The organism is Streptomyces sp. NPDC001502 (assembly GCF_042894785.1).
Classification (GTDB): Bacteria; Actinomycetota; Actinomycetes; order Streptomycetales; family Streptomycetaceae; genus Streptomyces; species Streptomyces kutzneri.
In genome coordinates, this window is the sequence record NZ_JBIAVW010000006.1 from 1 (window position 1) to 56058 (window position 56058).

A 56058-nucleotide genomic window follows, 5' to 3' on the forward strand; every position below is an offset into this window, starting at 1 on the left:
ATGTAACCACCAGGCCGACTCGCGCGATCACCCGACCGTACTGCTGTCGTCAGGTGCCGGAAGGCGACTCACCTCATTGTGTTAGCCGTTGTAAGCGCGTTGAGCATCTTTCGTTGCTCGTCGTAGTTGGTCATAGCCGCTTCCAGGCCACGCATTTGACGCTCTCTACGTTGAGTGGGCTCCAATGCCCAGACCGCCTGCGCGGCCCCCAGGAGACCAGCCCGCAGAACCGTGAAGTAGGCCGCCGGGTAGGCGGTCTGCGTCTTGGCCATGGAGTCGAGGGCGAACTCCAGGTGCTCAACGGCAGTAAGCAGCCCGTGCCACGCAACGCTGGAGACCGGGTGGCTAGGGAAGAGTCAACACACAATGACCCTCCACGGTGTACGGGGCGACGCGAGGCGGGTGCGACGGTTGGTGCCCCGCCTCCAACAGCATTTGGGAGGCGCCGGCCCAGCTGATGCAGAAGCCGTCGTTGAGTACAACGAACGCGGCGACCTCCTCGCCCGTCTCGCACGGCAGAAGGATGGTCCTGCCTATGGAGCCGTCCGGCGGGATTCCTTCCAGGGTTCGACCGCCTCTATCCCTCGGATACGCGAGCCAGAGTGTGCCATCCGCCGACAGGCGAGACCTCGGGCGGCCTGTCCCCGCGTACGCCTTCTCCCAGTGCACGGCTCCCGAGACGTCGACCATCGTCACGACTGTTTCACGAGGGCTGGACCCGTAACTGGTCACGTACAGAGGCCCGGATGGGTCTCGGGCGGCCGCGGACCAGATCTGCCCCGGCATGACGATGCGCGACGAAAGGCTCATGCGTTCGGATCCTGCCCCATCGCCCCTGACCCTGTCTGGGAGGTGATCACTGACATCGCCCAGTCTCCCGCCTGATCACAACCGCCGAGATGGGTCAGATCGCTGATCACTCTCAGCGGGAAGCGTGTATTTCTACTGGGAACGGACACGAAGGGTGCCGCCCGGGGTGGAGTTGGTTCATGAAACAACACGAACGATCGTGCTAATATCTGCTCATTGGCTCGCCATCGGCATCTGGCTGCCCTGAGGAGAATTCCGGAGAACCCGCACATGCACCCCATGGCTTCACTCCTGAGCACCACCCTCAACATCACCAGCCGGCTCGCCCCGGGACTGGCCGGGCCCCGGGTCTTCGCGCTCTTCGTCCGCCCCCTCGGGCGCGCGCGACTACGGCCAGAGGAGGCAGAGGTGATGGCGCGGGCGGAGACCGGGCGGATGGTCGTACACGGCACGGCCGTGACCACCTACCGCTGGGGGGACGGGGGCCGGCCCGTGCTGCTCGTGCACGGCTGGTCCTCGCGCGCCTCGCGGTTCGCCGGCTTCGTCGACGCCCTGTGCGCCCAGGGCCGTACCGTGATCGCCTTCGACGCACCGGGGCACGGGGAGTCGGAGGGCCGGGCCTCCACGATCCGCGACTACCGCGCCATCATCGGCCGACTGCGCGCGGAGCACGGGGACTTCTCGGCCGTCGTGGCCCACTCCTTCGGCGTGCTCGCCACCTTCTCCATGCTGCACGACGGCATGCAGGCCGACCGTGTCGTCGGCATCGGGGGCGTGGCCCACTTCGACTACCTGGTGGAGCGGTTCCGGGCGGGGCTGAACCTCGGCGAGGGAGTCGCGCGCGCCCTGCGCACCCATGTCGAGCGCCGTCTCTTCCCCGGTGACCCCGATATCTGGCAGCGCCTCGACGCCCGCCGTCGCCTCCCCGGAACGCGGGCGCCGATCCTCCTCTTCCACGACACGGAGGACGATGTGATCGATCCCGCCCAGTCCCGCGCGATCGCCGCCGCCTACGGCCCGCAGGCCCGCCTGATCGAGACCACGGGCCTTGGCCACCGCCGCATCCTGGCCGACCCCGACATCATCGCGACGGCGGTCGATTTCGCACTGTCCGAGCCCGCGACCACGCCTGCGCCCGCGACCGTGCGACGGGCATGAGCAGAGGGGTCAGGAAGGCGAGGTGAACGAAGGCGGCCGTTCCGGGAGTTCGTCCGGAGCGGCCGCCACCTCGCGCAGCCGGCGTAGGATCGCCCGGCCGGCCCGCTCGTATGCCAGCGGGTCGCCGTGCAGGACGGAATGCGCGTTGGCCAGTTCCATCAGGGCCGTCAACTCGAAGGCGACCTGCGGTACCTCGTCCGCGTCGGACGCGTCCCGGAACCCGCCCGTCAGCCGCGCCTCCTCCAGCAGCCGCTCGATGTAACGCGTCCAGTCGGACCGCGCCTTGGCGATCTCGTCCCGTACGGGGCCGGGGCGCGCATCGAATTCCGCGGAGACGGAGTAGAAGAAGCATCCGCCGGGGAAGACCCGGCGCCCGGAGTAGTCGAGCCAGCGCTCGCACAGCCGCCACACCTTGGCGAGACCGTCGGGGTCCCGGTGCACGGGCCGCACCACCTCGTCCTTGAACACGTCCACGGCGGCACGGACGGTGGCGAGCTGCAGATCCTCCTTGGAGCCGAAGAGCGCGAACACCCCGCTCTTGCTCAGGCCGAGATCCGCGGCGATCTTCCCCAGGGACAGGCCTTCCAGGCCGTCCACGGAAGCGATGTTCATCGTCCGGTCGAGAACGGCCCGCCGCGTCTGGTTGCCGCGTTCCACGCGTCCGTCAGCCATGGCGCCATCTTACCGAACGCACGGTCGTTCACTCGGTGGAGGAAGAGGGCCGCTGTCAGTGGCGGGTGCGATGCTCGAAGAGGAAGGACAGCGCTCGAAGAACCGAAGAACCGGGGCCGGAAGGAGTGTGGACCATGCTCACCACCGACTACAAGGACGGCTCCCCGAACTGGGTGGATCTCGGCACGCCGGACATCGGAGGCGCAGCCGACTTCTACGGGGCACTGTTCGGATGGGACTTCCAGGCGGGCAGCGAGGAGGTCGGCGGGTACGGGATGTTCCACCTCGGCGGCAAGACGGTCGCGGGCGGTATGACCGTTCCGGCGGAGCAGGGACCCTGCGCCTGGCAGGTGTACTTCCAGAGCGCGGACGCGGACGCGACGGCCTCCGCCGTGACGAAGGCCGGAGGCACGGTGACGTTCGAGCCGATGAGCGTGCTGGACTACGGCCGGATGGCGATATGCGCCGACCCGGCGGGCGTGGGTTTCGGGGTGTGGCAGCCGAGGGCGAACACCGGCCTGGGTGCGGTGACGGACGTGGGCACCTTGTGCTGGACGGAGCTGTACACGGGCGACGTGGCCGGGGCCGCCGAGTTCTATCGCGCGGTCTTCGGCTGGGAGACCGGCGAAATGCCCTACGAGGGCGGTACGTACACGATGGCCAAACCGGCCGGCACGTCGGACGAGGCGGCCTTCGGCGGCCTGGTGCCGATCTCGACCGACCCGGTGGAGGATGCCGAACGGCCCTACTGGACGCCGTACTTCGAGGTGGCCGACTGTGACGCGGCGGCGGCGAAGGCGGAAGAGGCGGGCGGCAAGGTGCGCCTCACCCCGGAGTCCATGGAGGGAGTCGGCCGGTTCGCCAAGCTGGCGGACCCCTTCGGGGCACGGTTCGCGGTCATAGCCAGCGCACCCGCATCCGGGTCATGACGAGCTGTTGATCAGTCGTTGATCGGACGTCCATCGGCAGCGGTCAGGATCTCCGGCATGTCGATTAACACCACTGCCGCAACCACTGACACCGCTTGGTACGACCTCGCCCTGTGCGCCCAGACGGGCCCCGGCTTCTTCTTCCCGGAGCCCGGCTCCTCGCTGCGCGACGCGAAGCGGCTCTGCGGGGCCTGCGAGGGGCGGACGGCGTGCTTGGAGTACGCCCTGGCCAATGACGAGCGCTTCGGAGTCTGGGGCGGCCTCTCGGAGGCCGAGCGCCAGGCCCTGCGCCCCCGCCGCAGCTGATCAGGTGCGCGTCCCCTTCCCGCTCCCACGGACCAGCCCCACACGCCGCGCGAGGTCGAACCCCTCACCACCACACTCCTCCCGGCGCGGCGTGTGGGGCACGACGCGCACGGGATAGTGCCCCCCGACGGGAGATACGACGCCACCGAAGCGGGGGTCTCCGGCGAACCAGATCCGGTCTGGGTGGTCTCCCTCCAGTGTTGCCGGCTCGACGGGGAACGGGATGATCCGAAACATGGCCGTGAACTCTTCCCTGAACGGGATGGCGATGGTCGCGGGACTTCCGGGCGGCCTGCGCGGGTGTCGGCACGGCAACTCGCGCCAGGGATAGGCCTGGAGCACAGCTACGACCCGGTGCCGGCGGAAGTAGGCGACGATCACCCAGGGCAAATAGGGCGTGACAAGAATGATCATGAGGGCGAGAGCCATTCCCGCGTAGGGAACGGAGCCGATGCAGGCGAGGGCGGCCAGTGGAGGACCGCCGAGGCTGAGCACCCAACTGAGGCGGCGGACGGCCAGCCGTTTATAGCCGGCCACCGTCGGAGGGTGGTCCCAGGCAGCCTTGGTGAGCGTGACGCTCATAGGAGCACCTCCAGGATGCGTGACGTCCCGGAGGCCTTCGGCGCGATCGGGTCGGGATCGGTGAACTGGAGGGTGTGCGCGACTGCTTCGAGGATGTCCGTATAGGCGGCGGCATGCTCGGTGCAGGCGCTGGTCAGGTCGAGGACGAGCACGTGGCGTCCATCCGGATGCACCGTCGCGATCCTGGCCTGAAACAGGTGATGCTCAATATCTGGAACGGTAATGATCCCGGCGACCAGACAGCACGGAAGAGTCGACGGCAGATCGATGAACCTGCGGACTGCGCTGGTCCACAGCGTTGAGCGGGCGATGGCCAAAGCCGTACGTGCCACGGCGAGTCGGGGGTTGGGCTGCCCGACCTGCCGGATCGTCAGGGAGAACAGTGAGGTCGTGAGCCCGACCGGCTCCTCGGGATGGAGGCCGAGGGCGGTGTGCACGACGTCGTGCCCCGCCAGTTCCTCAAGGCTGTCCGTGAGTTCGGAGAGTTCCCCTTGGGCGGCTGGGCTGTCCAAGGCTTGCGCGAACGCGTTTAAGGATGCTGCATCGCCAGGGCCGATGTCATGGAAGCCCGGGGGCAGACGGAACCAGACCGGCGGCAAGCTGCTCTTCTGTGTCATGGCCGCAGCGCCGACCAGACGTGGCTCGTTTTCCTGATGGCTGAAGGAGTATCGTCCAGGACCCCTCGGGTGCCGTCCACAGCCGTCGAGCTGTGTTCGACTGCTTCGCTGTCCGGGCCGTAGTCCCCTGCGGCGGTCAGTGCACCGGTACCCGCCACTGCCACGCCCACCCGGTCTCTGGCGTTCTGACTCGATGAACGCATGGCCCAGCCGGTGAGCGGACTGTCCAGCTGCCGCAGGTCGTCCGAGGTGCTCCATGCCGCATGCCTGAACGCGGTGGCCCCGGGAGCCAGCCCCACCACCGCGCTGCCTTCCGGAGCGGCGGCCATCGCCGCTCGGGCGGCTGCCGTGCCCGCCTTGGCGCCGGAGGCGACCGCTGCGACACCCGGTACCGCGCCGACCGTGTCTCCGAGGAGCGTCACGCTGCTCTTCCAGAAGTCCGCGTCGAACTGGCCCTTCGTGAAGCCGTCGGACAGGGACTTGCGGAACTTCGGGTCCGAGGTGTGCATCGCCAGAGCGGCCAAGGACAGGCCGCTCCCGACGAGCATGATCGCGAGTCCTGCCGGCGGGCAGACAAGGGCCACGCCCGCCCCGATCGCACCCAGGATCGCCGACGCGTTCGACATCGCGTCCGCCGGGTCGTCGACGATCTTGTTCCAGATGGAGGCCAGCAGGCCCGGTTCCTTCGGGGCCAGTCGGTCCGTCGCCGCGTTCAGGGTCTGGGCCACCCGGCGGGCGGCCGCGCCGTGCTCGGCGGCGAGTTCGCGGGCCAGGCGGCGGGCATCGGTGAGGGCTTCCTCCGTCTTCGCCGCCGCGGCCTGGGCCTCGTACCGGGTGGCCAGCGCGCGGTGGGAGACCAGGGTGTCGTGCCATCCCGTGAGCCGGCGGGCCGCCTCCGCGAGGGAGGTGTGGGCCGCGCCGAGGTAGCGGGGGAGGTCCTGCGAGAGGGAGGCGCGGAAGGCGGTGGCGGCCTCGCCCTGCCAGGCCGAGCTGTGGGAGACCAGATCCTTCACCACCCGGGAGGCCTCCCCGAGGGAGGTGGCCGAGGCGCTGAGCTTCTTGGCCAGGGCCAGGACCGTCGCGGGATTTCCGGGGGCCGGGTCGAAGCCCAGCGCCGCGTGCTCAGTCACGCGCGGCCGCCGCCCGGAGGAAGGCCGCACGGACGGCCTGATCGAGCTCCGCGTACTCCGCTGCGCTGCGGTCCACGCCTTCCCGGACGTCCTTGACGCGTTTGGTCAGCTCCTGCGTGCCGTAGGCCCAGCGTTCCTGGAAGCCGTCACACGCCGCGTCGAGGTCCGCGGTGCCCAGCTGGTCGGGTCGTACGTGGTCCAGCGCGCGCCGGGCCTCCCGCAGGGAGACCAGGGAGGAGTCCAGGGCGCGTGTCAGACGGGTCAGCTGGTCGATGTCCACCTGGAGCGAGGTCATGACGCGAAACCCTGGCAGAGCGCGGCTCTGCCAGGGCAATCGGCATCACTCGCCCGAGCGAGCGGAAATCGGTCAGCCCTTGCGGGCGGCGATGCGGGCCGCGCGGGCGGCCAGCTTCTCGTCGAACTTGCGGGCCTCGGAGTCCAGGCCGTTCATGAACAGCCCGAGCTCCTCCTGGGCCTTCTGGCCCTCGGGGCCGAGGCCGTCGATGTCCATGATCTTGAGGAAGCGGATCACGGGGCTCAGTACGTCGTCGTGGTGGATCCGCAGGTTGTAGACCCCGCCGATGGCCATCTGCGCGGCCATCCGCTCGAAGCCGGGCATGCCGTGTCCGGGCATCCGGAAGTTGACGACGACGTCCCGCACGGCCTGCATGGTCAGGTCCGGGGCGATCTCGAAGGCCGCACCCAGCAGGTTGCGGTAGAAGACCATGTGCAGGTTCTCGTCCTGCGCGATGCGGGCCAGCATCCGGTCGCAGACCGGGTCACCGGACTGGTGGCCGGTGTTGCGGTGCGAGATGCGGGTCGCGAGCTCCTGGAAGGCCACGTACGCCACCGAGTGCAGCATGGAGTGGCGGTTGTCGGACTCGAACCCCTCCGACATGTGCTGCATGCGGAAGGCTTCCAGCTTGTCCGGGTCCACGGCGCGCGAGGCCAGCAGGTAGTCACGCATCACGATGCCGTGGCGGCCCTCCTCGGCGGTCCAGCGGTGCACCCACGTGCCCCAGGCGCCGTTGCGGCCGAAAAGCGTCGCGATCTCGTGGTGGTAGCTGGGGAGGTTGTCCTCGGTCAGCAGGTTCACGACCAGCGCGATCTTGCCGATGTCGGTGACCTTGGACTGCTGGGGGTCCCAGGCTTCGCCGTCCTCGAAGAAGCCCGGGAAGTTCCGGCCCTCGCTCCACGGGACGTACTCGTGGGGCATCCAGTCCTTGGTGACCTTCAGATGGCGGTTGAGCTCCTTTTCGACCACCTCTTCCAGCGCGAACAGCAGCTTGGCGTCCGTCCACGCCTCCGAGCTGCCGAGGTGGGGAGAGGTGATCGTCACGGGTACTCCTGGGTGCAAAGCGAATTACCTACGGTTCCGTAGCCTACGGAGTCGTAGGTTAAGCGTGACATCAAGGCCAGCCAACCCCCCGGCAGGTGTATGTCCGGTTACGTCCAGTTATCTATGCAGTTTACGAGGGGTCTGAGAGGGGTTTGGGGGGCCAAAATCACGCCGACAGGTGGTTTGCCGCCCCCGTTTTTGACGGAAGAAATCGGTTCCGCTTCGCCGGGGCCGCGGCGATCCGGCCCTGGCCGCTCACACGCAGGCAGGCCGATGGGGGTCGAGAGCGGGTGCGGGACCCGGGACCGGCACCACTGCCTCCGCTTCCGCTTCCGCCTCCGTCTCCGCCGCCGGTACCGATACCAGCGGCGGAGGCGCAGTCTCACTCACTCGACCACAGCCTCTCCCGGACCTCCTCGGCCGTCGTCGGCCGCAGCTCGCCGTCCAGCAGCAGCCATCGGGTGATGCCGATCGACTCCAGGAACGGCACGTCGTGGCTCGCCACCACGAGTGCGCCCTCGTACGACTCCAGCGCATCGGTCAGCTGCCGCACGCTCGACAGGTCCAGGTTGTTCGTCGGCTCGTCCAGCATGAGCAGCTGCGGAGCCGGCTCCGCCAGCAGCAGGGCCGCCAGTGCCGCCCGGAAGCGTTCGCCGCCCGACAGCGTGCCGGCCGGGCGGTCCGCCCGGGCGCCGCGGAAGAGGAAGTGCGCGAGCCGGGCCCGGATCAGGTTGTTGGTGGCCTGCGGGGCGAACCGCGCCACGTTCTCCACCACCGAACGGCTCTCGTCCAGCACGTCGAGGCGCTGCGGCAGGAACCGCGTCGGCACGTGCGCCACCACCGCCCCGGACACCGGCGGGAGCTGCCCCGCGATCGTGCGCAGCAGCGTGGTCTTGCCCGAGCCGTTGCGGCCCACCAGGGCGATCCGCTCCGGCCCCCGCAGTTCCCACTCACCCGGTACGGCGGCTCCGTGGGCCAGGTGCAGATCGCTCAGGGTCAGGACCTGCCGCCCCGGCGGGACCTGGGTGGCGGGCAGCTGGATCCGGATCTCGTCGTCGTCGCGCACCGCCTCCACCGCCTGGTCCAGGCGTTCCTTCGCCTGCGCCAGCTTCTCGGTGTGCATGATCCGGTGCTTGCCCGCCGATTCCTGGGCCGCGCGCTTGCGCGCACCCATCACGATCTTCGGCTCGCGCTTGTTGTCGTACATCTTCTGCCCGTACCGCTTGCGCCGCGCCAATTTGACCTGGGCGTCAGCCAGTTCGCGCTTCTGCCGCTGTACATCGGCCTCCGCGACCCGGACCATCCGCTCGGCGGACTCCTGCTCGGCGGCGAGCATGTCCTCGTACGCCGTGAAGTTGCCCCCGTACCAGCGGACTTCGCCGTCGCGCAGGTCGGCGATCTGGTCGACCCGCTCCAGCAGTTCCCGGTCGTGGCTGACCAGGAGCATCACCCCGGACCAGGACTCGACCGCCGCGTACAGGCGGCTGCGGGCCCGCAGGTCCAGGTTGTTGGTGGGTTCGTCCAGCAGCAGGACGTCGGGGCGGGCGAGCAGCAGGGCGGCCAGCCTCAGCAGCACGGACTCGCCGCCCGAGAGCTCGCCGACGGTACGGTCCAGGCCGATCCGGGCGAGTCCGAGCTGGTCGAGCGTGGCCAGGGCCCGCTCCTCCACGTCCCAGTCGTCGCCGACGGCGGTGAAGTTCGCCTCGGTGGCCTCGCCCGCCTCGATGGCGTGCAGCGCGGCCCGGGTGGTGTGGATGCCGAGCGCCTCGTCCACGCGCAGCGTGGTGTCGAGGGTGACGTTCTGCGGGAGGTAGCCGACCGAGCCGGCGACGGAGGACTGGCCCTCGGCCGGGGTCAGTTCGCCGGCGATCAGCTTCAGCAGGGTGGATTTCCCGCAGCCGTTGAGCCCGATCAGGCCGGTTCGGCCCGGGCCGACGGCGAGTTGGAACCCGTCGAAGACGGGAGTGCCGTCGGGCCAGTCGAAGGACAGTGCGGAGCAGGTGATGAAAGAAGGGGCGTTACTCATGGAGGCCTCCAGGTTGCGTGAGTGGTGCGTGCAACGCGGGGAGACAGCCGACGGCTCAGCCGTGGGGCGTGGTGGTCGGTGTCTCGAACCTCAGACGAGCAATGTCCTGCTCCGTTTCGACGGTGATGGGCCGTCTTCGAAGCTACGGGCGGCCGCAGCCGCCCGCAAACCAATTAACTCAGCAGGTGTCGCGCATCAGCTCGGCCAGGCTGTGGTCCATGTCCAGGTAGAGGTGTTCGAGCCCGGGCGGCACCACGGCCGCCGCCCGCTCCAGGAAGCGGTGGAGCTCGGCCGTCAGCATCAGCACGATCGCGACGCCCTCCGTCGCGTGGAACTCGATGGTGGTCCGGTCGCCGTCGTACGGGCGTACGCGTACGTCGCCACAGCCCGACGGGCGGTCCAGCCCGGACTCCAGCAGCTCGCGCGAGAAGGTCCACGAGACCTCGACGCCCTCCAGCGTGGCCGGGGCGGGGAACGCCATGCGCACGGCGAACGGATCCGCGCGGTCGTAGCAGAGGGTGACGGGCACGGTCTCGACCTTCGGCGCGGTGGCGACCAGACGGGCCTGTGCGGCCTGCTCGATGACAGTGATCAAGGCTCACTCCCTTGCGGCGGATCTGCTGCCGGACTGTGGGGTGGGCCCGGCAACCCGATAGACGCCGGAATCGGCAAATCCGTGCATGGGCCGTTGAGTGAGCTGTGTCACCGATTGGCTTGAACCAATCCGTGTGATCGCACAGAGTGACCGGACGGTGGATGTGCCCGAAGGCGGACCCGATCCGCGGCGGGTCCGGGGCGCCCCGGAGAAGGGCTGGTTACCGATCACTCCACAGGCGTAAGGGTCCGCATCAAGGCCGCGTAGAGGGTGGCGGAGACGACCATGCCGACGGGCAGGGAGAGGTCGAGGCCGCCCAGGGCCGAGGCGATCGGCCCGGTGTGGAGCGTGTCGACGCAGAGGGCGGCCGCGCCCACCCCGGCCGCGAGCGCGAGGGCGCCCGCCGGGCTGACGCCACCCGTGTACCAGAAGGGGCTGCCGGGGGTTTCGTCCGCGAGCGCCCGGCCGTCGTAGCGGAACCGGCGCAGCAGGATGTCGGTCGCGTAGATCGCCATGACGGGGCCGATCAGGACGACGATCAGCTGGAGGGAGTTGCTGACGGTGTCCAGGAGGTTGGAGACGAGCAGGCCGTAAAGGGTCAGGGCGACGGCGACGGCCCCGTCGAACAGGACGCTGACGGAGCGCCGGATGCGGATGCCGACGGCCTGCAGGGCGAGTCCGGCGCTGTAGGCGGTCAGGGCGTTGACGGAGATCGTGCCGAGGATCAGGGCGAGCAGGAAGACCGGGTAGAACCACCCGGGCAGGATCTTCTGCAGTGCGGCCTGGGGGTCGCTCATGTCGACCGCGGTCGCGGCGAACGCGCCCAGGGAGCAGACGGCGACGCTGGGCAGGAAGGCTCCGAGGGCGGTCCAGCCGATGATCGCCTTCCGTGAGGACGTGCGGGGCAGGTAGCGGGAGAAGTCGGCGCTGGTGGTGTACGAGAGCGGGCCCGAGGCGATGAGGGTGGTGCCGGCGAGGAGCACGGCCCACAGGCCGGTGCCGGTCAGGGGTGGGGCGGGCCGGTAGGAGAAGTCCGCGTGGCCGAGCACGGCGAATCCGACGACGGTGAAGGCGGTGGCCAGGGCCAGGGTCATCGGGAGGTAGAGCTTCATGATCATCGCGTGGCCGTACACGCTGATGGCCAGGGTGAGCGCGGCGATGGTCACGATCACGACGGCCTTGATCCCGGTGTTCGCCGTGATGCCGGCCCGTTCCACGAGGGCGAAGGCGGCGGCCGCGGCGGCGGCCAGGTTGAGGGCGAAGTAGCAGACGGAGACCAGCCAGCCGCCGACCGCGTTCATCACGCGGTTGCCGATGACTCCGTACATGGCCCGGGTGATCACCTCGCTGGGCGCCCCGGCGGCCGGGCCCGAGGTGGCGAGCAGGCCGGTGAGCAGCCAGAACAGGTTGCCGACCACGATCACGGCGACGGACTGCCACAGGCTCAGCCCCATGAGGACGAGCGCGCCGCCGATCACCAGGCTGAGGTAGTTGACGTTCGCCGCCGCCCAGACGGAGAAGAGGTCCCGGGGGCGGCCGTGGCGCTCGGCATCGGGGATGTGGTCGATGCCGTGGGCCTCGATGCGGGTGGCCCGTTCCGGGGCCGGTGCGGCCTGTCCGAGCGCTCCGGGGGCCGGGTGCGAACCGGGAGACGGGTCGGGAATCGGGGACGCCATGCGGGACCTCCGGGTGCTGGGCGTGTCCGCCTCGCTTGCTTATTGGTCGCACACTCAATAGCATCCCCGGTATGTCGTCAAGCGTCCAGCGCAAGCGGATCCGCAAGTCCCCGGAGGCCCGCCGGGCCGAGATCGTCGGCACGGCCGCAGCCGTCGCCCTGGCCGAAGGGCTGGAGTGCCTCACGCTGCGCCGGATCGCCGAGGAGCTCGATGTCCGGCCGGGTCTGATCAGCCACTACTTCCCCTCGGTGGAGGACCTGGTCGCCGAGGCGTTCGGGACGGCCGCCGGAGCCGAGCTGGAAGTCCTGCTGCCGGCCGGAGCGGCCGGGCAGGCCGGCGCGGACGGGCCGCCCGGCGCCGACGGGGGCGCGCCGACCCCGACCGGGCGGCTGGCGCGGTTCTTCGCCCGCACGTCCGGAGAGGCCTACGACGCCATCAGCGGGCTCTGGATCAACGCCCGCCACCTCAGCCGCTACCGGCCCCTCCTGCGCGACCGGGTCGCCGAACAGGAGGCCGCCTGGCGCGGCCGGCTGGAAGCGGTGATCAGCGAGGGCGTCGAGTGCGGCGAGTTCCGCACGGAGGACCCGTACGTGACGGTGATTCAGATCCTCGTCGTCCTGGACGGCCTCGGCGCCCACGCCAACACCGAGGACCGCGGTCGCCCCGAGGCGGTGACCCGGATGGCGGTCACCACCGCGGAACGTGAACTCGGCCTGCCCCACGGCGCCCTCACCGGAGACGCCTGACCCTTCCCCCTCGCCCGACGCCCCCTTCGCCCGACGTCCCCCGTCCGACGTCCCCCCGCCCCGTCGTTCTCGCCCCCGCTGGAGGCTCCGTGCGTACCTCTCTCGTCCTGCTCAACGCCCGACTGCTCGACCCGGCCACGGGCGCGTTCCTGCCGGACTCCGCCCTGGCCGCCTCCGGCGGACAGATCACCGCACTGGGCGACGACCGCCACATCCGTGCGCTCGCCGACGCCTCGGCCACGGTGGTCGACCTCAAGGGGGCGGTCGTGACCCCCGGCCTGGTCGACGGCCACATCCACCCCGTCTCGGGCGCCGAACTGACCCACGGACTGGACCTGTCGGGCTGCACCGACCTGCAGCAGGTACGCGCGACACTCGCCGCCGGCGTACGCGACCTCGCGCCCGGCGCCTGGCTCAGCGGCTGGGGCCTGGACCCGAACGCCTTCGGCGACGGGCCGGTCGAGACCGCCCCCTTCGACTCCGTACTCGACGGCGTGCTCGCCACCCTCCTGCTCTTCGACGCCCACTCCGTGCTGGCCAGCCGGCGCGCCCTCGAACTCGCGGGCGTCGACGGGCCGCGGACCTTCGACCAGGCCTCCGCCGAGGTGGTCTGCGACGCGGCCGGCCGGCCCACCGGCCTGCTCCTGGAGGACGCCGCCTGCGAACTCGTCGAACGCGTCGCCCCGCAGCCCACCCGCGAGGAGCGCCGCGACCGGCTGGCGGCCGCCCTGCACGGGATGGCCGCCGCCGGGCTGACCGGCGGCCACGCCATGGACGCGAACGGGGACAGCCTCGACTTCTACGCCGAACTCGACGCGGCGGGCCGGCTGCCGCTGCGCCTGCGCGTCGCACCCTGGTGCCAGCCCGGCACCGACGCCGACGCCGTACGCGCCCTCATCGCCCAGCAGGGCGCCGGCGGCAGGCTCTGGCGCACCGAGGGCGTGAAGATCTTCATGGACGGCACGATCGACAACGGCACCGCCTGGCTGGAACACCCGGACCGCAACGGCGAGTCCACGCACGCCTTCTGGCCCGACCCCGAGGTCTACACGAGGATCGTGGGCGAGTTCCACCGAGCCGGAGTGCCCACCGCCACCCACGCGATCGGCGACGCCGCCGTACGGCACGTGCTCGACGCCGTCGAGAAGGCCCAGGCCTCCGGCGGGCCCGGGCCCCGGGTGCGCCACAGGGTCGAGCACATCGAGACCGTCCCCGACGACACCCTGCGCCGCTTCGCCGAGCTCGGCGTCATCGCCTCCGTACAGCCCACCCACTGCTGCGACTTCACCCGCGCCGACCACACCGACAACTGGTCCCGCCGACTCGGCGAGGAGCGTGCCTCGCGCGCCTGGCGCTGCCGCGACCTGTGGGACTCCGGAGCCACCGTCGTCCTCGGATCGGACTGGCCGATCGCCCCGTACCCGCCGCTCGGTGTCATGGGCGGCGCCCGCCACCGCCGCCCCAGCCGCGACCTCACCCAGGCCCCGCACGGCCCCGAGCAGGCCCTCACCGCCCTGCAGGCCCTCCAGGGCATGACCGTCAACGCCGCCCGTGCGGCGGGCGAGGAGCACATCGCGGGCCGGATCGCCCTCGGCCACCGCGCCGACCTGACGGTCCTCGCCGGCGACCCGCTCACCGTCGCCGCCACCGAACTGCCGGACCTGCCCGTGCTCCTCACCGCCGTCGACGGCGGCGTGACCCACCGCGACGCGAGCCTGTGACCTGAGAACGAGGGCGGTGGCAGGTGCGGGTGACAGGTGCGGTGGCAGGGGCCGGAAGGCGCTCTGGACGGCGCATCCGGGGTGCGTTAGCTTCCGGCGCCATGAGACTTCTGGAACTCGGAATCGGCATGTGCGCGGCAGCCCTGGTCGTGGGCGCACTGGCCGCCCCCGCCCAGGCCGATGCGGCCCCGGCCCCCGGCCCGGCCCCGGTGGCGCAGGACTTACGCGGCGCCGGATGGGCGCTGAAGGACACCGGGAAGGACGTACGCTTCCGCGGGCTCGCGGCGGTCGGCCGGACCACGGCCTGGGTGGCCGGTTCCAAGGGGACCGTGCTGCGCACGGTGGACGGCGGCCGCAGCTGGCGTGACGTTTCGCCGCCCGGCGCGGTCGCGGAGGCCCTGGAGTTCCGCGACATCGAGGCCTTCGACGCGCGGCGCGCGGTGGCCCTGGCCATCGGGGAGGGCGAGGCCTCCAGGGTGCTGCGCACCGAGGACGGCGGAGCCACCTGGACCGAGGCCTTCCGCAACCCCGACCCGCGCGCCTTCTACGACTGCCTCACCTTCTTCGACGCCCGGCACGGCCTGGCGATGAGCGATCCGGTGGACGGGAAGTTCCGCATCCTGGCCACCGACGACGGCGGGCGGAACTGGCGGGTCCTGCCGAACGCGGGCATGCCCGAGGCGCTGCCGGGCGAGGCGGGCTTCGCCGCGAGCGGCCAGTGCCTGGTCAGCTCCGGCCCGCGCGACGTCTGGCTGGCCACCGGCGGCGGGGCGCAGGCCCGCATCCTGCACTCCGCGGACCGCGGTCTGACCTGGCGGGTCGCCGAATCCACCGTCCCGGCGGGCGATCCGGCGCGCGGGGTCTTCGCCCTCGCCTTCCGGGACCGTACGAGGGGACTCGCGGTCGGCGGTGACTACCGCACCGGGCAGGCCTCCCCGCAGGCCGCGGCCGTGTCCGCCGACGGGGGACGCACCTGGCGCCAGGCGGCGACGCCGCCGCCGGCCTACCGGTCGGGCGCGGCCTGGTTCCCGTACAGCGGGGGGACGGCGCTCGCGGTGGGGCCCACGGGCACCGATGTGACCACGGACGGCGGCCGCAGCTGGCGGTCCCTGGACGCGGGATCCTTCGACACGGTCGACTGCGCGGCCGACACGGGATGCTGGGCCGCGGGGGAGAAGGGACGGGTGGCGCGGCTGGAACGGCGGCGCTGATCAGCCCGCGGGAGTGGGAGTGGGAGTGGGAGCGGGAGCGGGCGCGGGCGGAGCGGCCGGGGGCGCCGGGGCGGTGACCAGGTCCATGCCCGGGTAGCGGCCGGCCGTGAAGCCCGCGGCCCGGTAGACGGACTCGCCGTCGGCGCTGGCGTGCAGCTGGACGTAGTGGATGCCGATGCCGTCGAGCCAGGCGACCAGCGCGTCGACGATCCGGCGGCCGTGGCCGCGCCCGCGGGCGGGCGCGTCGGTGACGATCCCGTCGAGGTAGCCGCGCCGGCCGTCGGTCCACCGGGGGCCGGGCAGGTGGTAGGTGACCCAGGCCATGCCGGTGGCGAGCAGCGGTTCGCCGGGAGCCCCGCCGATGACCAGGCAGTGCATGTTGGGACGGTCGCCCACGCGTTCGAGGAACCAGGCACGGGCGACTTGCCGCCAGGCGGCGTCGGCGGGCCCGGGGTCGACCCCGAGGGCGTCGAGGGCGACGGCGCGCAGGCGTATGAGCTCGGGAACATCGGCGGGAACGGCGAGGCGGGGCTGCATGAACACTCCGGCGGGCAGGGGTGGTCGAGAGGGTGCGGGCGGGTCGAGAGGGTGCGGGCGGGTCGAGAGGGGTGCGGGCGGGTCGAGCCCGCCGAACGGGCCGGACACCGGTCGCAGCACTACGCGACCGGGTTCTCCCGCACCGTCGACAGGTCCGCCGAGGTCTTCGTGGCGATGAACTCGGTGATGGTGTAGGCGCACACGCCCGCCACCGTGAAGGGGTCCTCGGCCGCGATCCGCTCGATCTCGCCCCGGGACACCCCGCCGGCCAGGATCACGCCCCCGTCGCGCGGGACCTTGCGCCCCGACGCGAGGAAGACACCGGCGGCGTAGTAGCCGTCCAGCCAGGCGATGTGAGCGTCCATCTGCTCTTCGACGGACTCGACGGGGGCGGTGTAGGTGAGCTCCATGACGAACATGATCGCCAGGCTACTCTCGCTCCATCATGACGAGTGTGAAGACCCCCGCCGACGAGGCCGAGGCCCGGGCGATACAAGATGAACTGCGCCATCAGGTCGTGCTCACCGAGCCCGGCCCGCCACCCGGCCGCGGCCTTGTCGCGGGCGTGGACGTCGCCTACGACGACGCGCGCGACCTGGTCGCCGCCGCGGCCGTGGTGCTCGACGCCGCGACCCTGGAGGTCGTCGAGGAGGCCACCGCCGTCGGGCACGTCAGCTTCCCGTACGTGCCCGGGCTGCTCGCCTTCCGCGAGCTGCCGACCGTACTGGCCGCCCTCGACTCCCTGAAGACCGAGCCCGGCCTCGTCGTCTGCGACGGCTACGGCCTCGCGCACCCCCGCGGCTTCGGCCTCGCCTGCCACCTCGGCGTGGTCACCGGGCTCCCGGCCATCGGCGTCGCGAAGAATCCGTTCACCTTCACCTACGAGGAACCGGGCGCCCGGCGGGGCGACGCCGCCGCGCTGCTCGCGGCCGACGGGACCGAGGTCGGGCGGGCGCTGCGCACGCAGGACGGGATCAAGCCGGTCTACGTCTCCGTCGGGCACCGGGTCTCGCTGGACAACGCCTGCGCGCACGCCCTGGCGCTGAGCCCCCGCTTCCGGATCCCCGAGACCACCCGCCACGCCGACTCCCTGTGCCGCAGGGCGCTGCGGGAGGCCTCCTGAGGCACCCGGCCGGCGGCGCCGCCGCGGTGCGGCGGGCCCGCCTTCAGCGGGCGTCCGCCACCCGGAAGGTGATCCCCGCCTTCTGGAGGCGGGCGATCAGGGCGTCGCCCATCGCCACGGCCGTCGTCAGCTGACCGGCCGCCTCCGGCAGGGCGTCGTGGGCCAGGCAGAGCGCCGACTCGGCCAGCATCTTCGCCGTCTCGCCGTAGCCGGGGTCCCCGCCCGCCACCTCGGTGAGCACGCGCCGGCCGCCGCCCTCGCCCACGAACCGCACGGTGAACCAGCTGCGCGCGCGGCGTTCCGCGTCCGGCCCCTGGCCCGGCTCCCAGCGGTTCATCAGCCACCGCCGGGCCGGCGGCACCTGGGCCAGGGCCACCGTCGCGCCCAGCGCCGCCGTACCGCCCACCGCGACGGGCAGGTGCTTGACGGAGGCGTAGTGCCGGTAGCGGAAGTCCGGGCCGTACCGCTCCAGCGCGGCCGCCGACCGGGCCACGATCCGCGGGTCCAGGGAGGGCAGCGGCAGCGCCCAGGTTCCGGTCTCCCGGCTGAACCGCGGTGCACCCACCGGCCCGCGGGCCCGCCGCCCCAGCAGGCGGGGCTCGTGCAGCCGGCGGGCGTGCGCGGCCGCCAGGGTCTGGGGGCCGCGGCTCAGCGCGGTCAGCGCGGAGGCCAGGGTGCCGCCGGAGAAGAAGGCGTTGGACCGCATGAACCCGTCGACCGCCAGCGGGACCCCCTGCGGCAGCTGCCGGACCGTGAAGTACGCCCCGAGGTCGGCCGGGATCGAGTCGAAGCCGCAGGCGTGCACGATCCGGGCCCCCGTCTCCCGGGCCCGAGCGTCGTGCTCGACGTACATGCGGTCCACGAACTCCGGCTCGCCGGTGAGGTCCACGTAGTCCGTGCCCGCCTCGGCGCACGCGGCCACGAGCTCCGCCCCGTACCAGATGTACGGGCCCACCGTCGTGGCCAGCACCCGGGTGGACGCGGCCAGCTCGCGCACGGCCGCGGGGTCCTGGGCGTCGGCCCGCAGCAGCGGCAGCCGCGCGCACGCCGGATCGATCGAGGCGAGCCGTTCGCGCAGCCGCTCCAGCTTCGCGGTGTCCCGGCCGGCGAGGGCCCACTTGCAGCCCGCGGGCGCGTGCGCGGCGAGGTACTCGGCGGTGAGCGCGCCCACGAACCCGGTGGCGCCGAACAGCACCACGTCGTAGGCGCGTTCCGGCCGGTCGTGCGGGACAGTTGCGTTCATGAGCGGCTCCTCCCAGGGGGGTTCGGTGGCCGAGGCTAGCGTGATGCCCGGCCGTCAGTGCGAGCGGGTGCGGCGCGCCGGGCCGGGGAGCGCGGTGCCCCGGCGACAGCCCGTAGGTTCCTCCCGGGGCGCCGCGCGGGCCGCCCGCACCACCTGCGGACGGCCGGGGCGGCACCGCGCCCGATCGCGCGGAGCCGGACACCGCCGGGCCGGGCGATCCGCCGGGAGCCCCGCACGGGGGCTTGTGTTCGATGGAACACGTTCCTAGCATCACTGGTGTTACATCAGTTGTGTCACATAGCCGCACACCACGCACACCATGCACACCAGAGCCGCTGGGGGCCCGATGGCAGTGACAGGGAACGGGAACCGGGACGCGAGCGGGCCCGGCCCGCTCGCCGGGGTGCGCGTCGTCGAACTGGCGGGCATCGGCCCCGGACCGTTCGCCGCCATGCTCCTCGCCGACCTGGGCGCCGACGTCGTACGGGTGGACCGGCCCGGCGGCGGCGGACTCGCGGTCGATCCGGCCTACGACCTCACCAATCGCGGCAAGCGCTCCGTCCTTCTCGACCTCAAGTCCGCCGACGGGCCCGCGCGCGTCCTGGACCTGGTCGAGCGGGCCGACGTACTTGTCGAGGGGTTCCGGCCCGGGGTGGCCGAGCGCCTCGGCGTCGGACCGGCCGAGTGCCACGCCCGCAATCCGGGGCTCGTCTACGGCCGGATGACCGGCTGGGGTCAGGACGGCCCGCTCGCCGAGACCGCCGGGCACGACATCGCGTACATCGCCGTCACCGGCGCCCTCGGCATGATCGGGAAGCCGGGAGAGCCGCCGGCCGTCCCTGCCAACCTGGTCGGGGACTACGCGGGCGGCTCGCTCTACCTGGTCATCGGGGTCCTCGCCGCCCTGCACCACGCCCGCGCCACCGGCACCGGCCAGGTCGTCGACGCGGCCATCGTCGACGGCACCGCCCACCTCACCGCCATGATCCACGGAATGATGGCGGCGGGCGGCTGGCAGGACCGCCGCGGGGCCAACCTCCTCGACGGCGGCTGCCCCTTCTACGGCACCTACGAGACGTCCGACGGCCAGTACATGGCGGTCGGCGCGCTGGAACAGCAGTTCTACGACACCTTCGTGGAGCTCCTCGGCATCCGGGACCAGGCCCCGGCCCGCAAGGACCTCGCCCGCTGGGGCGAGCTGCGGGAGGTGGTCGCCGCGCGCTTCAGGACCCGTACCCGCGCGCAGTGGACGGCCGTCTTCGAGGGGAGCGACGCCTGCGTGGCGCCCGTGCTCTCGCTGCGCGAGGCCCCGGACCACCCGCACCTCGCCGCCCGCGGGACCTTCACCGACTTCGGCGGGATCGTCCAGCCCGCGCCCGCGCCGCGCTTCTCCGCGACCCCGGGCGCCGTCACCACGGGCCCGGCGCAGCCCGGAGCGCACGCCGAGTCGGTCGCGGCCGACTGGGACGTGCCGGCCCTGCTCGGGCAGGAGAGGGAGAACTGATGGAACTGTCCATGATGCTCGACTACGCCGGGGACCCGCGCCGGGCCGCCGACCAGGCCGCCGCGCTGGAGTCGGCCGGGCTCGACGCCGTGTGGGTGGCCGAGGCCTGGGGGTTCGACTCCCCGACGATCATGGGCTATCTCGCCGCCCGCACCGAGCGGCTGAAGATCGGCTCGGCCATCCTCAACGTCTACTCGCGCACCCCCGGCCTCATCGCCCAGACGGCCGCCGGCCTGGACGCGCTCTCGGGCGGCCGGGCGCTGCTCGGCCTCGGGGCCTCCGGCCCGCAGGTCGTCGAGGGCTGGCACGGGATGCCGTACGACAAGCCGCTCGGCCGCACGCGCGAGACGGTCGAACTGTGCCGGCGCATCTGGCGCCGCGAGACGATCGACCACCACGGCATCACCGACATGCCGCTGCCGCCCGAGAAGGGCGGCCGGCACGGCAAGCCGCTGAAGATCCTCACCCGGCCGGTCCGCCCCGAGATCCCCGTCTACATCGCCTCGCTCGGCCCGGCCAACGTCCGGATGACCGCCGAGATCGCGGACGGCTGGCTGCCCACGCTCTTCATCCCGGAGAAGGCCGCCGCGGTGTGGGGCGGCCCGCTCGCCGAGGGGACGGCCAAGCGCGCGCCGGAGCTCGGCCCGCTGCAGACCGTCGCGGGCGGCCTGCTCGCCATCGGCGACGACGCGGCCGCGGCACGGGACCTCGCGCGCCCGCAGATCGCCCTGTACGTGGGCGGGATGGGCGCGGTCGGCAAGAACTTCTACAACGACCTGGCCGTCGCCTACGGCTACGGGGAAGAGGCCCGCCGGATCCAGGAGCTGTACCTCGCCGGGCGGAGGCGCGACGCCGCTGCCGCCGTCCCGGACGAGTTCTGCGAGCTGATGACGCTCTGCGGGCCCGAGGGCTACGTACGCGAGCGCGTCGAGGCCTTCCGCGAGGCGGGCGTCACCATGCTCAACGTCACCCCGGTCGGCCCCGACCCGGCCAAGCTGATCGAAACCGTCAAGAGCTGGCTCTGAGCGGGCCGGGGCGTGCCGGGACTGCGTCCCCGGCCCGCTCCCTCACCCACCCGGATCCACCCCGACCCGCTGAAGGGGCCCCGATGCAACGCCGCATCTTCGACGCCGACCACGAGGCGTTCCGCGAGACCGTACGCACCTTCCTCAGCAAGGAGGTGCTGCCGCACTACGAGCAGTGGGAGAAGGACGGCATCGTCAGCCGCGAGGCCTGGCGGGCCGCGGGCCGGCAGGGGCTGCTGGGCCTCGCCGTGCCGGAGGAGTACGGCGGCGGCGGGAACACCGACTTCCGCTACGCCGCCGTGATCGCGGAGGAGTTCACCCGCGCGGGCGCCCCCGGGCTGGCCATCGGCCTGCACAACGACATCATCGGGCCCTACCTGACCTCGCTCGCCACCGACGAGCAGAAGCGCCGCTGGCTGCCCGGCTTCTGCTCCGGGGAGACCATCACCGCCATCGCGATGACCGAGCCGGGCGCGGGCTCCGACCTCCAGGGGATCCGGACCACCGCCGAGGACCACGGCGACCACTGGGTGCTGAACGGCTCCAAGACCTTCATCTCCAACGGCATCCTCGCCGACCTGGTGATCGTGGTCGCCAAGACCACCCCCGAGGGCGGGGCGCACGGCCTGTCGCTGCTGGTCGTCGAGCGCGGCGCGGAGGGCTTCGAGCGCGGCCGCAACCTCGACAAGATCGGCCAGAAGTCCCAGGACACCGCCGAGCTGTTCTTCAACGACGTACGCGTCCCGAAGGAGAACCTGCTCGGCGAGCTGAACGGCGCCTTCGTCCACCTGATGACCAATCTCGCGCAGGAGCGGATGGGCATCGCGATGGCCGGCATCGCCGCCGCCGAGCACCTGCTGGAGATCACCACGCAGTACGTCAAGGAGCGCGAGGCCTTCGGCCGGCCGCTGGCCAAGCTGCAGCACATCCGGTTCGAGATAGCGGAGATGGCCACCGAGGTCGCCGTCACCCGGACCTTCCTCGACCGCTGCATCACGGACCACGCGAACGGCGAGCTGGACCACGTGCACGCCTCCATGGCCAAGTGGTGGGCCACCGAGCTGCAGAAACGCGTAGCCGACCGCTGCCTGCAACTCCACGGCGGCTACGGCTACATGACCGAGTACCGGGTCGCCCGGGCCTTCACCGACGGCCGCATCCAGACCATCTACGGCGGCACGACCGAGATCATGAAGGAGATCATCGGCCGTTCGCTGCTCGGCTGACCCCCCTTGGACACTTCCCCCCTCGACATCTTCCCCCTGGACACCTCCGAAAGGCTTGACCAGTGAGCACCGAAGCTTACGTATACGACGCGATCCGCACCCCGCGCGGCCGCGGCAAGGCCAATGGCGCCCTGCACGGCACCAAGCCGATCGACCTGGTCGTCGGACTCATCGACGCCCTGCGCGAGCGCAACCCCGGCCTGGACCCCGCCACCATCGACGACATCGTGCTCGGCGTCGTCGGCCCGGTCGGCGACCAGGGCTCCGACATCGCCCGTATCGCGGCCATCGCCGCCGGGCTCCCGGACACCGTGGCCGGCGTCCAGGAGAACCGCTTCTGCGCCTCGGGCCTGGAGGCCGTCAACCTGGCCGCCGCGAAGGTCCGCTCCGGCTGGGAGGACCTGGTCCTGGCGGGCGGCGTGGAGTCCATGTCCCGCGTCCCCATGGCCTCCGACGGCGGCGCCTGGTTCGCCGACCCGATGACCAACTGGGACACCGGCTTCGTCCCGCAGGGCATCGGCGCCGACCTGATCGCCACCATCGAGGGCTTCTCCCGGCGCGACGTCGACGAGTACGCGGCCCTGTCGCAGGAGCGCGCCGCCGCGGCCATCAAGGACGGCCGCTTCGCGAAGTCCGTGGTCCCGGTCACCGACCGCAACGGCCTGATCGTCCTGGACCACGACGAGTTCGTCCGCCCCGGCACCACCGCCGACACCCTCGCCAAGCTGAAGCCCTCCTTCGCGGACATCGGCGAGCTCGGCGGCTTCGACGCGGTCGCGCTGCAGAAGTACCACTGGGTCGAGAAGATCGACCACGTCCACCACGCGGGCAACTCCTCCGGCATCGTCGACGGCGCCTCGCTCGTCGCCATCGGCTCCCGCGAGGCGGGGGAGCGCAACGGGCTGACCCCGCGCGCCCGGATCGTCTCGGCGGCCGTCTCCGGCTCCGAGCCCACCATCATGCTCACCGGCCCCGCCCCCGCCACCCGCAAGGCCCTCGCCAAGGCCGGGCTGACCATCGACGACATCGACCTCGTCGAGATCAACGAGGCCTTCGCGGGCGTCGTCCTGCGCTTCGTCAAGGACATGGGCCTGTCCCTCGACAAGGTCAACGTCAACGGCGGCGCCATCGCGCTCGGCCACCCGCTCGGCGCCACCGGCGCGATGATCCTCGGCACGATCGTCGACGAGCTGGAACGCCAGGACAAGCGCTACGGGCTCGTCACCCTCTGCGTCGGCGGCGGCATGGGCGTCGCCACCATCGTCGAACGCCTCTGATCCGCCCTGTTCCCCCTGCCCACCGGACCTTCCGAAACGAAAGCAGTGACCATGAGCGAGTCCACCACGATCCGCTGGGAACAGGACGAGACCGGCGTCGTCACCCTGATCCTCGACGACCCCGACCAGTCCGCCAACACGATGAACCAGGCCTTCAAGGACTCCATCGCAGGCGTAGCCGACCGCGCCGAAGCCGAGAAGGACTCCATCCGCGGCATCATCTACACCTCCGCCAAGAAGACCTTCTTCGCGGGCGGCGACCTCAAGGACATGATCCGGCTCCGCCCGGCGGACGCGCAGATCGCCTTCGACACCGGCACCGAGATCAAGCGCTCCCTGCGCCGGATCGAGACCCTCGGCAAGCCCGTCGTCGCCGCCATCAACGGCGCGGCCCTCGGCGGCGGTTACGAGATCTGTCTGGCCTCCCACCACCGCGTCGCCCTCGATGCGCCCGGCTCCAAGATCGGCCTGCCCGAGGTCACCCTCGGCCTGCTCCCCGCCGGTGGCGGCGTCACCCGTACCGTGCGCCTGATGGGCATCGCCGACGCGCTGCTCAAGGTGCTGCTCCAGGGGACCCAGTACACCCCGCAGCGCGCCCTGGACAACGGCCTGGTGCACGAACTGGCCGCCACCCCCGAGGAGATGCTGGCCAAGGCCCGCGCCTTCATCGACGCGAACCCCGAGTCGAAGCAGCCCTGGGACGTACCCGGCTACAAGATCCCGGGCGGCACGCCGTCCAACCCGAGGTTCGCCGCCAACCTCCCGGCCTTCCCGGCCAACTTGAAGAAGCAGCTGAACGGGGCTCCGTACCCGGCCCCCCGCAACATCCTGGCCTGCGCGGTCGAGGGTTCCCAGGTGGACTTCGAGACCGCCCTGACCATCGAGGCCCGCTACTTCACCGAGCTGGTCACCGGCCAGACCGCCAAGAACATGATCCAGGCGTTCTTCTTCGACCTCCAGGCCGTCAACGCGGGCCGCAGCCGCCCGCAGGGCGTGGAGCCCGGCAAGGTCCGCAAGGTCGCCGTCCTCGGCGCCGGGATGATGGGCGCGGGCATCGCCTACTCCTGCGCCCGCGCGGGCATCGAGGTGGTGCTGAAGGACGTCACCGCCGAGGCCGCCGCCAAGGGCAAGGCGTACTCCGAGAAGCTGCTCGACAAGGCGCTCTCCCGGGGCCGGACCACCGAGGCCAAGCGCGCCGAGCTGCTCGCCCGGATCACCCCGACGGCCGACGCGGCCGACCTCGCGGGCTGCGACGCCGTCATCGAGGCCGTCTTCGAGGACACCTCCCTCAAGCACAAGGTGTTCCAGGAGATCCAGGACGTCATCGAGCCGGACGCGCTGCTGTGCTCCAACACCTCCACGCTGCCCATCACGGGCCTCGCGGAAGGGGTGTCGCGGCCGGCCGACTTCGTCGGGCTGCACTTCTTCTCGCCCGTGGACAAGATGCCGCTGGTGGAGATCATCAAGGGGGAGCGGACCGGCGACGAGGCCATCGCCCGCGCCTTCGACCTGGTCCGCCAGATCAACAAGACCCCGATCGTGGTCAACGACTCGCGCGGTTTCTTCACCTCCCGCGTCATCGGCCAGTTCATCAACGAGGGCGTGGCGATGATCGGCGAGGGCGCCGAGCCCGCCTCGATCGAGCAGGCCGCCGCCCAGGCGGGCTACCCGGCCAAGGTGCTCTCGCTGATGGACGAGCTCACCCTCACCCTGCCGCGCAAGATCCGCAACGAGAGCCGCAAGGCCTTCGAGGCCGAGGGCAAGGCGTGGACCGAGCACCCCGCGGACGCGGTCATCGACCGCATGGTGGACGAGTTCGGCCGCCCCGGGCGCAGCGGTGGGGCCGGCTTCTACGAGTACGACGAGTCCGGCAAGCGCGCCCGCATCTGGCCGGGCCTGCGCGAGCACTTCGCCAAGCCGGGGTACGAGATCCCGTTCGAGGACATGAAGGAGCGGATGCTCTTCTCCGAGGCCCTGGACACCGTCCGCTGCCTCGACGAGGGCGTGCTCACCTCGATCGCCGACGCCAACATCGGCTCCATCATGGGCATCGGCTTCCCGGCCTGGACGGGCGGCGTGATCCAGTACATCAACGGCTACGAGGGCGGTCTGCCCGGCTTCGTGGCCCGTGCCCGCGAGCTCGCCGGCACCTACGGCGCGCGCTTCACCCCGCCGGCCTCGCTGATCGCCAAGGCGGAGCGCGGCGAGACCTACGCGGACTGATCCCGCGACGGCCCCGGGCCCGCCCGCGAGCGGGCCCGGGGCCGTCTGTCCTTTCGGTCCTGTCCTTTCATTCCCCGAACGTGGCCAGGTGGGCGAACAGCCCGTGCCGTCGCGCGCCGTCCGGGGCGGACCAGCCGGCCAGGATCCGTCCGGGTACGCCGTCCCCGGCGGGGGCGGGGCCGTCCTGCAGCACGCGGGACACGGTCAGGGTCGACACCGGGCCTTCCCGCAGGAACGGGCCCACGGTGACCAGGCTCGCGTCGGCGGTGTCCGTCACGGTCCCGGGGCCGGTCAGGCCCTGCGGCACCCCGGCCCCCTCGGTACGGACCTCGACCGTCGGGTCGGGGGTGCCGCTCTCGTTCTGGTCCTGGGCCGTGGTGCCGCCCGCCAGCAGGGCCAGCAACTGTTCGACCAGGACGACGTCGTGGGTCCCGTCGTAGATCCAGCGACGGCCCAGCACACCGTGCTCGGAGGTGCCGATCAGGCCGTCCTCGGCCCCCTTCAACGGGGCCCCGCGGTAGGTGAGCGGGACCAGGTGGGTCACCGGCCCGTCCCCGCCGGTGTCGGTGACCACCATGAACTCGATGCCCACCTCACCCTCGGGGTCGTCGAGCCGGAAACCACCGGCCTTGGAGAGCTGCGGGCCACCCGTGCCACCCCGGTACCAGGGGCGCAGGGGCAGCCAGCCGGCAAGGAGTTCGAGCTTGCCGGGCGACATGGTGGTGCGGTGAATGACTGCCATGATCCACAAACTACCCGGGCGCCAGGGGCGTCTTGGGCCGCCGACCGGCCGCGCGGCCGCCGTCCACCCCCGGTTCCCCCTCAGGGCCGGCCCCCGGTTCGGCCCAGGTTCAGCCCCGGTTCAGCCCCCGGGTTCCGGCTCCGGCTCCGAGGCGAACGCCGCCCGCAGTTCCTCCCGTAGCGACCGCTGGAAGGCCGTCACCAGCGCCTGGACCACCATCGGCTGCATGTGCGCCGACAGCGCCTTCATCGACTCCACCCGCTCCGGATCGCTCTCGCCCTCCGTGAACGGCCCCCACACCTCGTCCCGGAACAGCGCCGTCAGCTCGTGCGCCGCCGACCTGGCATGCTCCATCAGCACCCGGCGCGCCGCGAGGATCGTCTCGTGGGCGATCGGTACGTCGAGCAGCGCGACCCCCAGCCGCAGCAGCCCCACGTCCACCCGGAACCCGTCCCCCGAGGCGGCGAGCACGTTCATCGCCGTCAGCCGCCGGACATCGGTGTCCGACAGGCTCCGCCCCGCCCGCTTCTCCAGCTCCTCCCGCGACGCCTCCTGGGCCGCGTCCGGAGCCCAACTCGCCACCATCGCACGGTGGATGGCCAGGTCGTGTGCGCTCAGATCGTCGGGCAGCGCGTCCAGATAGCGCTCGATGGCGGACAGGGTCATGCCCTGGTGCTGCAGCTCCTCGATCAGCGCCAGCCGGGACAGGTGTTCCGGCCCGTAGTGCCCCACCCGACGAGGACCGATCACGGGAGGGGGCAAAAGCCCGCGGGTGCTGTAGAAACGAACGGTGCGCACGGTGACGCCCGCCCTGGCCGCCAGCTCGTCGACGGTGAGCATCGGCTCGGGTGCCTGGTCGGCCATCGTCTGCGCCTCGCTCTCTGCTCCACAGCTTGGGTTCAACAGTATTGCTGTCGCACCAACGATGTGAAACGGCCAGGAGCTGCCCATGACCACGAACCTGCGACTGCCCGGACGACCCGAAGAGATCACCCTGCCGGCCCTGCTGGCCCGCAACGCCGCCGAGTACGGGGAGCTCCCCGCCCTCTCCTGGCGGTCCGGCCCCAACGCCGCCGAGTGGACGACCCTCACCTGGAACGAGGTGCGCCGCCAGGTCGCCGTCCTCGCCTCCGGATACGCCGCCCTCGGCGTCGAGCGCGGCGAACACGTGTTGATGATGATGGGCAACCGCCCCGAGCACTGGCTCAGCGACCTCGCCCTCGTCCACCTCGGCGCCGTGCCCGTCACCGTGTACGGGACCTCCGCGCCCGAGCAGATCGCCCACATCGCCCGCCACAGCCGGGCCCGGATCGCCGTCGTCGAGGGCGCCCGCGAACTCCTGCGCTGGGAGCCGCTGCTGGCCGACCCGGACGTGCCCCTGGAGCGTCTCGTCGTGGCCGCGGCCGCCGAGGCCGGCGGGCACTCCACCTACGGCTCCCTGTACGCCGGCGGGGCCCGGCTCCACCGCGCCGACGCCTTCGAGAAGGCCTGGCAGGAGATCCGCCCCGAGGACCCGCTGACCGTCGTCTACACCTCGGGCACCACCGGTGACCCGAAGGGCGTACGGCTGACCCACCGCAACCTCATGCTCCAGGCGGTCCGCCTCGACCGGCACGTGGACCTGCCCGAGCACGCCGAGCACATCTGCTACCTGCCCTTCGCGCACATAGCCGAGCGGGTCCTCGGGATCTACCTGCCCCTGCTGCGGGCCTCGCACGTCCGGCTCTGCGCCGACCCCGCCGCCGTGTCGGGGGCGGTCCGCGAGCTGCACCCGGTGCAGTTCTTCGGCGTGCCCCGGGTGTGGGAGAAGCTCGCCGCCTCGGTACGCGCGGTCCTCGCGCAGCTCCCCGAGGCGCAGCGCGGAGCCATCGAGGCCGCGGGCGACCTGGCCCGCGCCCGGGCCGGGCACCGCGAGCGCGGCGAGGAGGTGCCGGCCGCACTCGAAGCCTCGTACGCCGCGGCCAAGGAGCAGGTGCTGGACCCGTTGCTGCGGCTCGCGGGCATGGACCGGCTGATGTGGACGGCCAGCGCCACCGCGCCGATGCCGATCGACGTGGTCCGCTTCTGGGCCGGCTGGGGCATCACCATCATGGACGCCTGGGGGCTCACCGAGACCTCGGGCGTGTGCACGGTCAACAGCCCGGACGGCTTCCGGCTCGGCTCGGTGGGCCGCCCGATCGAGGGGCTGGAGCTGAGGCTGGCCGAGGACGGGGAGATCCTCACCCGCGGGGCGACCGTGTTCGGCGGCTACCTGCGGCCGGACGGCTCGGTGGAGAGCGCCGCGGACACCGAGGGCTGGTTCCCGACGGGGGACGTCGGCCGGGTCGACGAGGACGGCTTCCTCTGGCTGACCGACCGCAAGAAGGAACTGATCATCACCTCGAACGGCAAGAACGTCTCGCCCGCCCTGGTGGAGAACACGGTCAAGGAGCACCCGCTGATCGGCCAGGCCCTGGTGCACGGCGACGGCCGCTCCTACCTCGTCGCCCTGCTGGTCCTGGACCCGGAACTGGCCCCGGTCTGGGCCGCCGCCCGGGGCATCGAGGCCGCCTCCCCGTCCGAACTCGCCGCGCACCCGGCCGTCCGGGAGGAGATCGCCCGCGCGGTGGCGGCGGCCAACGCCCGGCTCAACCGGACCGAGCAGATCAAGCGCTACCGGCTGCTGACCGAGGAGTGGGGCCCCGAGACCGGGGAACTCACCCCCTCGCTCAAGCTCCGCCGCCGCGTGGTCCGCGACAAGTACGGCGCACTGATCGACGGCCTGTACGAGGAGCCGTACGGGGAGCCGTACGAGGAGCCGTCCGCGTCCGCGTAGCCCGGACGGACCGGTGCGGTGGGCGGGATCGAGCCCACCGCACCGGTGCCGTGTAGCGGGTGAACCGCCGCGCGGCCGCCCTGCGGCCCTCATCGGTTGATATGAGCTTAAATGTGAAATGCATGACGCTCTGTCACGATGTGTGGTTCCAGTCCTTCGGGGAAGGGGGCTTCGTTGCCGGCCGATCAGCCTTCCCGCACGGACAAGGTGGTCTTCGGGGTCACCGCGGGCCTGACCCTCGCGTTCGTCCTCTGGGGCGCCGTGGCGACGGACTCGCTGGAGAGCGTGTCGAGCAGCCTGCTCGAAGGGCTCATCCACAACGGCGGTTGGGCCTTCATGCTCGCCGCCAGCGGCTTCGTCGTCTTCGCCCTCTGGCTGGCGATCAGCCGCTACGGCCGGATCCGCCTCGGCCACGAGGACGAGGTCCCGGAGTTCCGCACCGTCTCCTGGGTCGCCATGATGTTCAGCGCCGGCATGGGCATCGGGCTCATGTTCTACGGCGTCAGCGAACCCCTGACGCACTACGGGACGCCCCCGCCCGGCACGCACCCGGTCGACTCCGCCGAGCGGATGCAGACGGCGATGGCCACCACCCTGTTCCACTGGACGCTCCATCCGTGGGCCATCTACGCGGTCGTCGGGCTCGCCATCGCCTACAGCACCTTCCGGCGCGACCGCCGCCAGACGATCAGTGCCGTGTTCGAGCCGCTGATCGGCGCCCGGCACGCCCACGGGGGCGCCGGCCGGGTCATCGACATCGTGGCGATCTTCGCGACCCTCTTCGGCTCCGCCGCCTCGCTGGGCCTCGGAGCTCTCCAGATCGGCAGCGGATTCCGTGAGCTGGGGTGGATGGACTCGGTCAGCACCGCGCTGCTCGTGGGCATCATCGCCGTCCTGACCGTCGCCTTCGTCGCCTCCGCGGTCTCCGGCGTGGAGCGGGGCATCCAGTGGCTGTCGAACATCAACATGGTGCTCGCCCTGGTGCTGGTCGTCTTTGTGTTCATCGCCGGGCCGACCATCATCGTGCTCGACCTGCTGCCCACGTCCCTGGGCGCCTACCTCGGCGACCTCCCCCAGCTCGTGGGCCGTACCGAGGCCACCGGCGCCGGCCAGGTCGCCGAGTGGCTGGGCAGCTGGACGGTCTTCTACTGGGCCTGGTGGATCTCCTGGACCCCGTTCGTCGGCATGTTCATCGCCCGCATCAGCCGCGGCCGCACCATCCGGCAGTTCATCGGCGGGGTCATCCTCGTACCGAGCACGGTCAGCCTGCTGTGGTTCTGCGTCTTCGGCGGCACGGCCATGAAGCTCCAGGAGAGCGGTGACCTCCCCAAGGAGAGCACCCCGGAGGGACAACTCTTCGGGCTGCTCCAGCAGTTCCCCGCCGCCACCGTCATGAGCCTGCTGGTCATGATCCTCGTCGCGATCTTCTTCGTCTCCGGCGCGGACGCCGCCTCCATCGTGATGGGCACGCTCTCGCAGAAGGGCGTCCTCGAACCGTCCCGGCTGGTGGTCGTCTTCTGGGGCGTGGTGACCGGCGCCGTCGCGGCCGTGATGCTGCTCATCGGCAACGGCGAGGGCGACGCGCTCGCCGGACTGCAGAACCTGACGATCCTCGTGGCGGCGCCGTTCACCCTGGTCATGATCGGTATGTGTGTGGCACTCATGCGCGACCTGCGCCGGGACCCGCTCATCATCCAGGGCGAACAGGGCGAGGAAGCGGTGGCCGTGGCCGTGGCCGCGGGCCACGAGGAGTACGGCGGCGAGTTCGAGATCCGCATCGGCCCGTCCGGCGACCAGGAGGCGGACGCGGAGGCGGCCCGGCCGCCCTCGGCGTCCCCGCCACCCGACGGCCGTCCCTGACGGCCGTCCCTGACGGGCGGGGCTGTCGGGCGGGGCTGTCGGGCGGGGCTGTCGGGCGGGGCTGTCGGATCGGGCCGTACCGGCCCGATCCGACAGCGAGCGCTCAGCGTCCGATCAGCGGGTAGTGGTCGGAGAGAGACCGAGTGGCTGCTCGCCGCCGCAGACCTGCGCCCTGGGGACCGGCCCTGGCGGCGAGCCGAAGACCAGGACTAGTCATGCCGAGCGCCACGAGGAATGGCGTCGCCGGCGGCAGGGCCTTCGCGACGGCCCGTCAGAGTCCGGATTCACGGCCGATCAGGCGCAGGTCACCGTCCACTCCGTCGCCCCGACCAGCGGCCGCCGAGTTGTCGCGCCCGTGCACGGAGCGGATGAGCGGGCCGACTGGATCGATCAGACGGAGTGGCCGCCGATCGAGTGGGGCGGCCCCGGCGTGTGGGTGGCACCTGAGCCCGGATGGGCGCTGCGCCGCGCGTGACCGCAGAGGGGTGCACCCGTTGGACGGACATGGTCTCCTTCAAGAGCTACACGGGCCCCATCACGCTATGCCGCAGTTGCGGTCAGCCCTCGTTCAGTGATGACGAGGTCGGTCACCAGCACTTCAACGAGCAGTGGGATGGGGTCTTCTGCCCGTACTTCCCTCTCGCGGGCGACCGCATCGTCATGGACTGGGACGCGATGTCGCTGGAGCAGGTCCGGGACGAGTACCCCGACACCTACCCGCTCCTCACGGACGCCGCCAAGCCGCAATCATGACCGCCGCCGACTTCGACGACCTCATGGATCAGCCCGGCGAGCGGCTCTCCTCACGCCGAGCGAGGCCGGTGCGCTCATCGCCGTCTTCGACCAGCTTGTCGGCGCCCCCGGCGCAACCACCGTAGACCTGCGCCGGAAGCCAAGAGAGAGGCGTGAATCCGGCTGTGGGAGACTCCCCGCCATCGGCACTGGAGGGGTCACGGTTTCGCTGTGCTCAAGCTGCGCCGCAGCCCTGCTTTCCGGGATGAACGAAGGGAAGCCGGCGGCCGCACGCCGGTCCACCAATTTCAAGGGTGAGGCCGGGAGCACCTGCTCGTCATCGCGCTCAGCGTCGGTGTGGGGTGGTGGCTGGGCGGGGGAGGGGTTGCAGGGGCGGTCGGGATCCTTGTTGGATCCGTCCTCCATGAGTCCCAGTCACGTAGTTGAATCTTCGATTGTCACGGTTCGGCTACTCGTGCCCCCGGCCACACGCATCCCCATACGGTGGCCGGATTCGCACCCATCCTCTGGGGGTTTCCATGTCTCAGCAGTTCCCGCCGCCCGGCCAGCCGCAGCCGGGGTACGGATACCCGCCCCCGCCCCCGCCGCAGCCGAAGAAGTCCAACGCTGGGAAGATCGTCGGCTTCGGATGCCTCGGCATCGTAGGCCTCTTCGTGCTCCTCGCCATCCTCGGCGCACTCCTCGGCGACAGCAGCAACGACACGACGTCGAAGGGGACCGCCGAGCCGTCGGCCGCCGTGTCGTCTGCGCCAGCGAAGGCCCCCGAGTCCAAGCCGTCGTCGGCTGAGCCGGAAAAGAAGGCCGAGGTCGTGGTGGCAGCGAAGAAGACGGAGTTCGAGAAGAGCATCATTGCGCAGGGCAGCGACTACACGAGCGTATCGGTGACGGTCACAAACAACTCGTCGAAGCCGATCAATGTCAATCCGCTGTACTTCGCGATCACCGACTCGAACGGCACCAAGCATGTTGCCGAGCTAGGGGTCGACAAGGAGCAGATCGCCACGGTGGAGCTCGCGCCGGGTGAGAACGTGACGGGTGCGGTCACCGGGAAGGGATCGTTCACGCCGAAGTCGGTAACGTACACCGACGGGTTGATCGGGAAGTCGGTCCGGTCCGACGTGTCCTGACGTCCGCAAGCCACCGCGCCCCACTTCCCGGCCGTTCCGGGGGGTGGGGCGTAGCCGTGTTCAGGCCGCGATCATTCCGGCCTCGGTGCACAGGCTGGGCGTGGTGCCGGTGTGGGCTCCGGCGGACGCTGTGTCTGCTGAGGAGCCCACGACCAGCTGAGTAGAGCTCGGTCGGCTACGGGGCCACATGCCCCACAACGGGATAGTGGTCGGAGAGGTTGGTGTAGGTGTAGGAGGTGCCCCAGCTGGAGACCGTCCAGGGCGCAGACTGCTCCTTGACCACGTTGTTCTCCCAGCCCGCCGGGCGGGCGTTGCCCTTGCGGTAGAGGACGTAGTCCAGGTCCTCGCGCGGGTCGGTCGGGTAGCGGTAGTTCGCTATCGAGTTGAGCGCGGTGTCGAAGGAGTACGGGTGCCCCGTGCGGCTGTCGGAGCCGGCGAGGTCGGCGTTCGCGAGCAGGCTCGCGTACTCGGGGGTGCGCGAGTCGACGTTGAGGTCGCCCGCCACGATGACCTGCTCGTTCGCCGGGATGTTCTTCCCGTCCAGGAAGGCGTCCACGGCCCGGAACTGACGGGCGCGCATCTCCGCCGCCTCGCCCGCGCCGCAGCCCGGGTCGGTGGACTGCGCGTGCGTGCCCACCACGTGCACCTTGGTGCCGTTCACGTTCAGGACGACGTAGGCGAAGCCCTTGTTGGACCACCAGTCGGCGCCGCAGGCGTCCTTGTAGACGACCTGCTCCTTGCGGACGATCGGCCACTTGCTGAGGATCGTGACCCCGCCGTCCTCCGGGGTGGTGGCGGAGTACGCGCCGCCCGTGGCGTCCCAGCCGCTCTTGCTGCGGCCGACGACCGGGGTCTGGTACGGGTACTGCGCGGCGGAGTTCGCCTTCAGCGCGTCCGAGGAGCCGTTGTCGAAGGCCTCCTGGAGCACGACCACGTCGTGGCCCTGGTAGAAGGAGGCCCTGGGGATCTCGGCGGCCCGGTGGTCCTGGCCCCAGTTCGGGTACAGGTTCTTGCTCATCAGGAACACGTTGTACGACAGGACGCTGAGCCGCGGGGTGGCGGCGGTCTCCGCGGCCGAGGCGGCAGGCGCGGTGGCGGCGGCCAGCGCGCCCGCGGCGACCGCGGCGACGGCCGTGGCGGCGGCGCGGCGCGAGCGGGGCGAGGAAAGCAGCATGAAGGTCTCCATCATTCCTGCGGGGGAAGATCGACGCCGTCATACAAGCAGCAGCAGTTACCTCTGGGTAACACCCGTGCAGAGACTTTCTGTCCGTGAGACGGCCGTCCGGTGCTCGCATACTTGTCATATGACGAAGACGGACGCAGCACACCCCGCCGGACCTGCGGCCACGCGCCGCACCGACCCCGAGCCGCCCCCGCCCGGCGGGGTGCTGTGGACCATCGCCGGTGACGTCAGGGCCCTGCTGATGCTGCCCGCCGCCTTCACCATGCAGGTGGCGCACCCCGCGATCGCGGCCGGTGTCGACGAGTACTCCGTCTTCCGCACCGACCCCTGGGGCCGCGGCGAGCGCTCCCTGCGCTCGGTCCAGCTGTGGGTGTACGGCGGGGAGGAGGCGGCCGAGGAGGGCCGCCGGGTGCGCCGCCTGCACAAGGACATCCAGGGCACCGACACCCGGGGCCGCCGCTACCACTCCCTCGACCCCGCCTGCTACGCCTGGGTGCACGCCACCGGCTTCCCGGTCTACCTGTACGCCGGTCGCTACCTGCTGCGCCGCTTCACCCCCGCCCAGGAGCGGCAGCTCTACCAGGAGTGGCTCCAGGTGGGGCGGATCCTCGGCCTGCACGACCGGGACATGCCGCAGAGCATCGAGGAGTACTGGACCTACTGGGGCCGGATGCTGGCCGAGGAGATCGAGCCCACCGCCGTCGCCCGCGAGCTGATCTCCACCGAGGTGCGGCTGCCCCGGCCGGAGGCCGGCTCGCCCGCCGTGCGCCTGCTGCTGCGGCTCACCTGGCCGGTGCTGCGGGCCGCGTTCCTGCGCCTACGGGCCTTCGTCACCGTCGGCTACATGCCGCCCGAGGCCCGCGCCGCGATCGGGCTGGAGTGGAGCCCGGCCCAGGAGCGCACGCTCCGGCGGTTCAGCACGGCCGTACGGATCCTCGTACCGCTGCTGCCGGAGCGGCTGCGGTACCTGCCCATCGCCTACCGGGCGCGGGCCGCGTGGCATGCGGGAGGCCGCTGACGGCCCCGGGACGCACGGGCCCCCGCCGGAAGCGGGAGCCCGTGCGCGGTGGGCGGGGCCGACGCGGACTCAGTGCCGGTGGCCGGGCCCGGAGCCGTGCTCGGTGTCGTGGATCGTGTTGGTCTCCGCGATCTTCTTCCAGGACCGGGGCTCCGCGGCGGGCTTCGCCGGGGCGGACTGCTGTGAGCGGGCCGAGGGCTTGGCCGCCGACGGGTTGAGGGCCGAGGCCTCCGGCTTGCCCGGGGTGTAGAGCCAGGTCTCGAAGAGCTGCGCGAGGGGCTTCTTCGAGACCTTCTCGGCGTACCGGACGAAGTCCCCGACCCTGGCGTTGCCGTAGGCCCGCTCGGTCGGCCAGCCGCCCAGGATCTCGAAGAACTTCTCGTCGCCGATCTCGTTGCGCAGCGCCTGCAGGGCGATGCCCCCGCGGTCGTAGACAGCGCCGTGGAACTGGTTCTCCGGACCCGGGTCACCCGGCTTGACCTGCCAGAACGCGTCCTCGGCCGGGCGCAGGGCATAGGCCCAGTCGGCCAGCTCCTGCGCCGTGCCCTCGCCCTCCTTCTCCGACCACAGCCACTGGCTGTAGCGGGCGAAGCCCTCGTTGATCCAGATGTCCTTCCAGCCCTCGACGGACACGCTGTCGCCGTACCACTGGTGCGCCAGCTCGTGCACGACCACCGAGACGTTGGCCCCGTTGCGGAACTGCCCCGGCCCGTAGAACGGCCGGGTCTGGGTTTCCAGGGCGAAGCCGGCGGTCACGTTCGGCACGTAGCCGCCCAGCGCGTTGAAGGGGTATGGCCCGAAGACCCCCTCCAGCCACTCGGCGACCTCGCCGGTCCGCTCCACGCTCGCGCGGGCCGCGCCCGCGTTGTCGCCGAGGTCCTTGCTGTACGCGTTGAGGATCGGCAGCCCGCTCGCCGTCTTGTCGGTGGTGATGTCGAACTTGCCGACGGCGAGGGTGGCGAGGTAGGTCGCCTGCGGCTTGTTGGAACGCCAGTTGTACCGGGTCCAGCCGAGCCGCGAGGTCTGGGACTGCAGCACACCGTTGCTGATCGCCTGGGTGCCGTCGGGCACGTTGATCGAGACGTCGAAGGTGGCCTTGTCCAGCGGGTGGTCGTTGCTCGGGAACCACCAGACGGCCGAGTCGGGCTCCTGCGCCGCGACCCCGCCGTCGGGCGTGCGCTGCCAGGCCGTCCAGCCGTCCACCTTCAGCTCGGAGGGCTTCCCGGCGTACTTGACGACGACGGACAGCGGGGTGTTGCGCGCCAGCGGCTTCGCCGGGGTGACCTCCAGCTCGTGGGAGCCGGACGTGGCGAACTTCGCCTTGACCCCGTTGACCCGGATCTCGCTGACCTGGAGGCCGAAGTCCAGGTTGAAGCGGGACAGGTCCTGCTTGGCGGTGGCCAGCAGGGTGGCCGTGCCTTCCAGCAGGTCGGTCTTCGGCTGGTACTGCAGGCGCAGGTCGTAGTGCGACACGTCGTATCCGCCGTTGCCGCTGGCCGGGTAGTAGGGATCGCCGATACCCGGGGCGCCCGAACCCGAACCCGCCGCCGACGCCGGGATCACCAGCAGGAGGGAAGCGGCGAGCACGCTCGGGGCGATGACTTTGCGGTGCACGAATGGCTCCAAGTGGTAGGGGAGACAGATCGGTTCACACAGTGGTCCAAGGCCTTGTCGTTCGACCGTATTCACCCGTGGCGGCTCAGGTCATGTCCATGGCCCCTGCTGTCACACGATCGCCATGTGTCCGAAATTCGTATCCACCGGGTGGGAGCCGCGTCGGGAGCAGGGATCCCCGCCGCTTGACCGGATCCGCCCCGGACGGCCTGGGCGCGTCCGTGAGGAAGGCGCCGAACGACCCGTGGCCGGCCTTCGCTTGGCCGCGGATTGGCGTGAGGCAGTCGGTCCGTACCCCCTGCGCGATCCTTCCCGGCACCGCCGGGACCCAGGGTGCCAAGACATGGGGGCGCGGGTCGCAGGCACGGAAAGACCCCTCCGCCCGGGTGGACGGAGGGGCCGTGAAGCCAGGTGCGCGAGGGTTACCGGCGCCAGCGGTTGCGATCCGGGCCCTTGCACGTGTACGTCTTCCCGTTCGCGGTGCCGACCGCGCCGGCCGGAGAGCAGAACGCGCCCGGGCTGACCGTCTTCGAGCCGCTGCCGCCCGTCGCGCCGCCCGTCGTGTCGTCCGAGCCGGACGAGTCGTCGTCGACTGCCGGGCTGCCGGGACGCTTGTAGTTCGGATCATTCGCAGGAATCAGGTACGTGGTGCCCTTCGCGGCCGGGCACTGCTTCACCAGTGAGGCATCGCTCCACTTCCCGAGTTCCAGGCGGATCGCAGTGGTCGACGTGACCTTGGTGTCCTTGTCCGGGGCCTGGAAGCAGACGTGCCACTCCTCACCGTCCTGCGCGGCCTGCTCCGCCGTGGGGGTGTCCGTGTCCAGGTACACGTCCTCCAGCTTTACCTGCGCCGGCGCGATACCCGCCTGCTTGAGATCCGCGACGGCCTTGTTGTAGGTGGCGCCCACGACGTTCGGCATCACCGGCCACGGGAGCGCACCGCCGCTCTCCTTCGGGCACGGCTCTCCCGGTTGCACCGCCGAGAAGTCCACGCTCCTCTTCCCACCGGCGCCGCCGGCCTGATCGCCGACCTTCTGGAAGCAGACGGTCCAGTTCCCCGTCATCAGCACGTTGCGGGACTGGTCCGACGCGTCCCGCACGCCCACCGCGTACCCGGCCGCCTCCGCACCCTGCCGCGCGTCCGCCAGGCCCTTGCCCGTGAAGTCCCCCAGCTGTGGCAGCGCCTTCTCCGCCGCTTCCTCCGGAGCCTTCGAGGAGGACGGCGTGGCAGCCGGCTTCGCCTCGGGCTCGCCCTTCGCCGGGTGGGCGATGGCCGCGACCATTGCGCACAGCACGAACGCGCCGACGGTGGCGACGATCCGCAGCCACACCTGCCACGGATGCCGAAATCCCTTCGTGGTGATCCAGACCATGGCTATCGAGGCGAACATGGCCAGGACGCCCAGCGACTCCACCACTGCCATGATCACGGCTGCCGCGCCGATGAACCCGAAACGTGCCCCGCCGGTCTGCCACCACGGTCGCACCGTTACCGGCGGCGGAGCGTACGGATAAGGGGGCTGGGGCTGGCCGTAGGCCACGCGCACTCCTCGCTCGAAAACAGTCAACGCCTCGTCGACTGCCGGATGTTGCCGGCATGGATGGGTACGGGCCGGACCCGCCCGAAATGCGGACCCGGAAACGAGCGTGACCCCACGTCCGCCCGGCACCGTCGGACCCCGCCGGCGCCTACCCCGCACGCTACATACGCCCCGGCGCGGACGTGGGCGAATCCCCATCACCGGGCTCACCGCCGCCGAAACCGCCGCCAAGGTGCAGGCCCCGCCGGACCCGCAACGCCTGGGCGGGCCGATGGTGAGACCCGCACCACTGATCCCGGCTCTACCCGGCATACCAAGCAGTCGGTAGCCTGCCGTGCATGACGCTTCCCCTGCTCGCCGCCCGTCGCTGTTGGCATGCTGCGATCAACCCGCTGCACGCGACGATCTACTTCTCGCCGGATCTCGGCACGGAGCTCGCCACCCTCGGGATCAAGGACCCGGTCGCCGTCAACCTCGCGAGCCGTTCCGCCGCCATGGGCGCCGTCGGCCCCGGCACGGTGACCGCCACGTTCTACAACTACCGCCACGACCTGATCGCCCGGCACCTGCCGGCCGTGTGGGACACCGCCACGCCCGAGCAGGTCCTCGCCGCCCGGCTGCGGGCCGCCGACAGCACCCTGCGCCGGCTCCTCGGGCCCGAGACCATCGGCTCGCCCGAGATCGCCGAGGCCGCCGACCTGGCCATGCTCGCCACCGAGGCCTGTACCCGGCACGCGCGCACGCTCTACGCCGCCCACGCCGACCTCCCCGTACCGGACGCGCCGCACCTGCGCCTGTGGCACGCCACCACCCTGCTGCGCGAGCACCGCGGCGACGGCCACCTCGCCGCCCTGCTCCTCGCGGGCCTGGACCCGGTGGAGGCCCTGATCAGCCACACCGCCACCGGCCGCGGCATGTCCGCGAAGTGGATCAAGGCCATCCGCGGCTGGGAGCAGTCCGACCTGGACGCCGCGACCGAGCGGCTGCGCGAGCGCGGCATCCTCGACGCCGACGGCGAGCTCACCGACGAGGGCAAGGCCGTGCGCGAACGCCTGGAGGCGGACACCGACCGCCTCGACGCGGCCCCGTACGAGCACCTGGGCGAGGAGGGACTGGCCCGGCTCGCCGAACTCGGCAGCGCCTTCGTCACCAAGGCGATAGGCGCCGGGGCCTTCCCGCGCGACCTCTTCGGCCGGGCCTGACCGCCGGGCGGGCAGGGTTCCCGCCGTCCGCCACCGCCACCTGCCACAATTGGCAGCCTTCCAGTGCAAACGAAGGCAGGCGGGACCCGATCGTGACGACGTCCATCGAAGGCAGGATCGCCGAGGAGCTCGGCGTACGGGAGCGGCAGGTCCAGGCCGCCGTCGAGCTGCTCGACGGCGGCTCCACCGTGCCGTTCATCGCGCGCTACCGCAAGGAAGCGACCGAGATGCTCGACGACGCCCAGCTGCGCACCCTTGAGGAGCGGCTGCGGTATCTGCGGGAGCTGGAGGACCGCCGCGCGGCGGTCCTGGACTCCGTACGGGAGCAGGGCAAGCTCACCGACGAACTGGCGGCGCGGATCGCCGCGGCCGACACCAAGGCCCGGCTGGAGGACATCTACCTGCCCTTCAAGCCCAAGCGGCGCACCAAGGCGCAGATCGCCCGCGAGGCCGGTCTGGAGCCGCTCGCCGAGGGCCTGCTGGCCGACCCGTCGGTGGAACCGGCCGCGGCCGCGGCCGCGTTCGTCGACGCCGACAAGGGTGTCGCCGACCCGGCGGCCGCCCTGGAGGGTGCCCGGGCCATCCTCACCGAGCGGTTCGGCGAGGACGCCGACCTGATCGGTGAGCTGCGCGAGCGCATGTGGGGCCGCGGCCGGCTCGCGGCGAAGGTCCGTGAGGGCAAGGAGGAGGCGGGGGCCAAGTTCGCCGACTACTTCGACTTCGCCGAGCCGTTCACCGCACTGCCCTCGCACCGCGTCCTCGCCATGCTGCGCGGCGAGAAGGAGGACGTCCTCGACCTCACCCTGGAGCCGGAGGAGCCTCGCGAGGAGCCGGGCCCGTCCACGTACGAGGGCATGATCGCCCGCCGCTTCGGCGTCGGCGACCGCGGCCGTCCCGGCGACAAGTGGCTGGCCGACACCGTCCGCTGGGCCTGGCGTACGAAGATCCAGGTGCACCTCGGCATCGACCTGCGGATGCGGCTGCGCCAGGCCGCCGAGGACGAGGCGGTACGGGTCTTCGCGTCGAACCTGCGCGACCTGCTGCTCGCGGCGCCCGCCGGCACCCGGGCGACGCTCGGCCTGGACCCCGGTTTCCGTACCGGTGTGAAGGTCGCCGTCGTGGACGCGACCGGCAAGGTCGTGGCCACGGAGGTGATCTACCCGCACGTGCCCGCCAACAAGTGGGACGAGTCCCTCGCCAAGCTGGCCCGCCTGGCCAAGGAGCACTCCGTCGAGCTGGTCGCCATCGGCAACGGCACGGCCTCCCGCGAGACCGACAAGCTGGCCGGGGACCTCATCACGCGCCACCCGGAGCTGAAGCTCACCAAGGTGATGGTCTCGGAGGCGGGCGCCTCCGTGTACTCGGCCTCCGCCTTCGCCTCGCAGGAACTGCCGGACATGGACGTGTCGCTGCGCGGCGCGGTCTCCATCGCCCGCCGCCTGCAGGACCCGCTCGCCGAGCTCGTCAAGATCGACCCGAAGTCGATCGGCGTCGGCCAGTACCAGCACGACCTGTCCGAGGTGAAGCTCTCGCGCTCGCTCGACGCGGTCGTCGAGGACTGTGTGAACGGCGTCGGTGTGGACGTCAACACCGCCTCCGCGCCCCTGCTTTCGCGGGTGTCGGGCATCAGCGGCGGCCTCGCCGAGAACATCGTGGCCCACCGCGACGCCAACGGCCCCTTCCGCAGCCGCAAGGGGCTCAAGGACGTGGCCCGGCTCGGCCCGAAGGCGTACGAGCAGTGCGCGGGCTTCCTGCGGATCCGCGGCGGGGACGACCCGCTGGACTTCTCCAGCGTGCACCCCGAGGCCTATCCGGTGGTCCGGGGCATGGCCAAGACGGCGGGCAGCGAGGTGGCGGCCCTGATCGGCAACTCCGGCGTGCTGCGCTCGCTGCGGCCCGAGCAGTTCGTCACCGAGGCCTTCGGTCTGCCCACCGTCACGGACATCCTGCGCGAGCTGGAGAAGCCGGGCCGTGACCCGCGCCCCGCCTTCAAGACGGCCACCTTCAAGGAGGGTGTGGAGAAGATCGGCGACCTGGCTCCCGGGATGATCCTGGAGGGCGTGGTCACCAACGTGGCCGCCTTCGGCGCCTTCATCGACATCGGCGTCCACCAGGACGGGCTGGCGCACGTCTCGGCGCTGTCGAAGAACTTCGTCAAGGACCCCCGGGACGTGGTCAAGCCGGGCGACATCGTCCGTGTGAAGGTCATGGACGTGGACATCCCGCGCAAGCGGATCTCGCTGACCCTGCGGCTGGAGGACGAGGCCGGGGCGGAGCGCGGCGCGGGCGCTCCCCGCCAGCGCGAGGACCGGCGGGGCGGCGGCGGTGGCGGCGGTGGCCGTCCGCCGCAGCAGCGCGGCGGGTCCGGTACCCGCGAAGGCGGCCGCAACCAGGGCCAGGGCGAACGCGGCCAGGGCGGTCAGGGCGAGCGCGGCCAGGGCGAGCGCGGCCAGGGCGGCCAGGGCCGTCGGCAGGGCGGCGGCAGCGCCCCCGCCCCCGCCAACAGCGCGATGGCCGACGCCCTGCGCCGTGCGGGCCTCACCGCCCCCGAGGAGCGCCGCAAGAAGTAGGAGCCGTCAAGGGTGTCTTGCAGCCACCCGGCGCGTGTCGGTCTGCGTGCGAAGTGGCCGAATACCTTCCCCACCAGGGGACTTGCCTTGCCAACTCCCGTACAAGATCTGTAGGCATGGTGGAACGCCCGTTCGTCACTCGGCGGACGGGCTTCCGCGTTTTCCCCTCAGGACCGCATTCCCCGAGGCCGCCTCGAAGGCACAGGACTTCATGCCCCTGCCCACACACGCCTACCACCGTTGCCCCGGAAAGGGTCCGAAGAGGGATCACATGCCCCACCGGCAACTCAGCATCCGCAAGAGGTGCGAGCAGATTCTCGGCCATCTGGATCTGACCCACCCCTTCTCCCTCGACGACCTGTGCCGACGGATAGCCGAGCGGCGCGGCCGCCCCATCCGGCTCCATCCGCTCCCCAAGGAAGCGGCGGAGTCCGGAGTCTGCGGACTGTGGGTGGGCACGGCCAGCGTCGACTACGTCTTCTACGAGGCGCAGACCACCCCGCTGCACCGGGAGCACATCGTCCTCCACGAACTGGGCCACATCCTCTTCGGCCACCACTCCCTCGAAGGGGAGGAGGCCGACGGGAACGCCCCCGTGGTGCTCGGGCGCACCAACTACACCACCCGCCAGGAGCAGGAGGCGGAGATGCTCGCCAGCATGATCCGCATCCGCACGGCGAACGCCGGCCCGCGGTCCGCGAACGGCGCGCGCGGCACCCTGGCCCGGCTGGAGTCCGCCATGGGATACGAGCGGGGCAACGATGGCAGCTGACCTGACCGCCTTCGGCAACTGGCTCGCCGTCCCCAGCGTGGCGTGCCTGTGGATCGCCGTCCTGCTCCGCGCCCCCGGAGCCCTGCGCTCCCCCCAGCAGCGCGGCCTGTGGCTGGCCGTCGCCACCGCCGCCGCCGCGATGACCCTCAACCTCCCGGACGTCGTCTCGTACGCGATGAGCCGCGGCCCGGGCTACGCCCACACCATCGGCCTCGTCCGCAACCTCATCGGCGTCCTGTCGGCCGGCGCCGTCCTCTACTTCGTGGCCGCCACCACCCGCGGCCGCCGGCTCCAGCTCACCGCCTGCGTCGCCACCGTGGCCTGGCTCGGCGCCCTCCTCGCCCTGGACGCGGCCGCGCCCGGCCACGGCACGCACACCATGCCGCCGGCCGGCGACCCGGTGCCCTCCCTCGCGTACTGGCTCGTGCTGATCTCCGCGCACGTGACCGCCAACATCGTCTGCGTGGCCCTGTGCTCGCGCTACAGCCGCCGTACCGAGAGCCGGGGCCTGGCCGCCGGGCTGCGGCTGTTCGGCCTCGGCACCGCGCTCGCCGGACTGTTCTGGCTGGCGTACCTGCTCAAGGCCCTGTTCGGCAGCACCTGGGCGATGCCCGCCCTCCCGCTGCTCATGAACCTGCACGGCCTGCTGCGCGCCGCCGCGATCCTCGTGCCCACCCTGTTCACCCTCCGGCGCACCTGCGCCGACATCGCCACCGCCTGGCGGCTGTGGCCGCTCTGGCGCGACCTGGTGGAAGCGGTGCCGCACGTCGCGCTCAACAAGCCGCGCGCCTGGCGGGTGATGGAGCTGCTGTGGCCGCCGGTCCCGCGCAACCTGCTCGTGTACCGCAAGGTCATCGAGACGCGCGACGCGATCCTGATCCTGGGCGAGTACGTGGCCCCGGGCGCCCTGGAACAGGCCCGCGGCCAGGTCACCGGACACGGGGTCCCCGAGCAGCGGGCCACCGCCGCCGCGCTGGCCCGCGTACTGAAGGAGGCCCGGCAGGCCAAGCTCGACGGAGCGTCCGGGCAGCCGGGCGAGGCGGCCGCGCTGGAACTGCCCGCTGCGATCCACACCTCGCAGGAGGGCGGGGACCTGGCGGACGAGGCCCGGTTCCTCGTCGACGTCGCCCAGGCGTACGCCGCGCCCGCCACCACAGGGAAGTGAACGAGTCTTGACCACCGTACTGATCACCGGCGCCAGTGCCGGACTGGGCGCGGCCTTCGCCCGCGGCTTCGCCGCCAAGGGCTGCGACCTGGTCCTCGTCGCCCGCGACAAGGACCGGCTCGACGCCGTCGCCGCCGCACTGGCCCGGGAGTACGGCACCGCGTCCGAGGTGCTGCCGGCCGACCTGCTGGACCCGGCGGACTGCGCGGCCGTCACCGAACGGCTCGCCGACCCGGTCCGGCCCGTGGACATCCTCGTCAACAACGCGGGCTTCGGACTGCCCGCACCCTTCCCGTACAGCCCGGTCGACGACGAGGTACGGATGCTCGACCTGCTGGTCAAGGTCCCGCTCCGGCTCACCCACGCCGTACTGCCGGGCCTGCGCGCACGCCGCAGGGGCGCGGTCCTCAACGTCTCCTCGGTGGCCGGACTCCTGCCGACCGGGACCTACGGGGCCGCCAAGGCCTGGATCACCGCCTTCAGCGAGTCGCTGCGGGTGGACATGGCGCCGTACGGGGTCCGGGTGCTGGCCGTGGTCCCCGGCTTCACCCGCACCGAGTTCCAGGAGCGCGCCGGGATGGACGTCAGCGCGCTGCGCGACGCGGTCTGGCTGGAACCGGAGGCCGTGGTCGCGCAGGCCCTGAAGGACCTCGCCCTGCGCCGCCCGGTCAGCATCACCGGCCGCCGCTACCGCGCCTACGCCCTCGCCGCCCGCCACCTGCCGCGTACGTTCGTGGCCGCCCGGATGGCCCGCAAGCGCCGGCCGCCGGCGGACGGGGCGGCCTGAGCGGGCCCGGTACCGGGGCCCGCCGCAGGCCCGGAACGGGCGATCTCGCTCAGGCCCACCCGTGCGGCGCGGTCGTGGGAGACGATGTCCGGGTGATCTTCGACCCGCTCTTCGACGGTGACCGCGTCCGCCTGCCGGAATGCGACGGCGCGATGCCCGACGCCGCGCCCGGGGGCGTGCTGTACGCGTCGGCGGCCCAGGAGGCCGACCCGGCCGCCATTCCGCCGGAGATCCGCACCCGCTCGGGGGAGATCGTCTTCGTGACGTCCGTCCTGAGGGCGGAGTTGGAGCGCTTCTGCACCGGCAACGGGATCCCGTTGCGCTCGCGGCCCGACGTCTGGGGCGACCTGCTCGAACCGTTCCTCGACACCGGGTCCGACCGCCGGCACCGGGCGGCGACCCTGGACCGGCTGGCCGCCGCCGGGGTCGACGCCACCGAGGCGGCCGCGATCCGGGAGCGGGTCCGGCCGCTCATCGAGGCCTACAACTCCGTGCACCTGGACTGGTTCCACCTCGGCCTCGCCGACCTCCTCGACGCGGCCCGCTCCGACCTCGTCCCCGAGGAACTCCGCATCCCGCCCGGGGACCTGCGGGCCTTCCGCGCCTGGGCCACGGACATCGCAGCCCGCCCGGACCGGCAGGAGACACCCCCTAGAGCTCGGTGACCCTGCCGCCGGAGACCTCCAGGCGGCGGGTCACGTGCACCGCGTCCAGCATCCGGCGGTCGTGCGTGACCAGCAGGAGGGTGCCCTCGTACGCGTCGAGGGCGGCCTCCAGCTGCTCGATCGCCGGCAGGTCGAGGTGGTTGGTCGGCTCGTCCAGGACCAGCAGGTTCACCCCGCGGCCCTGGAGCAGGGCCAGCGCCGCACGGGTGCGCTCGCCCGGGGAGAGGGTGGCCGCCGGGCGCAGGACGTGCGCCGCCTTCAGGCCGAACTTGGCCAGCAGGGTGCGGACCTCGGCCGGCTCGGTCTCGGGGACCGCCGCGCAGAAGGCTTCGAGCAGCGGTTCGTCGCCGAGGAACAGGCCGCGGGCCTGGTCCACCTCGCCGACCAGGACGCCGGAACCGAGGGTGGCGGAGCCGGAGTCCGGGGCCAGCCGGCCCAGCAGGACGGCGAGCAGGGTGGACTTGCCGGCGCCGTTGGCCCCGGTGATCGCCACCCGGTCCGCCCAGTCGATCTGCAGACTGGCCGGGCCGAAGGAGAAGTCCCCGCGCTTGACCGAGGCCTCGCGCAGGGTGGCCACCACCGCGCCGGAGCGCGGGGCCGCCGCGATCTCCATGCGCAGCTCCCACTCCTTGCGGGGCTCGTCGACGACCTCCAGCCGCTCGATCGCCCGCGCCGTCTGGCGGGCCTTGGCGGCCTGCTTCTCGCTCGACTCGCCCCGCAGGTTCTTGCCGATCTTGTCGTTGTCGGACGCCTTGCGGCGGGCGTTGCGCACGCCCTTGTCCATCCAGTTGCGCTGCATCTGCGCCCGGCCTTCGAGGGCCGACTTCTTGCCCGCGTACTCGTCGAACTCCTCGCGGGCGTGGTTGCGGGCACGCTCGCGCTCCTCCAGGTAGGAGTCGTAGCCGCCGCCGTAGAGGTTGATCTGCTGCTGGGCGAGATCGAGTTCGAGGACCTTGGTGACCGTCCGGGTCAGGAACTCGCGGTCGTGGCTGATCACGACCGTGCCGGCCCGCAGCCCCTTGACGAACCGCTCCAGCCGCTCCAGACCGTCCAGGTCCAGGTCGTTGGTGGGCTCGTCGAGCAGGAAGACGTCGTAGCGGGAGAGGAGGAGCGAGGCGAGGCCCGCGCGGGCCGCCTGACCGCCGGAGAGCGCCGTCATGGGCAGGTCGAGACCGACGGCGAGGCCGAGCTCGTCGGCGACCTCCTGGGCCCGCTCGTCGAGATCGGCGCCGCCGAGGTTCAGCCACAGGTCCAGCGCGGTCGCGTACGCGTCGTCCGCGCCCGGCGTTCCGTCCACCAGACCCTGCGTCGCCGCGTCGAGCTCGGCCTGCGCGGCCGCCACACCCGTACGGCGGGCCAGGAACTCCCGGACCGACTCATCGGGCCTGCGCTCCGGCTCCTGCGGGAGGTGGCCGACGGCGGCGCCGGGCGGGGAGAGCCGCAGCTCCCCGGTCTCGGGGGTGTCCAGCCCGGCGAGCAGCCGCAGCAGGGTGGACTTCCCGGCGCCGTTCACGCCGACGAGGCCGATGACGTCGCCGGGGGCGACGACGAGGTCGAGATCGGCGAAGAGGGTGCGCTCACCGTGCGCGGCGGTGAGCTTCTTGGCGACGAGGGTTGCAGTCATGATGTGCCGATCCTATCCGCGCGCGGACCGCACCCGGCATGGCCGGATAGGTGGGAAGCGCGTCATTGCGGCCATCGCGGGGGCGGAACACCATGAAGCCATGCCGTCATCGCCGCGCAACGTCCTCGTCCTCCTCTACGACGGGGTCCAGAGCCTGGACGTGACCGGGCCGGTGGAGGTGTTCGCCGCGCTCGCCCGCTTCCCGGGGCGGGCCGGGTACGCGATCCGGACGGTTTCTCCGGCCGGAGAGCCCGTCCGTACCAGCAGCGGGCTGACGCTGGTGCCGGACGGGGAACTGGCGGGCGCCCGGCCGGGGCCCGGCACCACGGTCCTGGTGCCCGGGGGACAGTTCTCGGGGGACTTCGAGCCCAGGCTCACCGACTGGCTCCGTATCCACGGGGGTGGCGCGGAGCGGCTGGTCTCCGTGTGCACGGGAGGACTGCTGCTGGCCGAGGCGGGGCTCCTGGACGGGCGGCGGGCGACGACGCACTGGTACGCCTGCGAGCGGATGGCGCGGGACTACCCGGCCGTCGCCGTCGAGCCGGACCCGATCTACGTACGGGACGGACCGGTGGCCACCTCGGCCGGGGTCACGGCGGGGATCGACCTCGCCCTGGCGCTGGTGGAGGAGGACCACGGGCAGGACGTCGCCCTGACGATCGCCCGGCACCTGGTGGTGTTCCTGCGCAGGCCCGGCAACCAGGCACAGTTCAGCGCGCACCTGGCCGCCCAGACGGCCCGCCGGGACCCGCTGCGGGACGTGCAGCAATGGATCGCCGAGCACCCGGGGGAGAAGCTGGGCGTCGAGCACCTCGCCGCCCGGGCCCGGCTCTCGCCGCGGCACTTCGCACGGGCCTTCCAGGCGGAGACCGGGGTCACGCCGGGCCGGTACGTCGAACGGGTCCGGGTGGACCACGCACGGCGGCTGCTGGTGGAGAGCGGGGAAGGGATCGCACAGATCGCCCGGGCCTGCGGGTACGGGAACCCGGAGGCGCTGCGCCGGGCCTTCGTACGCACCCTCGGCCAGCCGCCCGCCGAGTACCGCCGCCGGTTCGGCACCTCCCGCCCTTGAGGGCCGGCGGCGCGCCGAGAAGCATGAGCCGCCCCACCGGGGCGGAGCCCCGTTCCGACCATCGCTCCGGAGGAGCCATGCAGATCGCCGTACTTCTCTACGACCACTTCACCGCCCTCGACGCCGTCGGGCCCTTCGACACCCTCGGCCGGCTGCCCGACGCCGAGGTCGTCTTCGTCTCCGAGCGGCCGGGTCCCGTACGGACCGACAGCGGGGCGCTCGCGCTCGTCGCCGACAAGGGGCTCGACGAGGTCACCCGGCCCGACATCGTCATCGTGCCCGGCGGACCGCATCCCGAGCGGGAGATGGCCAACCCCGTGGTCCTGGACTGGCTGCGCACGGTCGACGCCACCACCACCTGGACCACCTCGGTGTGCACCGGATCCCTGCTGCTCGCCGCCGCCGGGCTGCTCGACGGCCGGCGGGCCACCAGCCACTGGCTGTACCTGGACAAGCTTGCGAAGCACGGGGCCGAGCCCACCGGTGAGCGCGTGGTGTTCGACGGGAAGTACGTCACCGCCGCCGGGGTGTCCTCCGGGATCGACATGGGGCTCACCCTGCTCGGCCGGATCGCCGGCGACGACTTCGCCCAGGCCGTGCAGCTGATGACCGAGTACGACCCCCAGCCGCCCTACGACGCCGGTTCGCCCGACAAGGCCCCGGCCGCTCTCGTCGAGATGCTGCGGGGGACGGCGTTCCCGGCTGCCGGCTGACGGCCGGCCGTCACGGAGCCGGGGTCCACGCGAAGCGCGGAGCCCGGCGCTCCAGGAACGCGGCGACCCCCTCCGCGGTGTCCTCGCTCCCGGCGGCCTGCTCCTCCCAGTACGCGTCCCGGTCGGTCCGGCCGTCCGCGAACTCCTTGGCCGACGCCTGAGTCAGCTGTGAGCGAGAGGCCAGGATCCGGGTGAACTCGGCGACGCGCTTGTCCAGTCGGCCGGCCGGCAGCAGCTCGTTCAGGAACCCCGCGCGCAGCGCCGTCTCCGAGTCGATCAGCTCCGCGGAGAAGAGGAGGTACTTGGCCCAGGCCGGGCCGACCACGGACGCGAGCCGGCGGGTCGAGGACGCCGCGTAGACGATGCCGAGCTTGGCGGGGGTCACCCCGAAGGAGGCCCCCTCCTCGGCGAAGCGCAGATCGCAGGCGGCCGCGAGCTGGCTGCCGCCCCCCACACAGAAGCCGCGGATCGCCGCGAGCGTGGGCTTGGGGAAGGCGGCCAGGGCCTCCTCCGCGGCCACGGCCAGGGCCCGCGGGTCCGCGGCCCCGGAAGCCCCGGATTCCCCGGGCTCCGCCGCGTCCCGGGTCAGCGAGGAGATGTCGGCGCCCGCGCAGAAGGTCGGCCCGGCCCCGGTCAGTACGAGCACCCGTACCGCCGGGTCGTCCGCCATGCCCGCCACCAGCTCCGGGAGCCTGCGCCACATGGCGGCGGTCATGGCGTTGCGCTTGGCGGGGTGCGAGATGACGATCGTGGCCACCCCGTCGGCGACCGTGTGCAGGAGGGTTGCGTCCATGGCTGCGTCCATGCGCCGGATGCTATCCCGGGCGGTCATACCTATGATCAAGGGAGTCCGTCGGGGGTGCGAGGAGGTGGCACGTCCATGGGCGCAGACCGTGCAGACCGTGCAGACGGTACGAGGGCCATGGCCGGGGGCCCGGAACCGCAGCGGGAGAAGAAGAAGCTCAGCCGCAGTTTCGCGCTCATGACGGCGCTCGGGGTGATCCTGGTGCTGGCCGGTCTGGTCGGTCTCGTCTACACGGGCCTGGCCACGCTCACCTCGATGTTCCTCTTCGGCTGGCTGCTGCTGATCGGCGGTGTCGTGGGCCTGCTGCAGGCCGTGCAGTGGCGCAGGAGCAACTACTTCTGGCTCGCCGTCGTCGTCGCCGCGATCAACCTGGCCGCGGGCTTCGTGATCCTGCGCCGTCCCGAGGCGAGCGCCGAGGCGCTGACCATGTTCGCCGCACTGCTCTTCCTCACGGGCGGGGTGTTCCGGCTGGTCGGGGCGCTGGTGGTGCGCGGTGCCAATTTCGGGCTCGCGGTCGTCCAGGGCGCCTTCGGGATCCTGCTGGGCTTCCTGATCCTCTCCAACTGGCCCGGCAACAGTCTGTACGTGATCGGAACCTTCTTCTCCCTCGCCCTGCTGTTCGACGGGCTGAGCCTGGTGGCCATGGGCATGGGCTCCCGCCGCATCCTGGGGTTGGTCAGGGAGGACGAGGCTCCGGCGGCGGCGGCCGCGGGGGACGTGCCGGGCGAGACGGCCGGGAAGCGTCCGGCAGAAGATCAGGAATAGTCGAACAACTGACTCTGTCATACGCCAGTGGTCAGAATGTGTCCGATAGGCGCTGACTTATGGTCAGCAGTCCGGTCCGGACCAGCCCGTTCCCCACTCTTGTCGCGTGGAGACGATCGAGCGTGAAGACGGGGGACGGAACATGGACGTCAGCGGGAGTGTCCCGCAGGCCAAGGCGGGTGAGGCAGAGGCCCCGGCCGACCCCCTCGCCTACGAGGGTGTGTGGAGGTTCACCGCGCCCGCGGTTGAAGAATCCGTTCCGCAGGCCCGCCGTGCGGTCCGGGACCTGCTCGGGCGCCAGGGGGTGCCGGCCCATCAGGACCTCGTGTACTCCCTGCTCCTGATCGTCTCCGAGCTGGTGACGAACTCGGTCCGGCACGCCGCTCTGCTCTCGCCGGAGGTCGCGGTCGAGGTCGCGATCGGCCGTGAGTGGGTGCGGGTGGCCGTCGAGGACAACCACCCCTACCGGCCCAAGGCGCTTGAGGCCGACTTCGGCCAGACCGGCGGCCGGGGCCTGCTCCTGGTCCGGGAGATCACCCTGGAGGCCGGCGGGGTCTGCGACGTCGAGCACACCTCGACCGGCGGCAAGGTGATCTGGGCGGCCCTGCCGCTCACCGCCCCGCCGACCGCCGGCTGAGCGGCGGCCGGCGAGGCGGCGGCCGGCGCTCGGCCGACGGGCGGGCGGGACGGCGTACGGGCTACCAGCCCGCCGCGTCGCCGGTCAGTTCGCGGATCGCGGGCCGCGCCGCGTCCAGTACGGTCATGAACCAGGCCGAGAACGGCGCTTCGGCGTGCCGCTTCGCCAGTTCCCCGGCGGTGACGAAGGCGGTGTCCTCGACCTCCTCCGGATCCGGCCGCACGACAGTCTGCGCGAGTCCCACGAACAGGTGATTGAACTCCTGCTCCACCAGACCCGATGCGGGGTCCGGGTGGTTGTAGCGCACCGTCCCCGCCTGCGCGAGCAGCGAGGGCGACAGGCCCAGCTCCTCATGGGTCCGCCGGGCCGCGGCCGCGAACGGCGACTCCCCGGGGTAGGGGTGACCGCAACAGGTGTTCGACCAGACGCCGGGGGAGTGGTACTTCCCGAGGGCCCGCTGCTGGAGCAGCAGACGGCCCTGCTCGTCGAAGAGGAACACGGAGAACGCCCGGTGCAACTGCCCGGGCGCCTGATGGGCGGAGAGCTTCTCCGCCGTGCCGATGGTGTTGCCGGCCTCGTCGACCAGTTCGAGCATGATCGGTTCTTGAGTACCGGTGCCGTTGGACGCGCTGTTCGCGGCGGTGGCTGGTGTGGTCGGCATACCCATCCTTCGCTTCGGACTTCGGCCTTCAGTCTGCCGTACAAAAGAGGCTTGTCCCCACTTCGGACATCCACGCATGTCCGCCCCCCGTCGCGTGCTACGCGACGGGGGGCGGATCACCTCACGTGTCACTCACATGACCTCGTGCGCGCGTCAGACTCCGAAAGGGGCCGGATACGTGATCGTTCCCGCCGGGACCGGACGGGAATCATCCAGCACCAGCGCCATCACGGCTTCGTCGGGGACCTCGAAGGGGGCCCGGATCCCGAAGTGCGACGCCGGTACGAAACCGAAGCGCGGGTAGTACGCCGGGTGCCCCAGGACGAGGACGAGTGACTCCCCGCGCTCCCGGGCCGCCGCGAGCAGGGCCCGTACGACCGAGCTGCCCGCGCCCGAGCGCTGCAGCGCGGGATCGGCCGCCACCGGCGCGAGCGCGAGCGCCGGTGCGCCGCCGACCTCGCACCGGGTCAGCAGGGCGTGCGCCGCCACCGACCCGTTCGGGGCCTCGGCCACGTACGACAGCCCGGGCAGCCACGAGCCGTCGGCGCGCAGCGCGTCCACGAGGTCGGCCTCCAGCGGAGTCCCGAAGGCCGCCAGGTTGATCTCCCGGACGGCGGCCACGTCGGCCGTGGTCTCCGGCCGGGCGGGCCAGGCGTCGCCGTCCCCGGCGCTCACCGGGCGCAGGACGTAGCCCGTGTACCCGTACTCGTGCCCGTGGCGGGCCCGTACGTCGAGCTCCTCGCGCGACGCGGCCAGGGCCCGCGCCATCGCCGGGCCGCCGGTTCCGGACAGGGCACGGACCCGCTCGGCGAGCGGGCCGTAATACTCGGCCCAGTCGGAGCCGGGCAGCTCGTGCACGCCGAGCACCTGGTACCCGGCCGCCTGGGCGGCCGCGAGGTTGCCGGCGGTGGTGCGCAGCGCGTAGTGCGGGTCCCAGAAGGCGCGGGCGCCCGCGGACGGATCGGGGACCGACCACTGGCACTCGGTCAGGACCAGGGTGCCGCCCGGGGCGAGCAGCCGCTTCCACCGCGCGAGCGCGGCGTCGAAGCCGAGGATGTAAGCGGAGCCCTCCGCCCAGACGAGGTCGAAGGAACCGTCCTCGAAGTCCTCGCCGGTCAGTGCGCCCATGTCCGCCTCGATCGTGCGGACCCGGTCGGCGAGACCGCGGGCCGCGGCGGCCGTACGGAGCTCGTCGAGGAAGGGGCCGTGCAGGTCGACGGCGGTCACGTCGGCGCCCGTGCCCGCCGCACCCGCCTCGGCGGCGAGCAGCAGCGCGCTGCGGCCCGGGCCGCAGCCCAGGTCGAGGACGCGCGGCCGCTCGGGCAGCGCTCCGCACAGGGACAACAGGTGGCGGGTGCTCGCGTCGGAGCCCGGAGCCTGCCGGGGCAGGCCGTGGTGCAGGGCGAAGAAGGCGTGCGTGAAGTCGTCGACGCCCTCGGGATCGGAGGTGTCGTCGAAGGCATAGATGTCGGTCAACGTGAACCCTTGGAACGGGGGCTCCGGCCGACGAGGCCCAGCTGTGTGATCAGGCCCGGCCGGATGCCCGGAAGGAAGAGGGGGAGATGCACCGGAGTTCGCTGCGCATGGCCGCGACCACTACGACGGTCATCAACCCACCTCTTTCCACTCGACACGTTCAGGGGCGTGTCCACCGTAACATCCGGGCCGTTTGTGGTACCGCGCCGTGATCGTCAATGATGATCGGAACCCGGCCCGGGGCCCGAATATTCGGCTTATCAGGGCGTAAACGGGTGGTGAACCCCTGCTTCCATTCATCCGATAGCCTCTGCCGACGTGCCGCCGCCCCATAAGGGCGCGCGTTCGGAATCCGTTACAAGGAGTGAGTTCGTCTGCCGACCGTCATCCTCACCGGCCTGCCGGTCCCCGGATCACCGCTCGCGGACGAGCTGCGCTCCCTCGGCTTCGACGTCCGCTCGGCCGCCGGTCCGAAGGACGCCGCCGCCGCGCTGGCGGGCGTACCCGCCGACCAGCGGGTGGCCGTCGTGGACAGTGCCTTCGTCGGGCACCTGCACACGCTGCGCCTCGCGCTGACCGACCCGCGCTTCGACGCCTGCGCCGTCACCGGCGCCCTCGCCGTCCAGACCGGAGCCCGCGGGGCCCTCGACAAGGCCGCCGCCGAGGCAGCCGCGGGCACCGACGGGGCCGGCCCGTACGCCGACCGGCTCGCCGCCTCCGTCGAGGCCGCCGGGACCACCGTCCAGCGCCCCGAACTGGGCACGCTCGTCGCCGCGGTCCCCGCCGGCCCTGCCGAGCGCGACGCGGCGACCGCCGCCGTCGCCGCCGTCGACGACGAGGCCGTACGCCTGCGGACCGCCGTGAAGTCCCGCGACGGCTTCTTCACCACCTTCTGCATCAGCCCCTACTCGCGCTACATCGCCCGCTGGTGCGCGCGCCGCGGCCTGACCCCGAACCAGGTCACCACCGCCTCGCTGATCACCGCGCTCATCGCGGCCGGGTGCGCGGCCACGGGCGAGCGCTGGGGCTACGCGGCGGCCGGGGTGCTGCTCCTCGTCTCCTTCGTGCTGGACTGCACCGACGGGCAGCTCGCCCGCTACTCGCTCCAGTACTCGACGATGGGTGCCTGGCTCGACGCCACCTTCGACCGCGCGAAGGAGTACGCCTTCTACGCGGGCCTCGCGCTCGGCGCGGCCAGGAACGGCGACGACGTCTGGGCCCTGGCCGTCGGCTCCATGATCCTGATGACCTGCCGGCACGTCGTGGACTTCTCCTTCAACGAGGCCAACCACGACGCCACCGCCAACACGAGTCCCACGGCCGCGCTCTCCGGCCGGCTCGACAGCGTCGGCTGGACCGTGTGGGTCCGCCGGATGATCATCCTCCCGATCGGTGAGCGCTGGGCGATGATCGCGGTCCTGACCGCCTTCACCACGCCGCGGATCGTCTTCTACGCCCTGCTGATCGGCTGCGCCTTCGGCGCGCTCTACACCACCGCCGGCCGGGTCCTGCGCTCCCTGACGCGCAAGGCCACCCGGACCGACCGGGCGGCCCAGGCGCTGGCCGACCTGGCCGACTCCGGCCCGCTCGCCGAGCTCCAGGCCCGCCTGCTGCGCGGCCGCGCCGGGTCCTTCGGCTCCGTGTACGTGGCGGCCCTCGGCACGCTGGTGATGATCGCGGGCGCCGTGTTCCTGCCCTTCGGAGACCCGCGGCTGATCGCCGTCGCGGTGATCTATGTCATGGCGGCCGGCCTCGCCGTCGCCGCGCCCCTCAAGGGCGCCCTGGACTGGCTGATCCCGCCGCTGTTCCGGGCCGCCGAGTACACCACCGTGCTGATCCTGGCGATGAAGGCGGAGGTCCCCGGGGCCCTCCCGGCGGCATTCGGCCTGATCGCGGCGGTCGCCTACCATCACTACGACACGGTGTACCGCATCCGCGGCGGCACCGGCGCGCCCCCGCACTGGCTGGTGCGGACGATCGGCGGCCACGAAGGCCGGGTCCTGCTGATCACGGCCCTGGCGGCCGTCCTCGTATCGCGCGAAGCGGACTTCCCCGTCGCGCTCACGGCCGTGGCCGTGTTCGTGGCACTCGTGGTGCTCGTGGAGAGCATCCGATTCTGGGTCTCCTCCGGAGCACCCGCCGTACATGACGAAGGAGAACCAGCATGATCGGCCTTGTACTCGCTGCCGGTGCCGGACGCCGTCTGCGTCCCTACACCGACACCCTGCCCAAGGCGCTCGTGCCGGTCGGCCCCGAGGGTGACGAGGAGAGCCTGACGGTTCTCGACCTGACCCTGGGCAACTTCGCCGAGGTCGGCCTCACCGAGGTCGCCATCGTCGTCGGCTACCGCAAGGAAGCCGTGTACGCCCGCCGCGAGGCCCTGGAGGCCAAGTACGGCGTCAAGATCACGCTGATCGACAACGACAAGGCCGAGGAGTGGAACAACGCCTACTCCCTGTGGTGCGCGCGTGAGGTCCTGAAGCAGGGCGTGATCCTCGCCAACGGCGACACCGTCCACCCGGTCTCCGTCGAGCGCACCCTGCTCGCCGCCCGCGGCAACGGCCAGAAGATCATCCTCGCCCTCGACACGGTCAAGAACCTGGCCGACGAGGAGATGAAGGTCGTCACCGCCGAGGGCAAGGGCGTCCAGAAGATCACCAAGCTGATGGAGCCCTCCGACGCCACCGGCGAGTACATCGGTGTCACCCTCATCGAGCCCGAGGCCGCCGAGCAGCTCGCCGAGGCCCTGAAGACCACCTTCGAGCGCGATCCCGACCTCTACTACGAGGACGGCTACCAGCAGCTCGTCAACGAC

General features: G+C 71.8%; 51 protein-coding genes (1 of these 51 only partly in view). 29 read left to right on the top strand and 22 right to left on the bottom strand.

Going from position 1 to position 56058, the window contains the following annotated elements:
• Positions 1-1089: 1089 nt before the first annotated feature.
• On the top strand, positions 1090-1968 hold the full coding sequence (locus ACFY0D_RS11800) for an alpha/beta fold hydrolase (protein ID WP_390798186.1): 879 nt from the start codon (positions 1090-1092) through the stop codon (positions 1966-1968).
• Between the two features lie 9 nt (positions 1969-1977).
• Here ACFY0D_RS11800 and ACFY0D_RS11805 read toward each other — a convergent pair whose 3' ends face one another.
• Positions 1978-2640, bottom strand: a complete 663-nt coding sequence (locus tag ACFY0D_RS11805) for a TetR/AcrR family transcriptional regulator (RefSeq protein WP_390798187.1) — start codon at positions 2638-2640, stop codon at positions 1978-1980.
• A gap of 134 nt (positions 2641-2774) precedes the next feature.
• Between ACFY0D_RS11805 and ACFY0D_RS11810 the strand changes: the two genes are divergently transcribed.
• Entirely contained in the window at positions 2775-3569 is a 795-nt protein-coding gene (locus tag ACFY0D_RS11810) for a VOC family protein (protein ID WP_390798188.1), read from the top strand.
• A gap of 57 nt (positions 3570-3626) precedes the next feature.
• Positions 3627-3875 (top strand): WhiB family transcriptional regulator, encoded by a 249-nt coding sequence (locus tag ACFY0D_RS11815; protein WP_351148773.1) that lies wholly within the window; start codon positions 3627-3629, stop codon positions 3873-3875.
• Here ACFY0D_RS11815 and ACFY0D_RS11820 read toward each other — a convergent pair whose 3' ends face one another.
• The 8 genes from ACFY0D_RS11820 to ACFY0D_RS11855 all read right to left on the bottom strand — a co-directional run bounded on the left by ACFY0D_RS11820 (position 3876) and on the right by ACFY0D_RS11855 (position 11840).
• On the bottom strand, positions 3876-4457 hold the full coding sequence (locus tag ACFY0D_RS11820) for a hypothetical protein (RefSeq protein ID WP_390798189.1): 582 nt from the start codon (positions 4455-4457) through the stop codon (positions 3876-3878).
• Positions 4454-5074: a hypothetical protein gene (locus tag ACFY0D_RS11825; RefSeq protein ID WP_390798190.1), complete on the bottom strand. Its 621-nt coding sequence runs from the start codon at positions 5072-5074 to the stop codon at positions 4454-4456. Before ACFY0D_RS11825 ends, ACFY0D_RS11820 begins: the two co-directional genes overlap by 4 nt.
• Positions 5071-6204 carry a hypothetical protein gene (locus ACFY0D_RS11830; RefSeq protein WP_390798191.1) on the bottom strand — a complete coding sequence of 378 codons (1134 nt, stop codon included), beginning with the start codon at positions 6202-6204 and terminating at the stop codon, positions 5071-5073. The genes ACFY0D_RS11825 and ACFY0D_RS11830 overlap by 4 nt, the downstream gene beginning before the upstream one ends.
• Positions 6197-6499, bottom strand: coding sequence for a hypothetical protein (locus ACFY0D_RS11835; RefSeq protein ID WP_189741076.1), 303 nt, complete (start codon positions 6497-6499; stop codon positions 6197-6199). Before ACFY0D_RS11835 ends, ACFY0D_RS11830 begins: the two co-directional genes overlap by 8 nt.
• Before the next feature lie 72 nt (positions 6500-6571).
• A complete protein-coding gene (locus ACFY0D_RS11840) occupies positions 6572-7543 on the bottom strand; it encodes an acyl-ACP desaturase (RefSeq protein WP_390798192.1) in 972 nt (323 codons plus the stop codon).
• Positions 7544-7925: 382 nt separating this feature from the next.
• Complete coding sequence (locus tag ACFY0D_RS11845) at positions 7926-9569, bottom strand: ABC-F family ATP-binding cassette domain-containing protein (protein WP_390798193.1); 1644 nt, start codon at positions 9567-9569, stop codon at positions 7926-7928.
• 178 nt (positions 9570-9747) lie between these two features.
• Positions 9748-10164 (bottom strand): SsgA family sporulation/cell division regulator, encoded by a 417-nt coding sequence (locus ACFY0D_RS11850; RefSeq protein WP_390798194.1) that lies wholly within the window; start codon positions 10162-10164, stop codon positions 9748-9750.
• A gap of 227 nt (positions 10165-10391) precedes the next feature.
• Positions 10392-11840 (bottom strand): purine-cytosine permease family protein, encoded by a 1449-nt coding sequence (locus ACFY0D_RS11855; RefSeq protein WP_390798195.1) that lies wholly within the window; start codon positions 11838-11840, stop codon positions 10392-10394.
• A gap of 71 nt (positions 11841-11911) precedes the next feature.
• Here ACFY0D_RS11855 and ACFY0D_RS11860 point away from each other — a divergent pair, with 71 nt between their 5' ends.
• The 3 genes from ACFY0D_RS11860 (at position 11912) to ACFY0D_RS11870 (ending at position 15518) form a co-directional block, all read left to right on the top strand.
• A complete protein-coding gene (locus ACFY0D_RS11860; RefSeq protein ID WP_390798196.1) occupies positions 11912-12586 on the top strand; it encodes a TetR/AcrR family transcriptional regulator in 675 nt (224 codons plus the stop codon).
• Between the two features lie 89 nt (positions 12587-12675).
• On the top strand, positions 12676-14307 hold the full coding sequence (locus ACFY0D_RS11865; protein WP_390798197.1) for an amidohydrolase: 1632 nt from the start codon (positions 12676-12678) through the stop codon (positions 14305-14307).
• A 128-nt stretch (positions 14308-14435) separates the two neighbouring features.
• Positions 14436-15518: a WD40/YVTN/BNR-like repeat-containing protein gene (locus ACFY0D_RS11870; protein WP_390798504.1), complete on the top strand. Its 1083-nt coding sequence runs from the start codon at positions 14436-14438 to the stop codon at positions 15516-15518.
• Here the strand turns inward: ACFY0D_RS11870 and ACFY0D_RS11875 are convergent, their stop codons facing one another.
• Positions 15519-16055, bottom strand: a complete 537-nt coding sequence (locus ACFY0D_RS11875; protein WP_390798198.1) for a GNAT family N-acetyltransferase — start codon at positions 16053-16055, stop codon at positions 15519-15521.
• A gap of 119 nt (positions 16056-16174) precedes the next feature.
• Positions 16175-16474: a YciI family protein gene (locus tag ACFY0D_RS11880; protein ID WP_390798199.1), complete on the bottom strand. Its 300-nt coding sequence runs from the start codon at positions 16472-16474 to the stop codon at positions 16175-16177.
• Between the two features lie 26 nt (positions 16475-16500).
• Between ACFY0D_RS11880 and ACFY0D_RS11885 the strand changes: the two genes are divergently transcribed.
• Positions 16501-17178: an endonuclease V gene (locus tag ACFY0D_RS11885; RefSeq protein ID WP_390798200.1), complete on the top strand. Its 678-nt coding sequence runs from the start codon at positions 16501-16503 to the stop codon at positions 17176-17178.
• A 43-nt stretch (positions 17179-17221) separates the two neighbouring features.
• Here ACFY0D_RS11885 and ACFY0D_RS11890 read toward each other — a convergent pair whose 3' ends face one another.
• On the bottom strand, positions 17222-18421 hold the full coding sequence (locus ACFY0D_RS11890; RefSeq protein WP_390798201.1) for a saccharopine dehydrogenase family protein: 1200 nt from the start codon (positions 18419-18421) through the stop codon (positions 17222-17224).
• 346 nt (positions 18422-18767) lie between these two features.
• Here ACFY0D_RS11890 and ACFY0D_RS11895 point away from each other — a divergent pair, with 346 nt between their 5' ends.
• The 5 genes from ACFY0D_RS11895 (at position 18768) to ACFY0D_RS11915 (ending at position 25676) form a co-directional block, all read left to right on the top strand.
• On the top strand, positions 18768-19925 hold the full coding sequence (locus ACFY0D_RS11895; RefSeq protein ID WP_390798202.1) for a CaiB/BaiF CoA transferase family protein: 1158 nt from the start codon (positions 18768-18770) through the stop codon (positions 19923-19925).
• Entirely contained in the window at positions 19925-20950 is a 1026-nt protein-coding gene (locus ACFY0D_RS11900; RefSeq protein ID WP_390798203.1) for an LLM class F420-dependent oxidoreductase, read from the top strand. Before ACFY0D_RS11895 ends, ACFY0D_RS11900 begins: the two co-directional genes overlap by 1 nt.
• Before the next feature lie 83 nt (positions 20951-21033).
• Positions 21034-22176: an acyl-CoA dehydrogenase family protein gene (locus ACFY0D_RS11905; protein ID WP_390798204.1), complete on the top strand. Its 1143-nt coding sequence runs from the start codon at positions 21034-21036 to the stop codon at positions 22174-22176.
• Positions 22177-22238: 62 nt separating this feature from the next.
• Positions 22239-23453, top strand: coding sequence for an acetyl-CoA C-acetyltransferase (locus ACFY0D_RS11910; RefSeq protein ID WP_030008979.1), 1215 nt, complete (start codon positions 22239-22241; stop codon positions 23451-23453).
• Positions 23454-23504: 51 nt separating this feature from the next.
• On the top strand, positions 23505-25676 hold the full coding sequence (locus ACFY0D_RS11915; protein ID WP_390798205.1) for a 3-hydroxyacyl-CoA dehydrogenase NAD-binding domain-containing protein: 2172 nt from the start codon (positions 23505-23507) through the stop codon (positions 25674-25676).
• Between the two features lie 67 nt (positions 25677-25743).
• Here ACFY0D_RS11915 and ACFY0D_RS11920 read toward each other — a convergent pair whose 3' ends face one another.
• Together ACFY0D_RS11920 and ACFY0D_RS11925 are read right to left on the bottom strand one after the other, a co-directional pair.
• Entirely contained in the window at positions 25744-26418 is a 675-nt protein-coding gene (locus ACFY0D_RS11920) for a 1,4-alpha-glucan branching protein (protein WP_390798206.1), read from the bottom strand.
• A 120-nt stretch (positions 26419-26538) separates the two neighbouring features.
• Positions 26539-27282 carry a MerR family transcriptional regulator gene (locus ACFY0D_RS11925; RefSeq protein WP_301364828.1) on the bottom strand — a complete coding sequence of 248 codons (744 nt, stop codon included), beginning with the start codon at positions 27280-27282 and terminating at the stop codon, positions 26539-26541.
• Positions 27283-27367: 85 nt separating this feature from the next.
• Here ACFY0D_RS11925 and ACFY0D_RS11930 point away from each other — a divergent pair, with 85 nt between their 5' ends.
• The 4 genes from ACFY0D_RS11930 to ACFY0D_RS11945 all read left to right on the top strand — a co-directional run bounded on the left by ACFY0D_RS11930 (position 27368) and on the right by ACFY0D_RS11945 (position 32973).
• Positions 27368-29233, top strand: coding sequence for an AMP-dependent synthetase/ligase (locus ACFY0D_RS11930; protein WP_390798207.1), 1866 nt, complete (start codon positions 27368-27370; stop codon positions 29231-29233).
• A gap of 138 nt (positions 29234-29371) precedes the next feature.
• Positions 29372-31093, top strand: a complete 1722-nt coding sequence (locus ACFY0D_RS11935) for a BCCT family transporter (RefSeq protein ID WP_390798208.1) — start codon at positions 29372-29374, stop codon at positions 31091-31093.
• A 471-nt stretch (positions 31094-31564) separates the two neighbouring features.
• Positions 31565-31846: a hypothetical protein gene (locus ACFY0D_RS11940; RefSeq protein WP_390798209.1), complete on the top strand. Its 282-nt coding sequence runs from the start codon at positions 31565-31567 to the stop codon at positions 31844-31846.
• 518 nt (positions 31847-32364) lie between these two features.
• The gene (locus ACFY0D_RS11945; RefSeq protein WP_390798210.1) at positions 32365-32973 is read left to right on the top strand and encodes a DUF4352 domain-containing protein; all 609 of its coding nucleotides are present in this window, start codon (positions 32365-32367) and stop codon (positions 32971-32973) included.
• A gap of 175 nt (positions 32974-33148) precedes the next feature.
• Here ACFY0D_RS11945 and sph read toward each other — a convergent pair whose 3' ends face one another.
• Positions 33149-34147 (bottom strand): sphingomyelin phosphodiesterase, encoded by a 999-nt coding sequence (sph, locus tag ACFY0D_RS11950; RefSeq protein ID WP_390798211.1) that lies wholly within the window; start codon positions 34145-34147, stop codon positions 33149-33151.
• A 130-nt stretch (positions 34148-34277) separates the two neighbouring features.
• Between sph and ACFY0D_RS11955 the strand changes: the two genes are divergently transcribed.
• Positions 34278-35174 (top strand): oxygenase MpaB family protein, encoded by an 897-nt coding sequence (locus tag ACFY0D_RS11955; RefSeq protein WP_390798212.1) that lies wholly within the window; start codon positions 34278-34280, stop codon positions 35172-35174.
• 69 nt (positions 35175-35243) lie between these two features.
• On the opposite strand, the gene ACFY0D_RS11960 is transcribed toward ACFY0D_RS11955, so the two are convergent.
• Positions 35244-36788: a M1 family metallopeptidase gene (locus ACFY0D_RS11960; protein ID WP_390798213.1), complete on the bottom strand. Its 1545-nt coding sequence runs from the start codon at positions 36786-36788 to the stop codon at positions 35244-35246.
• Positions 36789-37210: 422 nt separating this feature from the next.
• Positions 37211-38329 (bottom strand): PASTA domain-containing protein, encoded by a 1119-nt coding sequence (locus tag ACFY0D_RS11965; protein ID WP_390798214.1) that lies wholly within the window; start codon positions 38327-38329, stop codon positions 37211-37213.
• Positions 38330-38667: 338 nt separating this feature from the next.
• Here ACFY0D_RS11965 and ACFY0D_RS11970 point away from each other — a divergent pair, with 338 nt between their 5' ends.
• The 6 genes from ACFY0D_RS11970 (at position 38668) to ACFY0D_RS11995 (ending at position 45490) form a co-directional block, all read left to right on the top strand.
• Complete coding sequence (locus tag ACFY0D_RS11970; protein ID WP_390798215.1) at positions 38668-39531, top strand: hypothetical protein; 864 nt, start codon at positions 38668-38670, stop codon at positions 39529-39531.
• Between the two features lie 92 nt (positions 39532-39623).
• Positions 39624-42101: a Tex family protein gene (locus tag ACFY0D_RS11975; RefSeq protein ID WP_390798216.1), complete on the top strand. Its 2478-nt coding sequence runs from the start codon at positions 39624-39626 to the stop codon at positions 42099-42101.
• Between the two features lie 271 nt (positions 42102-42372).
• On the top strand, positions 42373-42873 hold the full coding sequence (locus tag ACFY0D_RS11980) for a hypothetical protein (RefSeq protein ID WP_390798217.1): 501 nt from the start codon (positions 42373-42375) through the stop codon (positions 42871-42873).
• Entirely contained in the window at positions 42863-44038 is a 1176-nt protein-coding gene (locus ACFY0D_RS11985) for an MAB_1171c family putative transporter (RefSeq protein ID WP_390798218.1), read from the top strand. The genes ACFY0D_RS11980 and ACFY0D_RS11985 overlap by 11 nt, the downstream gene beginning before the upstream one ends.
• Positions 44039-44045: 7 nt before the next feature.
• Positions 44046-44825 (top strand): SDR family NAD(P)-dependent oxidoreductase, encoded by a 780-nt coding sequence (locus ACFY0D_RS11990; protein ID WP_390798219.1) that lies wholly within the window; start codon positions 44046-44048, stop codon positions 44823-44825.
• Between the two features lie 92 nt (positions 44826-44917).
• Entirely contained in the window at positions 44918-45490 is a 573-nt protein-coding gene (locus ACFY0D_RS11995; RefSeq protein WP_390798220.1) for a hypothetical protein, read from the top strand.
• Here the strand turns inward: ACFY0D_RS11995 and ACFY0D_RS12000 are convergent.
• Positions 45477-47114 carry an ABC-F family ATP-binding cassette domain-containing protein gene (locus tag ACFY0D_RS12000; RefSeq protein WP_390798221.1) on the bottom strand — a complete coding sequence of 546 codons (1638 nt, stop codon included), beginning with the start codon at positions 47112-47114 and terminating at the stop codon, positions 45477-45479. The genes ACFY0D_RS11995 and ACFY0D_RS12000 overlap by 14 nt on opposite strands.
• Positions 47115-47214: 100 nt before the next feature.
• Here ACFY0D_RS12000 and ACFY0D_RS12005 point away from each other — a divergent pair, with 100 nt between their 5' ends.
• On the top strand, positions 47215-48186 hold the full coding sequence (locus tag ACFY0D_RS12005) for a GlxA family transcriptional regulator (RefSeq protein ID WP_390798222.1): 972 nt from the start codon (positions 47215-47217) through the stop codon (positions 48184-48186).
• 77 nt (positions 48187-48263) lie between these two features.
• Positions 48264-48899 (top strand): DJ-1/PfpI family protein, encoded by a 636-nt coding sequence (locus ACFY0D_RS12010; protein ID WP_390798223.1) that lies wholly within the window; start codon positions 48264-48266, stop codon positions 48897-48899.
• Positions 48900-48909: 10 nt separating this feature from the next.
• Here ACFY0D_RS12010 and ACFY0D_RS12015 read toward each other — a convergent pair whose 3' ends face one another.
• Positions 48910-49692, bottom strand: coding sequence for an enoyl-CoA hydratase/isomerase family protein (locus ACFY0D_RS12015; protein ID WP_390798505.1), 783 nt, complete (start codon positions 49690-49692; stop codon positions 48910-48912).
• Between the two features lie 129 nt (positions 49693-49821).
• On the opposite strand from ACFY0D_RS12015, the gene ACFY0D_RS12020 reads away from it, so the two are divergent.
• Together ACFY0D_RS12020 and ACFY0D_RS12025 are read left to right on the top strand one after the other, a co-directional pair.
• Positions 49822-50469 carry an HdeD family acid-resistance protein gene (locus ACFY0D_RS12020; protein WP_390798224.1) on the top strand — a complete coding sequence of 216 codons (648 nt, stop codon included), beginning with the start codon at positions 49822-49824 and terminating at the stop codon, positions 50467-50469.
• A 142-nt stretch (positions 50470-50611) separates the two neighbouring features.
• On the top strand, positions 50612-51106 hold the full coding sequence (locus ACFY0D_RS12025; protein WP_390798506.1) for an ATP-binding protein: 495 nt from the start codon (positions 50612-50614) through the stop codon (positions 51104-51106).
• 61 nt (positions 51107-51167) lie between these two features.
• Here the strand turns inward: ACFY0D_RS12025 and idi are convergent, their stop codons facing one another.
• From idi to ACFY0D_RS12040, 3 genes are all read right to left on the bottom strand, one after another.
• The gene (gene idi, locus ACFY0D_RS12030) at positions 51168-51767 is read right to left on the bottom strand and encodes an isopentenyl-diphosphate Delta-isomerase (protein ID WP_351148882.1); all 600 of its coding nucleotides are present in this window, start codon (positions 51765-51767) and stop codon (positions 51168-51170) included.
• Between the two features lie 153 nt (positions 51768-51920).
• A complete protein-coding gene (locus ACFY0D_RS12035) occupies positions 51921-53234 on the bottom strand; it encodes a GNAT family N-acetyltransferase (RefSeq protein WP_390798507.1) in 1314 nt (437 codons plus the stop codon).
• Positions 53235-53656: 422 nt separating this feature from the next.
• Positions 53657-53794: a hypothetical protein gene (locus ACFY0D_RS12040; RefSeq protein WP_266377147.1), complete on the bottom strand. Its 138-nt coding sequence runs from the start codon at positions 53792-53794 to the stop codon at positions 53657-53659.
• On the opposite strand from ACFY0D_RS12040, the gene ACFY0D_RS12045 reads away from it, so the two are divergent.
• Together ACFY0D_RS12045 and ACFY0D_RS12050 are read left to right on the top strand one after the other, a co-directional pair.
• Entirely contained in the window at positions 53771-55411 is a 1641-nt protein-coding gene (locus ACFY0D_RS12045) for a DUF5941 domain-containing protein (RefSeq protein ID WP_390798225.1), read from the top strand. The genes ACFY0D_RS12040 and ACFY0D_RS12045 overlap by 24 nt on opposite strands.
• Positions 55408-56058, top strand: the 5' portion of a protein-coding gene (locus ACFY0D_RS12050; RefSeq protein ID WP_390798226.1) for a sugar phosphate nucleotidyltransferase. Its footprint extends 102 nt past the window's final position; the window shows 651 of its 753 coding nt (coding positions 1-651); the start codon lies at positions 55408-55410; its stop codon lies beyond the right edge, outside the window. Before ACFY0D_RS12045 ends, ACFY0D_RS12050 begins: the two co-directional genes overlap by 4 nt.

Excerpts from the sequence above, each read along its gene's own strand:
- ACFY0D_RS11800 (WP_390798186.1), top strand. The coding sequence starts at position 1,090 with ATGGCTTCACTCCTGAGCACCACCCTCAACATCACCAGCCGGCTCGCC.
- ACFY0D_RS11805 (WP_390798187.1), bottom strand. The coding sequence starts at position 2,640 with ATGGCTGACGGACGCGTGGAACGCGGCAACCAGACGCGGCGGGCCGTT.
- ACFY0D_RS11810 (WP_390798188.1), top strand. The coding sequence starts at position 2,775 with ATGCTCACCACCGACTACAAGGACGGCTCCCCGAACTGGGTGGATCTC.
- ACFY0D_RS11815 (WP_351148773.1), top strand. The coding sequence starts at position 3,627 with ATGTCGATTAACACCACTGCCGCAACCACTGACACCGCTTGGTACGAC.
- ACFY0D_RS11820 (WP_390798189.1), bottom strand. The coding sequence starts at position 4,457 with ATGAGCGTCACGCTCACCAAGGCTGCCTGGGACCACCCTCCGACGGTG.
- ACFY0D_RS11825 (WP_390798190.1), bottom strand. The coding sequence starts at position 5,074 with ATGACACAGAAGAGCAGCTTGCCGCCGGTCTGGTTCCGTCTGCCCCCG.
- ACFY0D_RS11835 (WP_189741076.1), bottom strand. The coding sequence starts at position 6,499 with ATGACCTCGCTCCAGGTGGACATCGACCAGCTGACCCGTCTGACACGC.
- ACFY0D_RS11845 (WP_390798193.1), bottom strand. The coding sequence starts at position 9,569 with ATGAGTAACGCCCCTTCTTTCATCACCTGCTCCGCACTGTCCTTCGAC.
- ACFY0D_RS11855 (WP_390798195.1), bottom strand. The coding sequence starts at position 11,840 with ATGGCGTCCCCGATTCCCGACCCGTCTCCCGGTTCGCACCCGGCCCCC.
- ACFY0D_RS11860 (WP_390798196.1), top strand. The coding sequence starts at position 11,912 with ATGTCGTCAAGCGTCCAGCGCAAGCGGATCCGCAAGTCCCCGGAGGCC.
- ACFY0D_RS11870 (WP_390798504.1), top strand. The coding sequence starts at position 14,436 with ATGTGCGCGGCAGCCCTGGTCGTGGGCGCACTGGCCGCCCCCGCCCAG.
- ACFY0D_RS11875 (WP_390798198.1), bottom strand. The coding sequence starts at position 16,055 with ATGCAGCCCCGCCTCGCCGTTCCCGCCGATGTTCCCGAGCTCATACGC.
- ACFY0D_RS11880 (WP_390798199.1), bottom strand. The coding sequence starts at position 16,474 with ATGTTCGTCATGGAGCTCACCTACACCGCCCCCGTCGAGTCCGTCGAA.
- ACFY0D_RS11885 (WP_390798200.1), top strand. The coding sequence starts at position 16,501 with ATGACGAGTGTGAAGACCCCCGCCGACGAGGCCGAGGCCCGGGCGATA.
- ACFY0D_RS11890 (WP_390798201.1), bottom strand. The coding sequence starts at position 18,421 with ATGAACGCAACTGTCCCGCACGACCGGCCGGAACGCGCCTACGACGTG.
- ACFY0D_RS11895 (WP_390798202.1), top strand. The coding sequence starts at position 18,768 with ATGGCAGTGACAGGGAACGGGAACCGGGACGCGAGCGGGCCCGGCCCG.
- ACFY0D_RS11900 (WP_390798203.1), top strand. The coding sequence starts at position 19,925 with ATGGAACTGTCCATGATGCTCGACTACGCCGGGGACCCGCGCCGGGCC.
- ACFY0D_RS11905 (WP_390798204.1), top strand. The coding sequence starts at position 21,034 with ATGCAACGCCGCATCTTCGACGCCGACCACGAGGCGTTCCGCGAGACC.
- ACFY0D_RS11915 (WP_390798205.1), top strand. The coding sequence starts at position 23,505 with ATGAGCGAGTCCACCACGATCCGCTGGGAACAGGACGAGACCGGCGTC.
- ACFY0D_RS11920 (WP_390798206.1), bottom strand. The coding sequence starts at position 26,418 with ATGGCAGTCATTCACCGCACCACCATGTCGCCCGGCAAGCTCGAACTC.
- ACFY0D_RS11925 (WP_301364828.1), bottom strand. The coding sequence starts at position 27,282 with ATGGCCGACCAGGCACCCGAGCCGATGCTCACCGTCGACGAGCTGGCG.
- ACFY0D_RS11930 (WP_390798207.1), top strand. The coding sequence starts at position 27,368 with ATGACCACGAACCTGCGACTGCCCGGACGACCCGAAGAGATCACCCTG.
- ACFY0D_RS11935 (WP_390798208.1), top strand. The coding sequence starts at position 29,372 with ATGTGTGGTTCCAGTCCTTCGGGGAAGGGGGCTTCGTTGCCGGCCGAT.
- ACFY0D_RS11945 (WP_390798210.1), top strand. The coding sequence starts at position 32,365 with ATGTCTCAGCAGTTCCCGCCGCCCGGCCAGCCGCAGCCGGGGTACGGA.
- sph (WP_390798211.1), bottom strand. The coding sequence starts at position 34,147 with ATGCTGCTTTCCTCGCCCCGCTCGCGCCGCGCCGCCGCCACGGCCGTC.
- ACFY0D_RS11955 (WP_390798212.1), top strand. The coding sequence starts at position 34,278 with ATGACGAAGACGGACGCAGCACACCCCGCCGGACCTGCGGCCACGCGC.
- ACFY0D_RS11970 (WP_390798215.1), top strand. The coding sequence starts at position 38,668 with ATGACGCTTCCCCTGCTCGCCGCCCGTCGCTGTTGGCATGCTGCGATC.
- ACFY0D_RS11980 (WP_390798217.1), top strand. The coding sequence starts at position 42,373 with ATGCCCCACCGGCAACTCAGCATCCGCAAGAGGTGCGAGCAGATTCTC.
- ACFY0D_RS11985 (WP_390798218.1), top strand. The coding sequence starts at position 42,863 with ATGGCAGCTGACCTGACCGCCTTCGGCAACTGGCTCGCCGTCCCCAGC.
- ACFY0D_RS12000 (WP_390798221.1), bottom strand. The coding sequence starts at position 47,114 with ATGACTGCAACCCTCGTCGCCAAGAAGCTCACCGCCGCGCACGGTGAG.
- ACFY0D_RS12005 (WP_390798222.1), top strand. The coding sequence starts at position 47,215 with ATGCCGTCATCGCCGCGCAACGTCCTCGTCCTCCTCTACGACGGGGTC.
- ACFY0D_RS12010 (WP_390798223.1), top strand. The coding sequence starts at position 48,264 with ATGCAGATCGCCGTACTTCTCTACGACCACTTCACCGCCCTCGACGCC.
- ACFY0D_RS12015 (WP_390798505.1), bottom strand. The coding sequence starts at position 49,692 with ATGGACGCAACCCTCCTGCACACGGTCGCCGACGGGGTGGCCACGATC.
- ACFY0D_RS12020 (WP_390798224.1), top strand. The coding sequence starts at position 49,822 with ATGGCCGGGGGCCCGGAACCGCAGCGGGAGAAGAAGAAGCTCAGCCGC.
- ACFY0D_RS12025 (WP_390798506.1), top strand. The coding sequence starts at position 50,612 with ATGGACGTCAGCGGGAGTGTCCCGCAGGCCAAGGCGGGTGAGGCAGAG.
- idi (WP_351148882.1), bottom strand. The coding sequence starts at position 51,767 with ATGCCGACCACACCAGCCACCGCCGCGAACAGCGCGTCCAACGGCACC.